Here is a 51,380-nt window from a genome sequence, read left to right on the forward strand (position 1 = left end):
AGGTCCACCAGCAGATCCCCCCAGTCGATTCCGCGCTTACGCCTCTGCATGGCCGGCATCTCCCGGATCTTGGTAGTCGTCTTTGACGACCGTGGCAAGAACATCGTGGTAGGACTCCCGCACTGCCTTCACCTGCACCAGCTCGTTCTGGGTGATCAGGCGGTCCACCGTCATCAGCACCTCGGCATAGCGATAGGGCGGGCGCTGGATGTCCTTCAATTCGAAGCGCGTGCGCACGGCCAGGTAAGGCACCTTGGACCGCGCCAGGCGCTGCACATAGCGATGCCACTGTTTGATGCTGGTGGGCGACAGGGGAAAGACCCACAGGGCAGGCTCCCCATCTTCTCCAGGCGCCAATACCAATAGGCGCACCTTGGGCTTGCAGCGGCTGCCGAAGCCACTCAGGGGACATTGCTCACAGGCCGTGGCTTGGGGCGTGTCCACGGTGGGCTGGCCATTCACAGCGGCGCAAACCGGCAGGGTGCCCCCTTCCTCAAACACGGCGCGGATGTGCTGGTGGGCGACCACGATTCCCGACAACTGGTTGCCTACCAGAGGCACCACCAGGCCTTCGTCCTCGATGGTCGGCCCCAGATCCAGGAACAGGCGATGCTGGCCACTGGGACTGTGTTCCACGCGCACGCGGGGCAAGGGCATGTGTACGCCTTCGGTCATGCGATCCAGTTCGGCCTGCAGATCGATGTCCAGGGCGGGCAGGCATTCGCTGATGTGGGCAGGGCTGTTCATGCGACTTCCTCCAGTTGTGATACAAGGGATTCCAGGCGGGCCATGGGCAGGCGGGCGTCTTGGGTCGCGCCACGACAGGCGTCGGCGAAGGCGCAGACACCACACTTCATGGGATCCGGCGAGCGTGGATAGCACCCTGCCTTCATCATCCGTGACACATGGGCCACGTCCTGTTTCATGGCCTTCAGTTGGTCCAGGTTGCGGGTGGTGCTGATGCGGGGATCCCCGCGCTCTTCCCCGGCGGACTTGCCGCCTGTGGCCCGCTTGTAGGGGATGTGGTGACGCAGGAAGTAGAGGGTCAAGCGATCCGGCAGGATGCGTGGTTGCAGCAGCTTGCCGTCCACCAGCAGAGTGCCGTGGAGCAAGGCGTAGGCGTAGATGGACAGTTGGTAGTCCAGGTCCACATAGGCCTGGGGCGGTGCGGTCTTGCCGCTCTTGAAGTCCACCAGCTCCAGCGTGCCGTCCGGGTGCTGGCGCAGCTGGTCCAAGGTTCCCGTCAGCTGATGCCGTCCCATCCTCACCGTGAATTGGGCCTCGGCCATCAGGATCTTGCAGTCCCGGTTGTAGGCCTTGCTGCGGTAGCCCTCCAGCATGGCCACCGCGTCGGACAGATACTGGTCGCGCTCTTCGGATTCATCCTTCCAGCGCACGGGCAGCGTGTCGTTTTGTCCGTTTGTCACTTCGTGCTGGAAGGCCAGCAGGTAGGCTGCCTGCAGATCCATATCCCAGTCGCCTTCGTGCAGGCGCTTGATCAGCCTATGGAGCACAGTCCCGTGCATCGCGGCGGGGTGTCGGAATGTCCGTTTGTCCGGTTCGGCGCTCTGCAGGAAGTGCTGGTAGGGACAGCGCAGGTAGCTGTAGATGGTGGATTGGCGTAGGGCTTCCATGGTCAACCCCTCGCGTGGTCAAGGAAGTACTGCGTGACACGCCGGTTGGTGTGCTCGGCGCCGAAGGACTCCTGCCTGGTCAACACGTGGGTGAAGGCGTTGTAGAGATCCCAGGCGCGGCTGCCTTCCAGTTCCATGAAGACATCGGACACCAGTGGGCGCGGGATCTCCAGGTCGCTGAAGACGCGCTGGATCCCCGCGATGGAGAGCTTCTGCCGGGTCATGGTCTGGAACTTGGGCGCGAGCAGGTGGATGTTCTGGGACAACTGCTGGAGCCGCTCCACGGCCTGCTCCACTTCGCAGTCGAAGACCTCGCCATGGGCCTGGTTATGCTTGAAGCGGAACCCACCCAGCAACTGGTCGACCACCATGCCGTTGGAACAGACCAGGCGCTGCATGTTGAAGGCGACGCCGAATCTGGCCGAGCCGTCGTAGGAATTCCAGGCGTCCAAGGTCAGGGCGACGATGTCACCGGGTTGGGTCTCGAAGGTGTGCTGCCCCAGCACCCACCGCTGGCGGAAGCGTCGTCCATCGAACAAGGTCTTGCCCCGTGAGGCTTCCAGAGCGCCTTCCGCCAGGATTCGCTCCGCCGTCTCCACCACACGGGAGTTCTCCACTAGGTTGTAGTCGTCGGACACGATGCCCGCTTCCTCATGGGCACCCTGCGGATCCAGCACGATGGCGTAGCGGCTGGACTGCACACCGGCTGGGGTGAATAGGGGCACACGTTGGATAGGCACAAAGGGGTCGTTGACCGTCAGGGTTCGCGGTCTCATGGTTCGTTCCTTTCGGGTTGAACAGGGTTGGTTTCTTTGTACCTGTTCTTATACCGGTAAATGAACGAGAAATGCGGCTACGTATGGTGACTTGGGCAAGCCAAGTGGCTTAGGTTGGTTAGCCTAGGTTGACTACTTGCCGAAAGTGGAGGAAGTGTCAGAGGTCCTGAAACAAAGTGACTTGGCATGGATAGACAAAAAAGAGCCCCCCAACCACGAGGGAAGGGGGGCAAAGTATCATGACAGCCAAGCTATTCTCAGTCTTGTTGATCTCTTGAACGCTGGAAGTAATCCTTGTTCGTCGGGATCTCCTTGCCAAAGAACTTCAACAGATTTCGGGCTTGGTTTCCCCTTACCACATCACTTCGAAGAGCTTCCACATCGATAGGGAAGCGCCCTGCATCCTCAAGGGCCTTCATAGCCTCTGGATCAGCAGGTTCGAGAAGAACGACCTTCTTCGTTCCATGGAAGAAGTCCTTACCCGCCTTCCGGAATTCCGGAAGTACATTCGTCTCGTGAACAGTGATCATTGCACACCTCAACTTAGAAACAAAGCCTAGCACCTTGCCAGGTCAAAGCTCCTCGTTACCGAATGAACTCTGTCCCGTTAAAGCGAAGATCTTCAGCTTGTTCCCCGTTTGGTGGGCCTGACTCCACCTTCACTGGCTGTCAATGAACCGTCTTAATGGGGCGCCCAATATAACGCGTGGGGCGCATTATGCAAGACCGTTTTCCGGCTGTAGTGTGGATTTCGGAAATATTTTTCTGCAAAGCTAGGTGATCGGAATTTCATGCCCTGTCTTTCGGCGCTTTAGCGTCTGAGCAGATGCGTGAGATTGCGATCTTCCACCCCAAGACTGGGCGGCCACGATCAGAAACGGCAAGAGGATCCCAAAATGTTAGCTTTGGAGAGACGGTCTACTTTTGCCGAAATGGTGAAATACTTTTGCATTTTGCTACTTTTCAGCATGGGTTGTGAGGGGAAAATGAAGCCAGAAGCTGTTGATGTAAAAAGGAATTACGAGTTGGCCACTTTCGCCGGCGGCTGCTTCTGGTGCATGGAGCCGCCCTTCGAGCAGCTGGAGGGCGTGCTGGCCGTGACCAGCGGCTACATGGGCGGCCGCGGGGCGGAGCCCAGCTACGAAGAGGTGTGCTCCGGGGAGACGGGGCATCTGGAAGTGGTGCAGGTGGCCTTCGACAGCAGCAAGGTCACCTTTGAGACGTTGCTGGAGGTCTTCTGGCGCAACATCGACCCCACCGACGCCTGGGGCCAGTTCGCCGACAAGGGCAGCCAGTACCGCACGGCCATTTTCTGCCACACGCCGGAGCAGCGCGCCGCCGCGCAGGCCAGCAAGGAGGCCCTGGCCGCCTCCGGCACCTTCGAGCGCCCCATCGTCACGGAGATCCGCGACGCCATGGCGTTCCATCCCGCCGAGGATGTCCACCAGGACTACCACAAGAAGCAGCCCCTGCGCTACCAGGGCTACAAGGAGGCCTCGGGGCGGGCGGGCTTCCTGCGGCGGATGTGGGGGAAGGAAAGCGGCGCTCCATAGGCGGCAGCGTCCCATGATCACCTGGATCAGGCGCGTGGAGCCTCTGCCAACACGTCACCCAGCTGCCGCACATGGATGGCCCGGGCGCCGAAGGCGGATTCCAGGTTCTCCCCCGCATACACGATCCAACGGTGGCGGGCCTCGCGGCCCGTGGCTTTCTCGAAGGCCGCGAATCCCCTGGTGAACTCCTGGTGGAGGGTGCGGGAGGATTTGATCTCCACCAGGAGGGGGCCATCAGGGGAGTCCGCCACCAGATCCACCTCGTGACCCGCATGGTCGCGATAGAAACTCAGATTGCTGCGCAACCCACGGTTGTGGCGGGCCTTGATGCACTCAGCGACCACCATGTTCTCGAAGAGCGCGCCGGCCAGGGGGTGGCTGACCAGTTGCCGCGCCTCCTCCACTCCCAGCAGGAAGGCCGCCAGGCCCACATCGTGAAAATAGAGCTTGGGCGATTTCACCAAACGCTTGCCCAGGTTGGCATGCCATGGCGGCAGTAGGAAGACCACGTAGGCCGCCTCCAGCACACTCAGCCACTCCCGCAGGGTGGAGGCGGCCACTCCCACCTCGCCGGCCAGGGCGTTCAGGTTGAGCAGTTGACCCACCCGGCCGGCGCACAGGGTCAGGAAGCGCTGGAAGTGGGACAGCAGGCGGATCTCACCCTGCAAACGCACATCGCGCTCCAGGTAGGTTTGGATGTACGCGGCGTGCGCGGCGTAGGCCGGCAACTTGGCGGCGTGGACGCGGGGATAGAAGCCGGTGAAGAGCAGGTCCTCGATGCCCGGCATCAGTCCGGCAGCGGAGAGTTCGGCCAGGCTGAGGGGGAGCAGGTGCAGCAATGCCGTGCGTCCCGCCAAGGATTGGGACAGCGCCTGGCGCAGGCCCACCTGCTCGCTGCCCGTGAGCAGGAAGCGTCCGGGCCGCCCGTCTGCATCCACCAGCACCTGCACGGTGTTGAGCAGATCCGGCGCCCGCTGGATCTCGTCCAGCAACATGCCCTCCGGAAAGCGGGCGAAGAAGCCCCGGGGATCGGCCAGAGCCTGGGCCCGCACCTGGGGCTCCTCCAGATTGACGTGGGCCAGCTGGGGAAAGCAGTGGCGGGCCATGGTGGTCTTGCCCGATTGACGTGGACCAGTCAGGGTCAGTACGGGAAAAGATGCGGCCAGTTCCCGGGCCACGACTCCCATTTGGCGCTCGATGTACATGACAGACATCCTATTGTGAAATTCATCGATAGTATCGACAAATTTCACAATAAGGGCAATGGGGCCACCCTTGTTTTCTTGGACATTTGTAAGGAACCGACCGGGAAAGGCGATGCAGAGCTCTCTTGCGGTGTGGCCGACCAGCGGTCAATGACAGCTGGTATCCTTGGCCTGCTGCCCGACAGGCGCCAAGGCGGGCCCGGCCACTCGGTCAGATCAATCCCGTCCCCAACAACGGCGCGCCCCTCAGGCGCCGCACCTGGCAATAGTCACCTTTAGCCCGATCGGGCAGGCTCAGCGAAGTAAAGTGAGGGGCAAGGTCTCCCGCCGCGCGCCGTCCTCCACCGTCAGCCAGTAGCGGCCGCTGGGCCGCCCGCCCAGATCCAGGGGCAGCGTGGCGCGGCCGGCGGGCAGGCTGTCGCTCCGCTCCAGGACCAGGGCGCCCCGCGCGTCGAACAGGCGCAGGGCCAGCTCGGCCGGACGGTCCAACTCGAGCGTCACCTGGGTGGTGGGGTTGAAGGGGTTGGGCGCGATGGCCGCCAGGCGCCAGCCGCCGGGCCGCGCGGGCGGCAGGGGCAGCGCCGTCTCCGTGCCCGTCCCGCCCACCGCCACCTGGCGCAGCGAGCCGTTCTGGGCGTTGGTGCTGATGGTAAGGAGCAGGTCCTGCGTCCCGGCCGCCTGCGGATGGAAGGCGAGGCGGGTCCGGCCCAGGCGGCCGGCGGCGATGGCGGCGGGCGCCTCCACCACGGAGAAGTCGGCCGGGGAGGAGCTTTGCAGGTAGCCGACGAGGAGGGTCTGGTTGCCCGCGTTGAGCAGGGGCAGGTCCAGCCAGATGGTGTCGCCCGGCGCGGCGGCCAGCCAGAGGCTGTCCGTGGGCAGGACCAGGAGGCGCGTGGGCGCCGGGTCGGCGCTGCCGGCCAGGGAGGCGATGCGCGCCAGCCAGCCCATGTGGTCGATGAAGGGGTTGCGGTTGTGCTGCACGGCCTCGATGCCGTCGTTGCGCTCCAACTCCTTCTGGCTGACCGTGTCGGCCAGGGCCCAGGCCCGCAGGGTCGGCTCCTGGTAGGTAAGGAAACTGGAAAGGTTGCCGTAGCGCAGGGCGAAGTAGAAGAGGGCGCGCGCCCCGTCCCCCTTGTGCTGGTCGCGGGGCTCGAAGACGGTCACGCCGTTGGCGTCGGTCCCGCGCAGGCTGCCCCCCTGGCTCCAGTTGGCGGTCACCACGTCGCCGAAGGGCAGGTTGCCGCGGATGGAGTTGGGCGAGTTGAGCGTGGGAAAGAGATGGTGCAGGTCGCTGCGGGCCGTGCCCTCGGCGCCCATGCTCTGCGGCCAGGTGTGTTCCGTGTTCATGATGTTGGCGTCGGGGATGCCGGTGGTGGCCACCCAGGTCCCCGTGTAGACGCACTGCACTTGGCCGTCCACGTTGTCGATGCTGCCGAACATCTGCTGGCGGGCCCCCGTGTAGCCCAGGTCGGTGTGCCCCGCGACCTGCGTCTGCAGGTAGCTCTTCAGGGCCGTGCCCCACAGGTTGGCCGCCCCCGTCCAGTCGGGATGGGCGTGGCGCGGTTGGGCCGCCAGCGCCAGCTGGGGCAGGCCGCCCACCGCCGGGGCGCGCAGGACGAGGGCCTCCTCGAGGTCGAGATCGTCCCGCAAATCAAGACGCAGGACGACCAGGCTGCTGTCGCCGCTTGCCAGCTGGCCGGGCAGATCCAGCGCCAGGACGCGACCGGTCAGGCCGGCGAGGCCGTCCAGGTCGACCATGCCGTCGTGGTCGTTGACCAGCCAGACGGCCGTGTCCACCACGGCCAGGTGGCGCGGGCCCAGGTCGAGGGCGGGCGGGTTGAAGCGCAGCGCCTCCTGGGGAAGCTGCGGCTGGGCGAGGGCGGCCAGGGGCCACCAAAGAAGCAGAAAGAGGCGGCGCATCGTTCGTACCTTTTTTCGTGAAGCGGACGATCAACATAGCGCTTGCCCTTTGGCTGGCCGCGACCGGCACCCTCCAGGCCCAGGCGGTCGACCCCGTGGTGACAGCGGCCGCCCGGTTGACAGGGACTGCCACATCGGCGGGGAAGCAGACCACGTCACAAGAACAAACCGAGGACACCGTGGCCACCACCGCCGGCACGCCTCCCCGCGTGGCCCTGGTGCTGGCGGGGGGCGGTTCGCGGGGGCTGGCCCACATCGGCGCCATCCGCCGGCTGGAGGAGCTGGGCGTGCCGGTGGACATCGTCTGCGGCACCAGCATGGGTGCCCTTGTGGGCGGCTTGTGGAGCCTGGGCTGGAGCGGCGTCGAGCTGGACAGCCTGGCCCGGCGGATCGATTGGGCCGGCACCTTCACCGACCGGCCGGCCCACAATCGGCTGATCGGCAACGCGCGCTTCCTCAACCGCCCCGAGGGCTTGCGTCTGGAATTGAAAAGCGGCCAACTCAAGCCGCCCGGCCAGCTCTTCCGCGGCAACAAGGCGGAGTTGCTCCTCAGCGACCTGACCCAGGGCGTCCACGGCGAGATCGACTTCCTCGCCCTGCCCCGGTCCTTCGCCTGCACCGCCACGGACCTGGAGTGCGGCGCACCCGTCCATCTGTCGCGCGGCTCCCTGCCCCAGGCCCTGCGCGCCTCCATGAGCCTGCCCTCCATCTTCGAGCCGGTGGAGATCGAAGGACGGGTGCTGGTGGACGGCGGCCTGACGCAGAACCTGCCCACCGACCTGGCGCTGCGCCTGGGTGCCGGCCTGATCGTGGCGGTGGATCTGCCCGTGCACTTGCGGCCGCTTAGGGAATTGGACAATCTGGTGGCCGTGGCCGACCAGTCCCGGCAGATTCTCACGCTGGTCCAGGAACGGCAGGCCGCCCAGCTGGCGGACCTGGTCATCTCCCCGGACGTGTCGCGCTTCGGGCTGGTCGATTTCGAGCAGGTGGGCCTGCTCATGGAGCTGGGCTATCAGGCAGTCCTGGCCGTGGAGCCGGAGCTGATCGCCCTGCTCACCTCCCGCGGCGTGCAGTTGCACGGGAAGACACCCCCCGTCCGGCTTGCACTACCCGATTCGCTCTGGCTGGCCAGCCTGCGGGTGGAGGGCAGCTCCACCGTGAGCCTGGAGCAGGCGGAGCGACTGCTGGGACTGAAGCGCGGCGACACCTTCAGCCCGCGGGAGGTGTCGCGGCGTGTGCGCGATTTCATTTCCTCCAGGTTGGCCCAGCGCGCCGGCTACGAGATCACGCTGGAGGACCCCGACATCCGCCCGCACCACGGGCAATGCGCCCCGGCGGCTCTGCTGTTGCAGGTGGACGGCCCCAGCCAGTCCTGGCTGGAGCTTCGACCAGGCTACAACGAGCACGACCAGGTGTGGCTGGAGGTGGGCATGGACTGGGATCGCCCGCGCGGCCCCGGCTCCCTGCTCCGGTTGAATGGACGCTTCGGCGGGTTGACGGAGCTTGGCCTGGACTACTGGCGCAGCAGCTTTCTCAACTCCGGCCTCTATCACCATCCCCACGCCCGCTACTCCAATGCGGCGGTGAAGCTGAGGGGGAAGGACAGCCGGCCGGTGGCCAGCTATGATCTGGAACAGGCCGGTGTGGGTCTCGGCAGCGGTGTGGTGCTGCGCCGCGGCACCCGCCTGGAGGGAAGCCTGTCCACCGTGTGGGCGCGGGCCACGCCGGAGATCGCCGACACCACCTGGGTGAGGGTCCGCGAGCGGGCCCACGTGGCCGGCCTCTCCCTGGAGGTGGACACGCGCAACAGCCTGGACCATCCCACCCACGGGTTCATCATGACCTCCCGCGCCCAGCTCTACCAGCCTCCGGACCTCGAACGGGAGCGTTACGCGCGGGCTTCCATCATGGCTCGGGTCTGGCACTCGGCGGTCTGGCACACGCTGACCCGGCGGTTGGAGTCCAGTTCCACCGCCGCCCGGGAGGCGGGCACCATTCCCTACCGGGCCGGCCTCATCACCCTGGAGAGCGGCCTGCAGGCGGGCTTCGACCTCAAGGGCGAGCTGCCGCCCCCCTTCTACTTTCCCATGGGGGGCTGGCCCCAGACACCGGGCATGTCACGCGACGAGCGTTGGGCGCCGCGCCTGGCCTCCGGCTGGCTGGGTTTGCGCGTCTGGCTGAATCGCTCCCTGAGCGTCATGCCGGTGGCGGCGGTGGCCCGCAGCGAGCGGGATCTGGCGCTGGGGGGCCGCCAGGACGAGGTGGGTTTGGGCATGGAAGTGGCGCTGCGCACCCTGCTGGGGCCGCTGCGTCTGGCGGCGGGCACTCGACCGGGCAAGACCTGGGAGATCTACCTGCGCCTGGGATGGGAATAGGCGGCAGTCCGCCAATCCGGCAACTAATCCGACACCTTTCCGGCTGCCAGGGCGCAACCCAGCGCCGCCACATGCTGGGGATTGGGATGTGCGCCCCAGGGCCAGGCCGCCCGCCGCCCGCTCGTGCTCCAGGCAGCGGTTGAGGGCGCCGCAACGAGCTGGGACTGGGCATGGAAGTGGCGCTGCGCACCCTGTTGGGGCCGCTGCGCCTGGCGGCGGGGACGAGACCGGGCAAGGCCTGGGTGATCCATCTCAGCTTCGGCTGGGAGTGACCATCTCATGCAGAACCATGGGGTTCCTTCAGGTCGTCCTCCTCACCCAGCACAACTTCCCGATAGAGCTCGGTGATCTGTTCCCGCAGGACCTCCAGCACCGCGCGACCGTCCTCGGTGATCCCATAGGTGCGCGGTCCGTGCTTCATGTCATCCTGATGTGTCACGGACAGCCAGCCACGGCGCACCATGCGGGCCAGCATGGGGTACAAGGTCCCAGGACTGATCTCATAGCCGTGGCGGCGCAGCTCCAGGATCATCCATTGGCCGACCACACCCTCCCGTTCGGCATGATGCAGGATGTGGGCTTTCCAGAAGGCCAGCAGGATTTCGCGGTCTAGTCCAGGAATTGTCATGGAATTACGGTCTTCGTTATCGAAATTAATAACAGGTTTGGCCAGGGGCCGACGGCCACGCACAGGGAGCCGGAGGACGAGGACAGCTTCGCAAACAAGGGTTTGATTGCCAATGGATTCAAGCAAACAATGCCACCCCCTACTTTCGTGCAGAGTGATTAGTCGATTCAAAGTTCATGAAATGAACTACCACTTATTGATCGCATATCAAGCGATTGACATTGGAGTCGCCCAACAACCTATAACATCATCCATGTCTGGAGGCCCCATGAAACGATTCGCCCTGCTTGTCCTGGTCTGCGCGTCCGCCGCCACGGCCCAGACCTATGTGGGGGACGCCATCTGCGGCGCCTGCCACGCCAACAACCCGTACACGGGATTCTTCGAGGGATACCGCAACAGCGGCCATCCCTGGAAGATCTTCCGCACCCAGGGCGGCGTACCCGCCGCCAACACGTGGCCGCATACACCGGTGCCACCGCTGCCCTCGTCGGTCAACGGATCGCCCGTGACCTGGAGCGACGTCGAGTATGTCATCGGCAACTACTTCTGGAAAACCCGTTACATGAACCGCGATGGCTACATCATGACGGGCGTGACGGGCGAGACCACCCAATGGAATCCCCAGAATGAGACGTGGTCGCCCTACAATCCGGGCACGGCGGGCACCTTCGATTGCGGCAGCTGCCACACCACGGGCTACAACGTGAACGGGCCCAGCCAGCACGGCCTGCCCGGCATCGTCGGTTCCTGGGCCCAGGACGGCATCCGCTGTGAGGCCTGCCATGGCCCGGGCAGCTCCCATATCTCCAATCCGGGGGCCAATCCCATGCCGGGCGGTCAGGAATGCGCGGCCTGCCATTATCGGGACGCCAGCTTCCGCATGCCCTGGGGTGGCGGCTTCATGAAGCACCATCAGCAGTCGGAGGAGATGGCGCACTCCCCCCATGCCGACGCCATGACCTGCGCCTCTTGCCACAATCCGCACAAGTCCACGGTCTACAACGACGGCGGCATGACCACGTCCTGCACGGACTGCCACACGGGCAACTACTTGGTGGCCGGCATGGAAAGCGTGGCCTGCATCGATTGCCACATGCCGCTCCTGGGCAAAAGCGCCATCTCCACGGGCCAGTATGTGGGCGACGTGCGCAGCCACCTCTTCTCCATCATGACGGAGCCCATCGCCGCCACCAACAACACCTACACCGAGGGCAGCAACACCTTCTGGAACCAGGATGTCGACGGCAAGGCCCATGCCACCTTGGATTACGCCTGCCTGGGTTGCCATCTGGGCTTTGGCGACAATCTGACCTTGGAGCAGGCCGCGGCCTTCGCCACGAACATCCACCAGAACCATGCGTCCGCATTGGGGGACGCGCCCCGGCGTCCGGCCAGCCTGCGCCTCACCAGTCTCTTTCCCAATCCGTTCAACCCCACGAGTACGGTGCGCTTCGAAACCGACCTGCCCTACATCGTGCGGGCCGTCATCTTCGACCTGGCAGGAAGTCGGGTGAAGGAGGTCCACACCGGTCCCATGCGCGCCGGTGTCCATGAATTGAGCCTCGACGCCGGCGACCTGGCCAGCGGCACTTATCTGCTGCGCCTCACGGCGGGCAACGAGGCGATCACCGAGCGATTCACCGTCCTGAAGTAAGAGCCGCACCATGAAGAACTGGCTGATCATCCTGAACGAGGGGCCCTACGGCACAGAACGTACCTACAACGGCCTGCGCCTGGCCATGGCGTTGCAAAAGCGGAGTGATTGCCAGGTGAAGCTCTTCCTGATGGGGGACGCCGTGGCTTGTGCCGTCAAAGGGCAGACAACGCCGCAAGGGTGGTACAACGTGGAGCGGATGTTGACGTCCATTGTCCGCAAGGGCGCCGCCGCCACCTGAGGCAGCTGCGCTGCGGCCCGCGGGTTCGGGCCCACCCAACTGATCGAAGGCGTGGAGCCAGGCAGCATGGAACTTCTGGCGGAATGGGCCGCCACCGCCGATCAGGTGGCAACCTTCTGACCAGTGGATGCTCCTCCGGGGGCCCGACATCACCACACATCCGAAGGGGGAAGCTCGGCACGTGCGAGCTTCCTCCTTCTTGCTGGTGGAGCCAGGGTGCGCGGCGGTTCAGGACCCCGGCACGCCGGGCAATCGGCGGAAAAAGAAGCGGGTGACGGCCTCACGAGCATGCCCGCCCTCCTCCAACAGGGCATAGGCCAGGAAATTCACGGGGCCGGCCGCGGGTCCCGGCTCCACCACCAGGTCGCGCCCGGCGCTCAGTTCGAAGCGGTTGGCGGGCTGGTGGCCGAAGTAGTAGGTGGCAAGGCGCGAGTACTTGTCCGCCTCGCTGATGTCAACCGGCCACCACTTGCCGTCGGCATGGAACTCCGCCCAGCAGTGGTATCCGTCCACTCCCCCGTCGTCCCGCTCCGCGGGGAGCGCCGCCCCGATGGCGAAGCGCGCCGGGATGCCCAGGGCGCGCGCCAGCGCGATGAAATAGGAATGGAAGTCCGTGCAGTTGCCTTGACCGATGGAACAGGCGTTGAGGGCGTCGCCCCGCCCCCAGCCTTGACCGAAGCGGGCGTAGCGCAGGTTCTCAATGACGTGGTCGTACAGGGCGCGGGCGCGCATCAGGTCGGAGGACAACCCCGCGGTCACCTGGCAGGCGGTCTGCTGGAACAGGGTGTCCGCCGGCACCAGGCGTTCCGGCGCCAGGAAATCCTCCACTGGTCCGGACGAGGGATAGGGCCCCGTCTCGCGGCGCTGGACCCGGTAGGTCAGCTCGATGACCGCCCCGCCCTCCCCAGGTCCGGGCTGGAAATGCAAGAGGCGGTTTCCATGGCGCTCGTCCCGCAGCTCCGCCGCCGGCACCGGGGAGGAGAGGCCGGCCAGTTCCACCTGCTGGAATTGGTCGGAGGTGGCCAGGGGCAGCCACAGATCAGCGGGACCGGCCAACACCGGCAGGGTGACCTGGTAGGTGAACTCGAAACGGTCCTCGCCCGTGACCACGCCCAGTTCGCGATCGGAGGCGGCCTCCACGGAAATGCGTCGCCAGGTGTCGTCCGGCTGGCGCTGCCAGGCGTAGTAGGGCTGGCCGTTGAGCTTGTGCACGCTCTGTTCGCCCACCACCAGGGCGCCGGCCTCCTCCTCCAGGAAGAAGTCCACGTCGTAGACGGCTCCGTCCGTGTCCACCAGGTCCACGCAGGCGAACTGGCGCCCGTCCCCCAGATCGGCCAGGTACTCCAGGTGGACCCGGACCAGCGCCAGGTGCAGGGTCTGGCCCTCGTGGTCCAGCCGGTAGAGTCCTCCGTCGGCACGGGATTTGGCCTCGATGTGGGCCGTGATGGCCGCGGCGATGCGTTCGACGGGAACCAGGGCTACGGCCTTAAGCTCCTCCGCCCCGCCCGCCATCGGCACGATGGCCGCCCAGACGGCAAGCAGGACAATGCCCCAGGTCTTCATCCTTGGGCTCCCTGTCCACTGGGCATCAGTGGCCTGGATGCTCAGGATGATCGGCCTTGCGCGGGTGGTCCGGATGCTCGCTCTTGCCCGGGTGTTCCGCGGGCCTGGCGGCCTTGTCCTGCGGCCGGCCCGCGGTCACTTCGAAGATGTGGTGCTTGCGGAAGACCATTCCCTTCAGGGTCAGCGTCTCACCGTCGTGCCCATTGATGTAAGGCCGCGCCTCGTCCGTGTCCAGGTAGCTCAGTAGGACACCATCCAAGCCGGGCACCGGCTTGCCGTCCACCTCGACCTTGCTGACGAGGAGGGCGTGCCGGTTGCCAAAGGCGGAACAGGGCAGGCCGGAGTCCTTCTTCAGCTCCACGCCCAGACAGACATTCTTGCCTGTGACGGTGGCCTGGAGGACGTCTGCGGACACTCCCGCCGCGACGGGTGCGGCCTTGGCGGCAGCTTGCTCCGGATGCTCGGTGGCGGCAGGACTCCCCCCCAGGCCGAGGAGGAGCACCAGCAGGAAGGACAGGGTGGACTTCATGACAACTTCCTTTCCAAAAGGTGATGGTCAGCAGCTCCCCAATTCCAACAACGGTGACACGGCTGCTGACGGTGAGACAGAACCGGCTGCGGGTTGATCCAACAGGCGGGCGGGCGGCAGCCAGCCCCTTCCGGCTTCAGCTAATAAAGTGAGTCATTCCATACTTTGCTGCAAGCAGCTGCCGACAAATGTGACTGCCCGGTCACGGGATCCAACTGAAGGGCAAGGATCGCACCGGGCCGGCCGCTTCCACCCTCAGGAAGTAGCGCCCGGCGGGAAGGCCCTCCAACACAAGCTCCATTCGATCCAGCCCGGCTGGAAGATGCCAACGCCGCAGCTCCTGCCCCGCCAGGTTGTACAGGCGCAGGGGGGAAGCTTCCGTGGTGGATGGCCTCAATTCCAGGCGCAGGCCCATCGTCGTCGCGACCAGATTCCCCAGGGCGGGTGGCCGGGGGGTGGCCGGGGCGACCGCACTTGCTTCCGGTGCGGTGCCGATGATAAAGGCCGTGCGGCTGGGCATGCAGAACCCGGCCATGAAAAAGGAGCCGTCCACGGCGGGAGCCAGGCCCCAGGCCATGTCGAATCCGCACACGTCGTAGCCCGCGCGCCACAGCTCCTCCCCCTGGTCGTCCACCCGCAGCAAGAGGTTGGCCAGGTTGCCGGCGGCTGTCTGCCAGCGGCCGGTGAGGGCCAGGCCGCCATCCGGACAACGGCGGAGGTCGCGGGCCAGCATGTCCCGTTCGCGGGTGCCGAAGTAGCGGTGCGTCATGTCCTGGCTGTTGGTGCCCAACCACAACGGCAGGTAGGCGAACTGGAATTCGCCGGTGACGGCCAGGCGGCCGTCCGTCAAGGGTTCCAGGGCGAACATCTGGGCGTCATAGGGCTGGAAGAGATCCAGCAGCCCGCCCGCGGGGTCGAACCAGGCCAGCACGGCGTAGCGGCTGGTCCATTCATGGGAATCGTGGAAGGTCTGGCCACATGCCACGATGCGTCCGTCCGCCAGCTCCTCCACGTCGTAGAACACGTCGTCGTAGCCGGGGAAGAACTCGAATTCGCGGGTCCACAAGGTGTCCCCTTCCTCGTTCAGGCGCGCCAGCAGGGCCTGATGGTTGCGCTCCCCCGCCACCACCCAGCCGCCCATGGCCAAGGGAGCCAGGGCGTGGAGGGCTCCCGCGCCGCCCCAATCCGGTTCGCTCGACCAAAGGACGGCGCCGGCTTCATCCACTTTCATCAGCAAGGGGCGCGTCAGGTCCCCGCGATTGGCCTCACCAGCCAGCAGGAATCCGTCCGCCGCCGTCCGTGCGGCATGGAATCGGCTGCGCGGCAGAGTGTCCATCCACATCCAGGTCGCCTGGTCGGCTCCCGGCGACAACAGGAGCACCTGGGCACGGCGTTCCGTGTCGGGACCCGCATCACCCCAGGCGAGCAGGCCCCCGCTCGCCGGCAGCAGCCCATGGAATTCAGCGAACCCGGGCAGGGGAGTCGCCACCCAGTCCAGGGGCGGCCCCTGCTGTGCCCGGGCGGCATGTCCGGCCGCCAGGATGATCAAGAGAAGCAGTCGCAAAGTCACTCCGATCTTGGAGTGGGAATTAGCAGGATTGGCGGGCAATTGGCAAGCGCAAAAGGCGGGGACGAGACCGGGCAAGACAGGGAGATCTATCTCAGCTTCGGCTGGGAACAGGCTTCGCCCCGGCGGCCAGGGCGCAGCCCAGGGCCGCCACATGCTGGGGATGGGCTGCTCGCACCAGGGCCAAGCCGCCCGCCGCCAGCTCGTGCTCCAGGCAGCGGTTGAGGGCCCCGCCCCCCGTGAAGAGGACGGGACCCTCCAGGGCCAGGCCTCGCACCTGAGCGAGGATGCGCTGCGCCACGCTGCGGTGGATGCCCCGGGCCAGGCGGTCCCGCCCGGCGCCACGCCCGATGAGGGAGACCGCCTCCGACTCGGCGAAGACGGCGCAAAGACTGCTCAATTGCTCCGCCCCGTCGGCGGCCAGGGCCGTGGCCACGAACTCCTCCAGGCGCAGGCCCATGGCCGTTGCCATCACTTCGAGGAAGCGTCCCGTCCCGGCGGCGCAGCGGTCGTTCATGGCGAACTTCCGCATCTTCCCGCCGCCGTCCAGGCTGAGGGCCTTGGTGTCCTGGCCGCCCACGTCCACCACGCCGCGCACCTCCGGGTGCAGGCGGACAGCGCCCAGGGCAACGGCCTTCAGCTCCGTGATGGCCGGACAAGCGTAGTGACGGGCGCCCAGGTGGCGCCCGTAGCCCGTCACCGCCATCGCGTCCCACTGCTCGCCCTCCAGCAAGCCGGCGCAAACCTGCAGGGGATCCCATCCGCCGGGCGCCGTCTTCAGCAGGGGCGGCCCGCCATCCTCCACCAGGGCGACCTTGATCGCCCGCGAGCCCATGTCCAGGCCCAGGGTCCGCATCAATCGGCCAGTCGCTCGAGGAAGGCCTCCACCCGCGTCGCCAACTGGCCGGCGTCCTCCGGGCTGTAATCGGTGTCGATGCGCAGGACGGGCAGCCCCTCGCCCTCGAGAACGGGCTCCACCTGCAGGGCCTCGAACTGGTAGGGCTGGCAGAAGGGCAGGGCGAAGTGGATGACGCCGTCCACCCGCTGGTTGGCGGACATCTCGCGGATGTGTTCGAGGCGGCCGGGGTTGGGCGTGAAGATGGCGCAGTCGATGCCCAGATAGCGGTCCGTCAGGGCGTCAAGCTGGGCCTCCACCGTGGTCGCGGACGGCTCCACCAGGTTGCGCAGGCCGCGCGCCCCGATGCAGGACTCCTCCCCCACGATGACGGCGCCCGCCTCTTCCACGATGCGGGGCAGTTTCCAGTTGGGCACGGCCATGGGGCAACCGCTCATGAGCAGACGCGGGCGGCGTCCTTCATGGATGCCCTGGCCGGCGGCGACGCGGCTCTCCAGTTCGTCGCAGAGGGCGTTGACACTGGCCGTGAAGCGGACCGGGTCGTCATAGAAGGAGATCTGCTGGATGAGCAGGGCGTCCAGGCCGCTGATGGGGGCGGGCTCGGCGCCGCGCAGCTGTTGCAGGCGGGCCAGGGCCCGGCGCTTGGCATTGACCACCTCGATGGCGGCGCCCAGGCTCTCTTCTGTGATGGAGCGGCCGCCCAGGGCCTCGAAGCGCCGCCGGAGCAGGACGTACTGCTCGCGCAGCAGAGTGCGGCCGGCCTCGTTCTTGACCTGTGGCATGTCCATCACGTGCAGGTCGTTGACAAAACGACCGAAGCTCTCCCAGGCCTTTTTCTTGCCGTCGCAGGTGTTCTCCCCCACCACCAGGTCGCTGGCGGCCAGGTAGGGGCAGACACGGGCCGAGGCGAAGCCGAAGGCGCCCTTGATCAGGGCGCAGGTGGTGCGCGGCAGCAGGGCGTCCACCTCTGGCGTGGACCACTCGGCGCCGGCACAGAGCCCCACGCAGATGCCGCCCGCGGCCAGGACCAGCTCCTCCGGCACGAAGGTGCAGAAGGTGCCGACGACGAAGCCGCCCTGCGCCTTGTGGTCAAGCAGCTCGCGGATGCGCAGGCCGTGCACCTCGCTCATGACGATATTGAAACAGTCCATGCCCCGGGGCCGCCTGGGCTGGCTCAGGAAGACCTCGGCGTAGAGCGGGCCCAGCACGCCGAGGAGGGCGTCGTGCGCCTCCAGGTCCAGGCCCAGTTCCTGCCACATGGGATGATAGTCGACGGACATGATGCCTCCTTGCGACGCTCCCGCGCCGCAGGGGGCGGGAAGGGTCAGGGTTGGGGTGGGGTCGAACTCGCCGCCTTGGCCCGGCCTCAGGTGTGGCCGGCGGGCAGCAGCTTCTGGTTGGGATGCCGGTTCATGGAATACATGGATGCACCTTTTGGACGGGGCAAGTAAGGAGATTGTTAAGGAAGAGACAAGGCTTGCCCGCCCTCATTTTCGCCTGTCCCTGGCACAAGTCTGGGGCAAATGGCAAGCTGCATCGCACAGAGACAAGAGCAGCGGCTTTGATCGTCACAAGCAGCGGGAGCCTGGATGCGCATGCACCCTGTATTCAATGGCACTGGATGGCAGACAGCTAGCAGCCTGTCGGACTTGGCCACTTGGCGGTCTTCATCGCCCCAATCGGTCCGGATTTTCCGCAAGTTTCTTGAACAGACCACCAGCATGCCCTGCGAAACTTCCGAAAAACCGGCCACGATTTGGGCGCGAATCCCATCCAAGGCCCAAGCCCGACAGGCTGCTAGGGCGGCCGACGCCGGCTCCCGGCCCGTCCGGAGGCGGATGCCGTGGCGCGTCTGGCGGCCTTTCCCCTGGCTGATGATCCCCCTGCTGGCCGCTTGCCAGAAGGGAGGCGGCCGCTTCGACACGGGGGAGATCCTGCCGCTGCTCGAGGGTGTGGAGGCCAAGGCCCACTGGCGGCAGGCCGGCTACGCGGTGGAGGACCATCCGGCCGGCGCCCTGCCCGAGGTACCTGCCTGGATGGGCGGCGCCGGCTTCGAGGCTGTGGCCGACAGCCTGGGCTGGGAGACGCGCGTGGACTTTCCCCTGGACACGGACTCCTCGGCCCTGGCCGGCGGGCGCATCCGCATCGCCATCACCGAGTACCCGGCCACCCTGCGCAGCGAGGGCAAGGACTCCCACACCGCCTTCCAGCAGATGATGAACCAGGCCTGCTACGAGACCCTTCTCCGCGTCAATACCACCGACCTGGACTACCAGCCGGAGCTGGCCACCCACTGGAAAGTGGTCTTTCCTCCCGAGGGCGGACAGGAGTTGTGGTTCCGGATCAACCCGGAGGCCCGGTGGCAGACGGGACAGCGTGTCACGGCGGCGGACGTGGCGGCCACCTGGCGCCTCAAGGTGGACGACGGCCTGCTGCGCCTGGGGGATGCCGTGGTCTACCGCGAGTTCACGGCGCCCGAGGCGGTGGGCCCTTACCTGGTGAAGACCGGCACGGCCAAGCGCAGTTGGCGCCTCATGATGGAGTTCGCCACCGAGATGCGCGTCTATCCGGCCCACATCATCGGCGGACTCACCGGCAAGCAGTACATGGAGCGTTTCCAAAACCATCCGCTGCCGGGCTCGGGACGCTATCTGATCCGCGAGGAGGATGTGCGGCAGGGCAACAGCCTCATCCTTACCCGGGACGCCGGCTACTGGGACCGCGCCAACCCCCGCAAGCGTGGCGAATGGAATTTCTACCAGATCAAGTTCGTGGCCATCGCCGAGGACAACCTGGCCCGTGAAATGACAAAGAAGGGCATGCTGGACCTGCTGCTCGTCTCGGAGGCCAAGTACTGGGTGCGCGAGCTGGTGCCGGAGAAGGTGATGCAACTGGAGCGGGGCTGGCTGGTGAAGCGGAAGATCTTCAACGACCAGCCCAACGGCCTGCAGGGTTTCGTCCTCAACACCCGCGAGGAGCCCTTCCACGACATCCGGTTGCGGCGGGCCTTCTCCCTGCTGATGGATCGCCAGGCGCTCATCGACAAGCTCTTCTACCAGCAGTACCTGCACAACGACAGCTACTACCCGGGCGGCATCTACGAGAACCCGGACAATCCCAAGGTGAGGCATGATCCCCGCGAGGCCATCCGCCTGCTCGAGGCGGCCGGCTACAAGCGCCTGGACCGGGACGGCGTCCGCATGAACGAGACGGGCCAGCGACTGGATTTCGAGCTGATGAGTCCGGAGGCGGCGGCCAGCGAGCGGCTCCTCACGGTGATCCAGGAGCAGCTCCAGAGGGGCGGCGTGCGCCTCTCGCTCAAACCCACGACCTTCACGACGCGGGTCAAGATGCTCAATGACCGCAAGTTCAAGCTCTACTACGGCGCCTGGACGGGCAGCCTCTTTCCCGACCCGCGCTCCTCCTGGCACGGCGAGTTCGCCATCGGGCCGGACACGGGCAATCATCCCGGGGTGATGGATCCCGTCATCGACAGCCTGTGCACGGCCTACGACATCTGCTACGATCAGGCGGAGCGGGTCCGCCAGGTCCAGGCCATCGATCGCCGGCTGATGGAAGGCTACTACGTGGCCCACGCCTGGTACGGGCCCTATGAGCGGCTCCTCTACTGGAACAAGTTCGGCATGCCGCCCCGCGTGCTGTCACGCACCTATGACTACCGGGATCTCATCCGCCTGTGGTGGTACGATCCGGTCCGGCATCGGGAGCTGAGGGAGGCGATTGTGGCGGACCGAGGCCTGCCTCTCCTGCCGGAAGAGGTCCATGGCTGGGATGAGATGAGGGATGCGCATTAGGGTGAGGCGATGCCCGCGGGCAGGTCGTGATTCATACTCTTTTTCCCGCGCCCCACCCACCTCCCCCCACCCGCCCTTCGAAGGGGCGTCATGGGGTGCGCGGCGCCAAACTGGAAACGGATTATTCAGGTTCCCGCCTTTTCGGCCCCCGCCGTCGGTTTTCTCATCATGCCGGCCCAGGGGCTGGACACGGCGTTCCCATCGCCTGTCGATCCACCCCCACCTGTGAGACCACCCGCACACCGCCACCCCGCCAGACGCCCTTGGCGGGCACTCCTCATCCCGCGTCGCCCTGTGATTTGGTAAGATTCCCCGTCGCCGCCCTGCTTGCGGGCGCGCCACCCACCCCGGAGCGGAGTCCGTCATGAAACACATGACCCTCAAATGGCCGAGCACCCAGGCCCTGATCCTTGCCGTGCTCCTGATCCAAGCCCCGCCCCTGCGCGCCCAGATCAGCGCCGGCGGCACGCCGCCCAGCGCAGGGCAGCGGCTGGCGGCCGAAGCACCCACCGTGGTCCTGCCCGCCCCCGACCACGAGCTGCTGCTGGCCGAGGACGAAGGAGAGCCCAAGGACCTGCCCCTGCGCTTCGGCACCCCGCTGGAGGTGCAACTTGACCTGCGTCAGGCGGGGAGGGCGGAGGATCTGCCCGACGGCGGCCGGCTCTGGCGCTTGCGCATCCACAGCCCGGGGGCCCGCTCGCTCAATCTGCTCTACGACGACTTCTCCCTCCCGCCCGGCGCCCGCCTCTTCCTTTACAATGACGACCGCAGCCTGACCATCGGCGCTTTCACCGAACTCAACAACATGCCCGACGGCAGCTTCGCCACCCAGCCCCTCTCCGGGGACGCGATCACGCTGGAGTATGAAGAGCCGGCGGGCGCCGCCTGGCCGGGCCGCGTGCGGGCCAGCCGCGTCGTGCACGCCTATCGCAACATCTTCGGATGGCCGGAAGCGGACCGCGACTACGGCGACAGCGGCGCCTGCAACAACAACGTGCGCTGCCCGGAGGGCAATCCCTGGGCGGCCGAGATCCGCTCCGTGGCCATGATCCTCACCGGGGGCGGCTACCGCATCTGCAGCGGCGCCTTGGTCAACAACGCGGCCCAGGACCAGACCCAGTACTTCCTCACGGCCAACCACTGCCTGGGCGGCGAGACGAACTGGATCTTCATGTTCAACTACCAAAGCCCGGGCTGCTTCAACCAGAACGGCATCACCCTGGACACGGTCCAGGGCTCCATCCGCCGCGCCAACAACGCCGACTCCGACGTTGCGCTGCTGCAATTGACGGAGGCCATCCCCCCCAGCTACGGGGTGGTCTTCGCCGGCTGGAGCCGGGTGGATGTCGCCCCCACGGCGGGTGTCTGCATCCACCATCCCAATGGCGACATCAAGAAGATCTCCTTCGAGAACAACGCCCTGGTCTCGGACCGCTACCTGGGCAACCAGGGCGTGGTGGACAGCCACTGGAAGGTGATCAACTGGGACGACGGCACGACCGAGCCGGGCAGCTCGGGCAGCCCCGTCTTCGACCCCAACCACCGCATCGTGGGGCAGTTGCACGGCGGTTATGCCAGTTGCAGCAGCCCCACCCCCGACTGGTTCGGCAAGTTCTCCATGAGCTGGGGCCGCGGCAGCAGCCCCTCCACCCGGCTGCGGGACTGGCTGGATCCCCTCAACTCCCAGTTGACGACGCTCAACGCCCTGGATCCGCAGAACGTGACGCCCCTGGCCTTCGCCGGGTTGAACGTGCTGTCCAGCAGCGACGGCGACCTGGTGCCGGAACCAGGGGAGACGGTGGAGCTGGCGGTGCTCCTGCTCAACCAGGTGGCCAGTCCCTTGAACGGTGTCACAGGGACACTGACGAGCAACACCCCCTGGCTCGGCATCAGCCAGGGGACGGCCTCCTGGCCCACCCTGCCCGCCGGGCAAAGCGAGGCCAACCTGACGCCCTTCGTCCTGCAGGTGGACGCCCAGGCGCCCCCGGCCGGCCTCGCCACCCTCAGCCTGGCCGTGGGCAACGGCAGTTTCACGACCACCCTGGGCCTGGGCCTGGACATCGGCCAGCGCCTTGTCTACTGGCAGGACGACGTGGAGGCGGGGGACAACGGCTGGACGCACGGGGCGCCGGCCGGCTGGAGCGACGCCTGGCATCGCGGGACGCAGGACAGCCACAGCCCGGACCACAGCTGGAAGTGCGGAGCCCCGGGCGCGGGAGACTACCCGGTGCTGCTCGACGCCCGCCTGGACTCGCCCCCCCTCACCCTCTGGCCCTACAGTCGCCTGCGCTTCTGGCACCGCATCCAGGCCTCGGTCTCCTCCGTCTTCCCCGATTCGGCCTACGATTCGGGCATCCTCGAGCTGTCCGCCGACAACGGGACCACCTGGACGCAGCTGATGCCGGAGACGGGATACAGCCACGTGGTGCGCTGGCGCGGCCCGGACAGCCAGCCGGGCACCCAGCCGCTACCTCCCTTCAGCCCCTGCTGGTCGGGCACCCTGCCCTGGCAGGAGGTCCGCACCGACCTGTCGGCCTGGGGCGGCCAGACGGTCCGCCTGCGCCTGCGCTTCGGCAGCGACGCCAACGGCGGTTCGCTGGGCTGGTTCGTGGACGACCTTCTGCTCGAGGGCCTGGATCCCACCCCGCCACCGGTCACGGACCTCTCCATCCATTTGGCCGGCAACGGCATGCTGCAGCTTTCGTGGAGCGCCGTGTCCGGCGCGACCCGCTACCGGGTGGAGCGCCGGGCGGGCGGGGCGGCCCCCTGGCAGCCCTGGGTGGAGGTGGCGGAACCGGGGCTGATGGTGGTGTCGACGCCGGGCATGCACTTCTTCCGGGTGATCGCCTTGGCTTGGTGATGAAAATCCGAACAATGTGCGGCCCGGCGGGGTCCCGGCGGGCCGGCGGCTTGGCCCTTCGCGGAGCGAATCCTATTATCCGCGGGCAAGACAACCGGAAAGGTCCATGAGTCCACGATTCGCCCAGCTGCTCATCCACCTGCTGCACCGCTTCTTGGAGTTGGAGCCCGGCATGGAGCTGCGCCCCGATCTCCTGGCCGAGGAGCTGGGGGCCATGGGCTACGGCCAGGAGGAGATCTCCCAGGCCCTGGGCTGGCTGCTGGACAGACAGGAGTATGCCGAGGAAAGCGAGTTCGACCGGGTGGTCCACACCGCCAGCCGGCGGGTGCTCCACGCGGCGGAGAACCATTACCTGACACCCGAGGCCCGTTCCTTTCTGGCGGAACTGCAGAATCACGACCTGCTGGATCCCGGCGAGACGGAGGCGCTCATCGAGCGTGCCATCTGGATGCAGCGCGCCAGCGTGCCCATTGACGACCTGAAGTCCTTTGTCAACACCTACATGCTGGGTCAGGGCCGCCTTGATCCCGGCCAGCAGAGCCGGGTGGTGCTGCCCTTCCATGCCAGCAGGCACTGATCGCCCGCCGGGCGGCCTCAACCCGAGTCCATCCGATCCCCTGCCCGGGGCCCGGACCTAGCCAGAGAATCCCAATCGAGATGTCCCACACCCTCGTCATTGTCGAATCCCCCACCAAAAGCAAGACGATCGGACGCTATCTGGAAGGATGGCAGCCGCACCGCTTCCGGGTGGCCAGCAGCGTGGGCCACGTCGTCGACCTGCCCGAGCGGGAGTTGGGCGTGGACGTGGAGCAGGGCTTCGAGCCCCGCTATGTCAACGCCCCGCGCAAGGCCAAAGTGATCGCCGAGCTGCGCAAGCTGGCCAAGGAGGCGGACGAGGTGTTGCTGGCCACGGACCAGGACCGCGAGGGGGAGGCCATCGCCTGGCACATCGCCAACCTGTTGCGCTCCTCGCTGAAGAAGTCCGTGCCCGTCCACCGCATCCGCTTCAATGAGATCACCAGACAGGCCATCGTCGCCGCCGTGCAGCAGCCGGAGGCGGTGGACCAGAACCGCGTGGACGCCCAGCAGGCCCGCCGCGTGATGGACCGCCTGGTCGGCTACCAGGTCAGCCCCATCCTTTGGAAAACGGTGAGCCGCGGCCTCTCCGCCGGCCGGGTGCAGAGCGTGGCCGTGCGTCTCATCTGCGAGCGGGAGGAGGAGATCCAGGCCTTCGTGCCGGAAGAGTACTGGTCCTTCACCGGACACTTCCGCAGCGCCGCGGGCGAGGACTTCGAGGCCGAGCTGCAGCGCATCTTCAGCGACGCCGGCGCCGCCCGCCATGAGGCGGCCCAGGCCAAGGGGGGCGAGAAGCCGGAGGTGCGCAGCGGGACCGAGGCCCAGGCCCTCAAGGAGGAGATGGAGGCCGCCGCCTGGCGCGTGCACGCCATCAACGAGAAGCAGGTGGCGCGCAAGGCCCCCGCCCCCTTCACCACCAGCACTCTGCAGCAGGACGCCGCCCGCCGCCTGGGCTTCAGTCCGAAGAAAACCATGATGGTGGCCCAGCAGCTCTACGAGGGCCTGGAACTGGAGAACGGCGAGCGGGCCGGCCTCATCACCTACATGAGGACGGACTCCGTGCGTCTGGCCGACAGCGCCGTGGAGGAGGCCCGCGCCTTCCTGGCCAAGCGCTACGGGCCGGCCGTCGTGCCGGACAAGCCCGTGCACTTCAAAGGCAAGGGAAAAGCCCAGGACGCCCACGAGGCGGTCCGGCCCACCAGCCTGGCCTGGTCGCCGGACCAGTTGGCGCACAGCCTCAACCGCGACCAGCTCCGCCTCTACACCCTCATCTGGAACCGCTTCCTCGCCTGCCAGATGGTGCCCGCCCTCTTCAACCAGCGCTCCATCGACCTGCTGGGCGGCCGCTTCCTCTTCCGCGCCACGGGCAGCGTGCTGGTGCGCAAGGGCTATCTGGAAGTCTACGAGGACATGCCCGAGGAGAAGGCGGAGGGCGGCGAGGCCGGCCGGCCGCGCGCCGTCCGCGCCCGCAGCGGGGCGCCCGCCGTCCGCGAGAAAAGCGTGCCCATCCGCATCGCCGAGGGGGAGGAGGCTGCCCTGGCCGCCCTGGACAGCGAGCAGCACTTCACCAAGCCGCCGGCGCGCTATTCCCAGGAGAGTCTGATCAAATCGCTGGAGGAGCTGGGCATCGGCCGGCCCTCGACCTACGCCTCCATCGTCGACATGGTCCTCAAACGCAAGTATGTGGAGCTGAAGGAGCGCCGCTTCTGGCCCACCCCGCTGGGGATCACGGTCAACCGCATCCTCGTCACCCACTTCGCCGCCATCTTCAACGTGGATTTCACCGCCCAGATGGAGCTGGAGCTGGATTCGGTGGAGTCGGGACGGAACTGGCGCGAGGTGGTCCAGGATTTCTACGGCCCCTTCGCCGCCGCCCTGGGCGCCGCCGATTCGGCCCGCGCCGAGATCCGGGCCAGCACGCGCGAGGAGGTGGGGGAGGCCTGTCCGGACTGCGGCCAGCCGCTGGTCTACAAGCATGGCCGCAACGGCCGCTTCATCTCCTGCACCAACTACCCGGCCTGCAAGTATTCGCGCAATCCGGGCGAGAGCGGACAGGCCGCCCAGGTCACGGACGAGGTCTGCGCCAGCTGCGGCGCGCCCATGGCGGTCAAGCATTCGCGCTATGGACCCTTCCTGGGCTGCAGCCGCTACCCGGAGTGCAAGCAGACGATGCCCTTCGACCTGGGGGCGGCCTGCCCGCGCCAAGGCTGCGACGGCAAACTGACCGAGCGCCGCAGCAAGAAGGGGCGGACCTTCTACGGCTGCACGCGCTTCCCGGCGTGCGACTTCGCCAGCTGGGACCGGCCGGAGCTGGTGGCCTGCCCCAGCTGCGACTGGCCCTGGATGGGGCGCAAGACCGGCCGCGACCGCGACCATGAGTTGACCTGTCCGCGCTGCGGCATGAAGCAGGACGCCGATCTGCTCCAGCAGCACGCCGCCGGCGATTCCTGACCACGAGGCGGGCGCGGGTCAAGCCGGGGACCCCGCCTGCCGATCTTGACAGCAGTGGTGTGAAAGGCGACGCGTGGACCATCCGCCCCTCAGCCCTTCTGCGTGGACCCTGCTGGATGCCTTCCTGGACCACCTGACCCAGGAGCGCCGCCTCTCCCCCGCCACGCGCCTGGCCTACGACCGCGACCTGCGCGGCTATCTCCAGGGCCTGAGCCCCGAGGCGGACCCCTTCGCCCCCGACGAGTTGCGCGACCATCTCAGCCGGCGCCTGCGGGAGGGTCTCTCGCGCCGCAGCGTGGCGCGCTGCCAAGCCGCGATGCGCTCCTGGTGCCGCTGGCTGCAGTCCCGTGGCCGGCTGGAGCGCAATCCGGCCGCCCTCCTGCCCGCCCTGCGCCAGGAGAAGCGCCTGCCCGAGGTGCTGAGCGAGCGCGAGGTGCGCGAGGCGATCGAGGCGGTGCCCACGGCCGACTTCGCCGACTGTCGCGACCGCCTCATCCTGGAACTGCTCTACGGCACCGGCATGCGACTGGCCGAGCTGACCCGGCTCGACCTGCGCGACCTGGGCGGCGAGCTGGTGCTGCTCTTCGGCAAGGGCGCCAAGGAGCGCCTCGTGCCCCTGGGGCGGGAAGCCCGCCGCGTGCTGGAGGCCTGGCGGCCGCATCGACGCGCCCTGTTGGCCCAGGCCGGGCGCCCCGAGGAGCCGGCCCTCCTCCTCAACCGGCGGGGCGGGCGGCTGGGGCCGCGCTCGGTGGAGCGCCTGGTGCAGGCCCGCCTGGCCCGGGTGAGCCGCCTGCGCCGCCTCTCGCCGCACCTGCTGCGGCACAGTTTCGCCACACACCTCCTGGACAGCGGCGCCGAGCTGCGCGTGGTGCAGGAGCTGCTCGGCCACGCCTCCCTGTCCACCACCCAGATCTATACCCATGTCAGCGTGAAACACATGCAGGACATCTACCGGCAGGCCCATCCGCGGTCGGGAGGACTGCGCCGCGGGGGAACGCCGGACGGTCCCAAGCCCGAGGAGGAAGCATGAAGACGACAGTGACCTCGCGCCATTTCAGGGCCAGCGACAAGCTCAAGGCTTATGCCGAGACGGAGGTGTCGAGGCTGGACAAGTACTTCGACAGCATCCTGGAATGCGACGTGGTGCTGGAGTACGACGCCCGCCAGAACAAGACGGCGGAGGTCGCCATCCGCGTGCCGGGCGAGCAGCTGCAGGCGGCGGAGACAAGCGAGGACTTCCAGAAATCCCTCGACCTGGCTGTGTTGAAGCTCGAGAAGCAGGTGGTGCGCTACAAGGAGCGGCTCAAGAAGAAGCACTGAGCGGCGGACAGGGCCGCGGATGGCGGCAAGACCGGAGCCGGCGGGGCTCCTGGTGGCGTGCGGGTGAGGCCGGCCCGGCCGTCCAATTCGGCGCGGGTCCATCCGTGTTCAAGGACTGAAAGGGACGCTGTCGAATGCCTGAAGACATCACCCCCAAGCGCCTGAGCGTGCGCCAGCTCTTCGAGGAGGAGCAGGGCGAGCTGCGGCTCACCTTGCTCACCGATCCGCTCCATCTGGGGCGGGAGATCCTCCAGAAGAACCTGCACCGCCCCGGCCTTGCCCTGGCGGGCTATTTGGAGCTCTTCACCCACGACCGCATCCAGGTGTTGGGCAACACCGAGATTTCTTATTTGCGCTCATTGACCCGGGAACAGTGCCGCGAGGCCTTCGCCCGTGTCTTCCGCTTCGATATCCCCTGTCTGGTCATCACCAACAGCAACTCGCCGGTCAACGACACGGTGGAGTTGGCCGAGGGGGCGGGCGTGCCCGTCTTTCAGTCGGAACTGAGCACGACGGAGCTCTACCACCTGCTCTCCGACTACCTGGACGACTTCTTCGCCCCCCAGGAGACGCAGCACGCCACGCTGGTGGACGTCTACGGCACGGGCCTGCTGCTGACAGGCAAGAGTGGCATCGGCAAGAGCGAGGTGGCGCTGGACCTGGTGGAGCGCGGGCACCGCCTGGTGGCCGACGACGCCGTGCTGGTGACGCGCAAGGCGGACCGCATCCTGATGGGATCGGGCAACGACCTGCTCCAGCACATGATGGAGATCCGCGGCCTGGGCATCATCGACGTGCGGCAGATCTACGGCATCAGCGCCGTGCGCATGCAGAAGCGGGTGGAGATGATTGTCGAGCTCTGCCTGTGGGAGGAGCGGGGCGATCTGGACCGCACCGGCCTCGAGAAGGAGACGGCCACCATCCTCGGCATCGAGCTGCCCCTCATCCGCCTGCCCATCTTCCCGGGCAAGAACATCACGGTCATCTGCGAGACCCTCGCCCTCAACCACCACCTCAAGGTCTATGGCTACGACAGCTCCCTGGAACTGAACCGCCGCCTGCTGAAGACGATGGAGGACCGCCGCCGGCTGCGCGCCTATCTGCGGCGGGATCCCGAATGAGCCTGCTGCGCGTCCTGGTCGTGACGCACGGCGAGCTGGGCCGGGCCTTGGTGGAGGCGGCCCTCCTCGTCGCGGGGCCGCGGGAGGGCGTGGCCGCCTTGAGCAACACGGGGCTGTCGCGCGAGGGGCTGGTCGAGGCGGTGCTGGCCCACATGGCGGCCTTGCCCGCCGAGGACAGTCTGCTGCTGCTGGTGGACGCGCCGGGGGCCTCGCCCCACATCGCCTGCCGGCTGGCCCTGGCCCGCCAGCGCGAGGAGCGGCGCCCCCGCCTGCTGGGGCCGGTGACCGGCGTCAACCTGCCCCTCCTGCTCACCTTGCTCAATCGGCGGGAGACGACGGCGCCGGCGGACTTGCTGCCCCTCCTGCTCGACCGGGGGCGGGCGGGGATCCAGTTGTCGGAGTGAGCGCCGCCGGCGCTGGGTCCATGGCTGAGGGAGGATGGCCGGCACGAATGAACGCACATGAGCCCGAATCAGCGTCCCCGCTTCAGGCCGCGGCCACGGGCCGGGACACTGCGTTGACCCAGGAGGCGCCCATGGAGAGCCCGGACCGCCCAGCCGCCCGCCGCCCGGGTCTGCGGCCGGAGATGCTCGTCGCGGTGTTGGCCGTGGTGATCAGCCTCTCAACCCTGGCGGTCTACGTCTACCAGTCCAGCCTGATGAAGCAGCAGCAGCAGATGTCGGTCTGGCCCTACCTCGTCTTCGGCCCCTCCTGGGGCGAGGACTACCTGCGCGTCACCTTGGTGAACAAGGGCATCGGCCCTGCCATCATCCAGCACATCGCCTGCAGCGTGGACCAGCAGCCGCTGGCCGACCTGCATGGGATCATGGGCCTGCTCCCGGACTCCCTGCGGGTGCCCTACCGCTACTCGTCGCTGTGGCCCGGCCAAGTGGTGATGGTCGGTGAATCCATGGATCTCCTCACGGTGGAGGATCCGGTCGCCGTGCGCCATCTTTTATCCCGCTTCCAGAGCGAGGGCATCCGTTTCGAGATCTGCTACGCCTCGGTCTATGGCGAGACCTGGACCAGTTTTGGCACGGGAGTCCGGGCCGGAGCCTGCGGAGATTGAGCGGGGACGCCCGCGCCGGATGCTGACCGCCACGCGGCCAAGGTGGCAAGGGAAGGATGGCATGAGCGCGACACCGCATTGGATCCTGCGCATCGACGACCGTCTGGTCCACGGGCAGGTCTGCGTAGGCTGGTGCGACGCGCTGGGCATTCCCCGCCTGGTGCTGGCCGACGACGCCATCGCCGCCAGCGACTTCGAGCGCGAACTCTATGCCTGCTGCCCCGCCGCCGGCCAAGTGCTGGAGTTTCTGGGTCTGGCCGAGCTGGCCGCCGCCCTGCGCCAGCCACCGCCCGCCACCACCCTGGTCGTGCTGCCCGGCACGGCCGAGGCCCTCCGCCTGGCGGAGCTGGGCGCCCCCCTGGCCGAGATCACCGTGGGCGGCCTGCACGACCAGCCCGGCGCCCGCCAGCTGGCCGACTATCTCTTCCTCACCCCCGCCCAGGAATCCGACCTGCGCGCCCTGCTGGCCCGTGGCATCCGCCTGGTGGGCCAGCCGCTTCCCTCCAGCCCCCGCCTGGATGTGGGGCGCCTGCTGGCCGGGTAGGGAGAACGCGCACCCGGGGGAAGACCAGGGCAGCACCAGGGCAACACCAGGGCAACACCAGGGCAGCACCTGGGCAACACCAGGGCAGCACCAGGGCAACACCAGGGCAGCACCAGGGCAACACCAGGGCGGTCTTAATGCCAGTCAGCCAATCGCCTGGCCGACTGTCCATCCGGCGTTGCGCCCATGCCAGTTTTCTGTTGCGCAACGGCAGACAAAGTGCCAAGCTATGGCGGCCCCCCAGCAGCCTGGAGTCGCCATGCGCCTGTCCATCCCACTCCGCGCGGCTGGAGTGGACTGCTTGGTCCGCCATGTATCCCGCCCACAATCACCACAGAGTGTTCCCGGCGGAGGCCCACACGTCCAGCAGCGAGGAACAGGCTGGGCGGTGGGCCTGCACCTCTTGGTGCTGAGGCATGCGTCCGGGGTGGAAACGAGAAAGCTGCTGCTCTTGAAATGAGGAGGACACCATGCAGACCCGAGGATGCCCAATCCTGGCTCTGGCTCTGGCCCTGGCCCTGGCCCTGGTCCTGGTCCTGTCGCACTGTCCGGCTCTCATGTCCCAGGGGACAAACCTTGCCTACTACGATTACGTGTCCAATGGTGAATACAGCCCGGAAAATGGTTCGATGGCCCTGAAGGGCCGTCCCTATCAAGGACGCGTGCACATCAATGGGCAGGGTCACTTCAGCGTGTTCCCCCCCCACCCCATCTTCATGGAGACTTACTCCCAGTCGGGAGACCAAGTCCTCAACGTCGCGCCAGGACAATACTCAGAATACTTCATCGGCGGAGTGCTGCTGGCGCACGCCCCCATGGGCTTCGACCACTCCGCCGACATCGTGGTGATGCAAGAACTTTGCCTGCCCGCCCACCGCTGGGCCGCCACCCTGGACAGTCTGCATCTCACCACGGTCATCCGCTTCGACGGCCCCCTCTACCACGCCGCCCAGTATGCCGAGGCGCAGGTCGCCGGCGGTGACACGCTCTGGCAGGTGCCGTGGACGACCCAGTCCCTGCCCGGTCCCGCCGAGCCCCAGCTCATCTGGGTGGAAGGCGTGGCGCGGATCAAAGGGGTGGTGGCAGGGCGGGTCACTGTGCTGGCCAGCGATTCCCTCTTCATCATGGGCGACCTCATCACCGTGGACACGGACACCCTCCACCACACGGATCCCGCCCTCTTCGGCACCTCGCCGTCAGGGTCCCCCCATCGCATCGGATTGGTCGGGGAGAAGGATGTCATCATCGCCGCCACGCTGGAGAACGGCTTCGCCGATGGGGCCAACAGCCCCCAGACCACCTGCGGCCTGGCCAATCGCCCCGTGCTGTGGGGTTCCGGGCACGACCGGCGGGATGTGGTCATCCAGGCCTCCATCCTGGCTCTGGGCTGCACCTTCACCACCGAGTTCTGGAAAACCACCGTCTGGGGCGTGACTCCTCCGCAGCCCTTCGCCCAGTACTACAAGTGTGGCGGTATAAACTACCAGGAAGTGACCATCTGGGACACCGTGCCGGGGGGCGCCAACCCCGATTGCTTCGGCACCTCCTCCCTCAGTGATCGGAGAGGGACCCTGTGGTATCACGGGTCGCTGATGGTGAACTCCCCGGGCTATCATGAGCGAGCCTCAATCGGGCTTTGGTATCCCGCCACGATCGGCTATCAGGTCCAGAACATCCGTTACGATGCGAACCTGAGGACCTCAGCACCTCCCTTCTGGCCGGATGTCTACTGGCAGTGCGGCGTGGAGCCACTGCTGTCGACCGGCGCGCACAGCGGCTGCGGCCTAACATTGCCCGCCGAGGACTTCCAGTCGGACTGGGACTCCGGAGCCATCTCGCTGCTGTTCAGCGCTGTGGGCGAATGGTGGATGGACAGCCTGGCGGTGCGCACCTGGATCAATGGCGAATTGGTGTCGCGCGAGGTGCTGCCCCTTCTAAACGGCGGTCCGCCCTTTACATGGACGCCCACGCTTGACCTGTCCCCCTGGCTTGATGAGCCTTGCACGATCCATCTGGATGCGGTCTGGACAGATTGGGTCAGGACGACCGACTTGATCTGGATCCCCCTCCGCCCGGACGCGCCCTTCTGGAACGATGGCGGCCAGCTGTGCAGCTGGACCGTCCAACCAACCGCCCAGCTGACCCCTGTGGCGCCGGCCGTCATCGCCCTGTCGGAGGCCTGGCCCAACCCCTTCAACCCGACGACCCGCGTCGAGCTGAGCCTGCCCGCCCCCGAAGCCGTCCGCCTGGAAGTCTTCGATGTGGCCGGCCGCCGGGTGGCGCTGATCCACGACGGCCCTCTGCCGGCGGGGAGCCACGCCTTCACCATCGACGGCGCGGGCTGGGCGGCGGGATTGCATCTGCTGGTGGTGAAACACAGGGGTGGGACGGAAACGCGCAAGCTGTTGCTGTTGAAATGAGATGTGTCGAGGACAGGCTGCTGGCGGGTGGAAGGCCCGGGTCCGTCATCAGATTGGGACACTTGGTCCCCGCAAAGGAGAGCCCATGAAACACTTGTGGTACGCGGTGATTTCCACTCTCCTCCTGATCCAATCGCCCCAGCCAACGAGGGCGGAGAGTGTGGCCTCCCTGCATTATCTGACAATGTTCGAGGTCACGCCCGAGGGAAGCCACGTCAATTACCTGCCCCTCCATGGCCGGACCCACACCAATGGGTACTTCGACTTCTCCCAAGACAGCCCAGGTCCAGTCGGCTGGACCACCCAGGTGGCCCCTCCCCTGCCCGGCGGGCCGTCGCCCCTGGTGGACTGGTCAATCTTCCATTGTCTGCATGATGCAGCCTCCTTCGATTTCAGCAGCCTGGTGGCGCACCTGCGTGTCGACTGCGGCACCCAACACCATTGGGCCGCCATTGAGGGCGCCCTGGCACTTACCACCCTCCTGCGCTTCGACGGCCCCGTCTACCATGCCGCCCAATACGCCGAGAGCCAGATCGTCGATGGCGACACCACCTGGACAGTGCCCTGGTCAACCCGCGCGCTCCCCCAGCCCCCAGGCGAGGCCCCGGTGATCTGGATCGAAGGCGTGGGCCGCATCAAGGGCGTGGTGGAGGGACGGGTCACCGTGCTCTGCAGCGACTCGCTCTTCGTGATGGGCGACCTGATCACGGCCGACACGGACATCAGCTCCTGCGGCAACGAGGAGTTGTTCGGGACGGTGCCGGCCGGATCGCCCAACCGGATCGGGCTGGTGGGCGAAAAGGATGTCATCATCGCCGCCACGCTGGAGAATGGATTCTCCAACGGTGCCAACGGCGGACCGACCTGCGGCATGGCATCCAGCCCGGTCGTGACCACCTGCGCCCAAGGACGACAGGATGTCATCGTGACGGCGGCGATCCTGGCCCTGGGCTGTTCCTTCGAAGTGGAGTTCTGGAAAACCACCGCCTGGCGCGCCAACATCCCTCCCGTCTCACCGCAAAACATTTGCTGGGGCGGGTGGAACAACACCGAGGTCACCGTCTGGGACACAATTCCGGGGGGTGAACACCCGGACTGCCAGGGTGCCGATGGCTTGTTCGATCGGCGAGGCACCCTGTGGTTCTGCGGTGCCCTCTGCGCCTACCAACGGGGCTTCACGGTGCGCTACGGCGACACCCCCTGGGGCGACAACGTCATGATTGGCTACACGGCCAAGGTCTGGCGCCCGGATCCCAACCTGGCCGCTGACCCGCCGCCCTATTGGCCCGACCTGCGGTGGATCTCCCCGGTCGCCCTGGACGTGGAGCTTGTCACAAGCCCCGCCACCTCCTGCGGCAGCGTGGTGGAAACCGGACTTTTCCTCGCCGACTGGAGCGCGGGCCTGGTCGGCCTGCAGGTGGAGGTGCCGCCCGGCAGCTGGGAGGATTCGCTGGCCGCGCGTGTGGTCCTGGTCCGCGGCGGCCTGGAACAGACCCTGGAAGAGGCTCACCTGCCCATCGCCCATCCGGGTGCGAGCTGGGTGCCCACCATCGACCTGGCGCCCTGGCTGGATCAGCCGGCCAGCCTTCGCCTGGAGTTGTGGCGCACGGACATCCTGTGGATGTGGCCGGACATCCTGGTGGACGACGGACGCCGGCGACCGGTCTGGAACACGGACGGCGCCCAATGCACCTGGCAGCTGGACGCCCTGCCCGTGGCATCCTCCAGCGCGGCCACCGCTTTCACGCTCTCCGATCCCCGGCCCAACCCCTTCAACCCGTCGACCCGCGTGGAGCTGGGCCTGCCCGCCCCCGAAACCGTCCGCCTGGAAGTCTACGATGTGGCCGGCCGCCGGGTGGCGCTGACCCACGACGGCCCCCTGCCGGCGGGGAGCCACGCCTTCACCATCGACGGCGCGGGCTGGGCGGCGGGCCTGTACCTGCTGGTGCTGCGGCAGGGGAATGAACTGGACGTAAGAAAGCTGCTGCTGGTGAAATGACGGTCGGGCTTGACCCGCCCTCATCACCTGCCATACCGACTTGGCAAAAGCCTGGCACCGGCCACCCCACCTCCACCGCCTCGGCGGTGGAGGAGCAGAACGCCAGCACGCGGGAGGTCGCGGGCAACGTGCAGCAGGCAGCGGCCGAGGCGCGTGACGGGTCACAGGCCACGGGCAACCCTCATGTTCACCGAACTAGAGAAGTTCCCGGGGGAAATCCGCACCCGCTAGCGGTGCTGACTTCCACCATCAATTGGTTCCCTGCGGGGCACCCATCTGCAGGCCGGATCCAGTCGGTCCCTTCTTCCCATCACCTCAGCAGCAAGAGTTTCCGCACCCGGCTGTCGCCCGCCGCACTCAGGCGCAACAGGTAGGCGCCGGAGGCCAGACCGTCCGCCTCGAGGCGCAGCTCGTGGCGCCCCGGTCCGGTGAAGCCATCGACCAGGACGCGCACCAGGCGGCCCCTCACGTCAAAGAGTTCCAGGCGGGCCTGACCAGCCAAGGGCATCGTCCAGGCGATGGTGGTCGCCGGGTTGAAGGGATTCGGCCAAACTGGCCGCAGATCCAGGGAGATGGGACGTGGTGCCGGCGTCAGTCCGGTGTCCTCCGCCCATCCAACGACGCGCAGATCATCGAGATACCAGCCCTCCCGGTTGCTGCCGCTGTCGCTGCCAAAGCGGAAACGCAGCCGGACCGTGCTCCCGGCCCAGGCGCCCAGGTCGAAGTTTGCCTCGCTCCAATCGGCGCTGCCGCTGAAGCAGGGCGTGCCAGCGGGGAAAGGATGGGTGGTGGGCTCTCCCGCCGCCGTCAGATGGCGGAAATGGTGGGGGTAACCGCCCTCCGGCTCGACCTGCGTCCAGATGTCGCCACCGTCCGTGCTCAACTCCACCACGCCCCCATCGTAGGCCGAGTCGGGGTGGGCCACCGATGTCTCCGCATCCATGCGGTGCTGGAAGCTGAGGCGCGACCAGGGCCGCAGCAGGAGTTCGGGGCTGAGAAGGCGCGCGTCCAGATTGGTCCGGTAATCCCCGTTCTCGGTGCTGCCGCACTTCCAGGAGTGGCTGGGGCTGGCCGCGTCCTCCGTGCTCAGATGCCAGTCGTCCTGCCAACCGGCGGCTGCCCCGTGCCACCATCCCTCCGTTTCTCCCTCCAGGTCCGTCTCGAGGAGGGTCTCACGTGCGCCGACCGGCAAGGTGAATTCCAGGCTGACGGGACCCTGGGCCGTGGTCAGCGCCAGATTGAAGCGCTCATCAAAGAGAGGCGGGGCCGCCGCGGCGATGGAGCATGAGAAGGGCGTTTCCGCCACCGGGACCGCACTCTCACCTGGAGCCAAATCCGGCCAATCGGCCGTGTCGATCTCCATTTCCGTCCAGGCGCTGGCTGGTGAAAGCAATCCTTGGATTTGAGTCACCGGCAGCAAGCCCGTGTTGTGCAGGCTGAGACCCAGCACGATGAACTCCCCGGCTTCCGCCACGCCGTCCCCGTCCCCGTCCATGAACAGGTCGATCCCCTCCAACACCAGGCTGGGCGATTGAACAGCCAGCAACAGCTCCGCATCCAGGTCCAGCTCCCCCGCCGAGCTGGACACGTGCAGGAGCAGCTCCGCAACCTGATCATCCGGCAGGCTGGGATCCACGACCAGGGCATAGGGCGACTGACAGGTGCCCGTGCTTCCAGGGGGCAGCATGTCCCAGGTACTCTGGGCCTCGACCAGTTGCAGCCACGGGGAGCTTGACGCGAGGATCCCCGAGATGCCCGAGATCCACGTGCCTCCCGTGTTGTGCAAGGAGATGGAAAGCGTCACCTGCTCCCCGCCTTCCGCCAGACCGTCGCCATCGTCGTCCGACAGCACGGCGAGGCCCGCCACCGCCAGGGGTGGATCCGGGGGAGCCCCTTCCTCCGTCACCAGGGTGAGGGCCGTGGTCTGACCATTGGCGCTGCTGCCCTGATAAGCGCCGATGTAGAGGCGCGCCGTCCCCGCGCCCGCCGCGGGGGCGGTCCAGACGAAACTGGCCGAGTTCTGGCCGTTGGTGGAAAGATGGATGCCGTTGGTCTCGCCCGGCACATTGTAGGTGCTGGTGCCCTGGCCGCCGCTGAGCACGCCGGCGTTGCTGCTGCCCGCGCCCAGCCGGCAACTGCCGTTGAAACTGCGGATGCTGTTCCCGCTGGAGCGCGCGATGGTGACGGTGTATGGCGTGCCCGGCGTGTAGAGGGTCGGGAAACCGCTGACCGTCACCGTTCCATTGGAGCCGCCGTGGCAGGAGCTGGCACAGGTCTGGCGGCCAGGGGCCCCCGAATAGCCCGTGTAATTGGGGTAGCCCTCCGCCAGGCGGACAAGACCTGCGAACAACAACAGGACCATCAATCTCATCATCGCGCCTCCCTCCCATCCTTCCTCTGCCTTGCTGCGGACCTGCTGTGGGAGTTGGTGTCTGGCATCACGCCTGACACCAACCAAGGCGTGCAGATGGATCCACGCAGCGCTGGCTCAGCGCAGCAGCAGCACCTTCAGGTTGTTCGTCCCGCGGGCCGTCTCAAGTCGCAGGAGATAGAGGCCACCGGCCAGCCGGGCGCCGTCCAGCGTCAGCTCATGGCGTCCCACGGCGTGGCTGCCATCCGCCAACACCGCCACGCGGCGCCCCGCCAGATCAAAGAGGGCCAAGCGGACCGGCCCCGCCTCCGCCAGCTCGAAGGCGACACGCGCCGTGGGATTGAAGGGGTTGGGCCAAGCCTCCAGCAGCGCCAGGCTGCCAGGCCGCGGGGCGGGATCCGTCAGCGCCGTGTCCTCGGTGGGCGCCGCCAGGACCAGATCGTCGATGTACCAGCCTTCCAGGGCGCCTCCGTTGTCGCTGCCGAAATGGAACGCCAAGCGCACCGTCAGCCCGTTGAAGTCCGCCAGGTCGAAGACGGCCTCCTCCCAGGAGAAGCTGCCGCTGTAGCAGGGCGTCTGCCCGGGGAAATTGTGGCTGGCCGGATTGCCGCCGCCGGAGAGCGCGCGGAAGGCCTTGTTGTACCCGGTCAATGGAAGCAGCTGCGACCAGGTGGCGCCGTCGTCCAGGCTGATCTCCACCGTGCCGCCGTCGTAGGCGGAGTCGGGGAAGGTGCTGGAGATCTCCGCGTCCATGCGGTGCTGGAAGGTCAGGCGGCTCCAGGGCTGCAGCTCCAGCGGCGGGCCGACCAGGCGGCAGTCCACGTGGTTGCCGTAGGTGCCCGTCGAGGCGCTACCGGCCTTCCAGGCGTGGCTCGGACTATGGCTGTCCTCCGTGCTCAGGTGCCACACGTCGGTCCAGCCCGCCGTGGCGGCATGGCTCCAGTCCCCCGTGGCGGACTCGCAATCCAGGTCCCAATAGGGCTCGCGACGCCCCACCTCAAGGCTGAACTCCTGCACGGCGTTGCCCCGGTCGGTGCTGATCATGAGCCGGAATGGCAGGTCCATCGCCGCTGGTGCGCCCGCATCAAGATGGAAGACGAAGGGCGCCGCGCCGCCCTCCGTGGCGCCGGCCGTGAAATCCGGCCAGGCGATCTCGTCCTGGCTGAAACTGACCCACTCGGACGTGCTGGTCAGCTGGACCGAGACCTCGCCCACGGCCAGCTCCGAGCGGTTCTCCAACAGCACGTCCAGCTCGATCGTCTCGCCCGGTTCGGGCACGCCGTCGCCGTCACTGTCGGCCACGAGACTCATGTCGTGGAAGTAGAGGCCGGTGGGATTGGCCCAGGTCGCGATCGTCTCGTGCATCTGCTGGCCGAAGGCGTCGCTCCATCCCACCCAGTTGCCGCGCACGATGCCCAGGGGATCCAGGATGACCGAGTGCGGGATGTAGCCCTCGCCCCAGGTCTGGAGCAACCCGCCACACATGGTGAGGATGGGGAAGGTGGGGCCGTACTGCGACCAATGGGCGATGAGCGCGGCGGCCGAGGCGTTGTCCGTGTCGATGTGGACCAGGCTGAAGATCTCAGGATCGTAGACGGCCTGGAAGTCGGTTTGAAGGTGCGGAAACTCCGTGTTGCAGGCCGGTCACCACGTGGCGCCGAAGTTCACCAGGACCACCTTGCCCCGCTGGGCATGGAGGTTCCAGGTGTTGCCATCCGTGTCCGTGCAACTGAAATCGGGGGGCGTCGTGCCCACGGCGTGCGTGGCCAGGGCCGGGCCGGCGCAGGCCAGCGCCAGCAACAGGTGGGGGAACAGTCCGGGCATGGGGCCTCCGTTGGATGTTGGGGGACGAGGGGTGGGGCGGACACCGACCCACCCGCCCCCGCGCTTCAAGGCATCATGTGTTGTCGCTCGCGACTCCTGGTCAGCGCACCAGCAGCAGCTTCAGGCTGCGCGTCCCGTGGGCCGACTCCAAGCTCAGCAGATAGATGCCGCCCGCCAGGGAAGCGGCATCCAGCGACAGCTCGTGGCGGCCGGCCGCCCGGACGCCCTCGGCCAGCACCCCCACCTGCCGTCCCGCCAGGTCGAAGAGCGCCAGCCGCACCAGGCCCGCCTCCCCCACCTCATAGGCGATGCGCGTCGTGGGATTGAAGGGGTTGGGCCAGGCCTCCAGCAGCGCCAGGCTGCGCGGCCGCGCCAGGGGGGCCAGGCCCGTGTCCTCGGTGGGGGCCGCCAGGACCAGATCGTCCACGTACCAGCCTTCCTGGGAACCGCCGTTGTCGCTGCCGAAATGGAAGCCCAGGCGCACCGTCTCGCCATTGAACGCGGCCAGGTCGAAGACAGCCTCCTCCCACGGGAAATTGCCGCTGTAACAAGGCGTCTGTCCGGGGAAGTTGTGGCTGGCCGGATTGCCGCCGCCCGACTGGCCCCGGAAGGCCTTGTTGTACCCGGTCATGGGAAAGAGCTGGGTCCAGTTCGCCCCGTCGTCGAGGCTGATCTCCACCACTCCTCCGTCGTAGGCCGAGTCCGGGAAGGCGGCGGAGACCTCGGCGTCCATGCGGTGCCAGAAATGCAGGCGGCTCCAATTCTCCAAGGCCAGGGGCGGGCTGACCAGGCGGCAGTCCACGTGGTTGCCGTAGGTGCCCGTCGTGGCGCTGCCCGCTTTCCAGGCGTGGGTGGGGCTGTGGCTGAACTCCGTGCTCAGGTGCCACACGTCGTTCCAGCCCGCGGTGGCGGCGTGCGTCCAGCCCTCGCTGCCCTCTTCGCCGTTCATCGTCCAGTAGGCGACGCGCTGGCCCACTTCGATGGAGAAGCGGAGGACGGCCTCGCCCTGGTCGCAACTGACACTCAGCTCCAGGGGCAGGTCCATGGCCTCGGGCGCGCTCTCGGAGAGGGTGAGGGTGAAGGGCGCCGTGCCCAGCCCCGTCTGCCCGGGACTCATGTTCGGCCAGCCAATGACCCCCGGGGAGATGGTGACCCATTCCGAGGGGCTGTCCAAGGTGGCCGACACGTTGGTGGCGGCATTCAGGCCCATGTTCTCCAGCGTCACCGTGAGGCCCGCCACTTCACCCGGCTCGAAGACCTGGTCGGCGTCCCCCGAAGTGACGGTGACGGTGTGGCCCTGCACGTAGAGCCCGGTGGGGTTGATGTGGGCCAGGATTGTCTCGTGCATTCGGGGATAGAAGGGCTGGTAGAACCCGATCCAGTTGCCCCGCACGATGCCGATGGGATCCAGGACGACCGTGTGGGGGATGTACTCCTCACCCCAGTCCCCAAACAGCGTGCCACCCATGGTGAGGATGGGAAACTGGGGGTTGAAGAAGCCCCAGTAGGCGACCAGCTGCTGGGCCGTCTGGTTGGCCACGTCGATGTGGACCGCCGTGAAGACGGCCGGATCGTACCCGTCCACGAAATCCGGCTGGATGTGGGCGAAGGAGGAGTCGCAGGGCTGGGAGGCGGTCTGGCCGAAATTGATCATGACCACCTTGCCGCGCTGCCCGGCCAGCGACCAGGCGTTGCCCGCCGTGTCCGTCAAGGTGAAATCGGGCGGCTCATCCCCCACCGGGTAGGTGGCCAGGGCGGAAGCGGCGCAGCACAGCGCCAACAACAAGTACATCGGGCGTATCGACATGTGGACCTCCGGTGACGATGCAGGTGAGCGGTCCGTGGACCGGCGTCGCGCCATGGCGGGCGACGCCGCAAAGGTGGTGTGCGGGCGGGACGGTCACAAGGGAAAAGTCAACGGGAGGGACGGTCGTGATCCCTGGTCAGCCTGCGGACCAGGACCATCCCCAGGGGAAGGGCGATGAGGAGGCCAGGATGATCCAGACCAGCGGGTCGCCACTCTGGCCCTCCACCACCTGCGAGGCGGCCGGCTGCCCAGAAGGCGGGGTCCTGGTTTGCCACAGCCAGAGGAAGGCGGCCAGGGCAAGGGTCGCGCCCGCCAGCCCCAAACGCAGAGCCAGGGGCAAAACGGGCCGTCCGCCCGGCGCGTCGGCTCCCTCCGCGGCCTTGCCGTGCGCACGGCGGCCCAGCAGGGTGGCGGCCACGGCCAGCAGGGCGATGGCCGGCGCCCACACCATTCCCTCGCCGTCCGCCGCCGGCTGCCTGAATTGTAGAACCAGCAGGCCCAAGGCCAGGATCAGCAACACGATGATCATCCTGATGGTGCGCGGGTTCATGTCTCCTCCTCGTGTTCCGCCGGCGGGTTGTCGAGGCCGGGGCGGCGGCCTGCCTGGGCCAGGGCCTGCCGCAGCAGGTACTCGATCTGGCCGTTGAGCGAGCGCAACTCGTCGTCGGCCCAGCGCTGCAGCTCGGCGTGCAAGGTCGGATCCAGTCGGAGCAGGAATGCCTTGCGCTCGGCCATGCTCGTCTCGCGTGGTTGGTGTGGGCGGCGGACCGACGCAGGGACACGGCGCGCCGTGTCCCTGCGTCACCCCCGCGCTAGTTGTAAAGCGTTCCCGTGTTGACCACCGGCTGCGTGTGGCGATCGCTGCACAGCACCACCAGCAGGTTGCTCACCATCGCCGCCTTGCGCTCCTCGTCCAGCCGGACGATGCCACGCTCGTTCAGCTTGGCCAAGGCCATGTCAACCATGCCCACCGCCCCCTCCACGATCTGCTGCCGCGCCGCCACCACGGCGGCGGCCTGCTGGCGCTGGAGCATGGCGGCGGCGATCTCCTGGGCGTAGGCCAGGTGGCTGATGCGGGCCTCGATCACGCGCACGCCGGCCTTGTCCAACCGCTCGTGGATCTCCTGCTGCAGACGCTGGGAGACGGAGGCCGTGTCCCCGGCCAGGGAGATCACGTCCTCCCCATGGGAATCGTAGGGGTAGGTCGTGGCCAGGTTGCGCATGGCGGATTCGCTCTGCACATGGACGTAATTGACGAAGTCGTTCACCTCGAAAAGGGCCTCGGCGCTGTCCACCACCTGCCAGACGACCACGGCGGCGATCTCCACCGGATTGCCGTTGCTGTCGTTCACCTTGACCTTGTTGGTTTCGAAGTTGCGCACCCGGAGGGAGACCTTGGCCTTGCTGAAGAAGGGGTTGGCCCAGAGCAGACCCGGCTCCCGGACCGTTCCTGTGTAACGGCCGAAGAGCTGCAGGACGCGGGCCTCGTTGGGATTGACCATGAAGAGGCCGGCCAGGACCGTGAGGCAAACGAGCATGATCACCAGGGCGGCGATGGCCGGAAGCACTTGGTTGGTCCGGGCGCTCCAGACAACAGCATAGATGCAGAGGCCGATCAACAGCAGACAGGCCGTAACAATGGGATAGCCGCTGCGCGGGGCGACATGGATGTCCTTGACCATCACTCCTCCAGAATTGATAGCCTGATGATATCATATCAATATCGCCACGTCAAGCCCTGGTCAGGAGGCGAGGCTTCCTCGTGACGCGCCTGACGGCTGTACTTGGCTTTGCTTGGAGGGCGTGCGAGGTTGGAGTGGCCGGATCAGGCGAGGAAGGCGGCGATCCGGGCCAGCACCTCGCCGTGGCGCAGGATTTCGCCATGGGCCAGGGGCCGAACCGCGTCGCCGAAGATCTCGTGGGGCAGCTCCTGTCCCAGGGGGCGCTGGGCCGCCAGGGCCAAGCGTCCGTCGCCAGCCGTGCCCATCGTCAGGTCGACGGCATGGCAGGACATGCGCGGCCCTTCCATTCGACAGCGCAAGGGAGTGGGCAGACCCTGGCCGGAGACGATGAGCAGGCGCTTGTCCAGCTCCTCCAGCCGCGCGGCGAAGCCCAGCAGGCGGGCACGATCCCGGCGGGCGCCCTCCAGCAGGCGGGCCAGCAAGTGCGGCCGCCCCTCTCCCTCCAGCGCTTCCAGCGGCCAGTTCTCCAGGTCCAGCGGATCCAGGGCCAAGCCCTCGCTGTTCACCAGCAAGCCATAGCCGGGCACCGGCAAGAGGCGGTAGAGCGAGGGGAAGCCGCGCACCAGCAAGCCATAGGCGTTCCCGGTGGCGTCTCCACAGTCCGCTTCGCGATCGCAGCCCGAGAGGAGCACATGCTGGATGTCCAGGGCGCCGCCGAAGGAGGGCGCGGCCAGGACAAGGCGGCGGATGCGGGCGAGGGGCAGGGCGCCCATCATCACCAGCTCGCCCAGCAGATGAAGACCCATGCTGTGCACGACCACGTCCAGGCTGCCGTCGGGCAGATCCGCGGCCAGCTCCCGCACCACCCGGGACGGTTCCTGGCGCCAGTCCCAGGGGGGGGCGTGCAGGGGACCGCGGGCCGCGGCCCAGGACAGGAAGTCCCCGTAGATCTCTGGCTCCAGGTCGAGAGGAAAGACCGGGCGGGACGGGTCGGCGGGCAGGGGATCGCCCTGCTCCTCGTGATGCAGGCAGAGCAGGAAACCCAGGGGATGGGTCTCGTGGGCCAGTTCCCAGATGATCTCGGGTCCTGTCCCGCCGCGGATGGCCAGCCGCGATCCGCGGATGCCGTGCAGGAAGAGCAGGGGATGCGTGGTCATGGATCCAGTGTGGCGAAATCACGCCGAAAGGGCCAAGCGGGGCGGCGGCCCGGGGGCATCCGCCTGCCGCCGCCTTTTCACAACCACGCCGGGTCGCTACCAGTCCTCCTCGCCGCTGCCCAGCAGTTCCCGCAGCCGCTCGTCGATCATCTCGCTCCGGCGGGAGGCCCGGCGCTCCAGGCTGCCCTCCAGCTCCGCGAGCCGGCCGCGCAACTCCTTCAGCTCGGCCTCCTTGATGCGATGCCGCAGGTCGAAGGAGCGTTGGACGGCCTCCTTCAACTTGCGTTCAGCTTCCTGGCGCTCCTTGCTTCCCGCCTTCTCGCGCCTTGCCTCGCGGGCCAAGCGGTTCAGCTCGTCGCGCAAACCCATCTCTTCCAGATGGACGCGGAAGAGTTCACTGTCGCGTTCACGCAGGTCCAGCAGGTGGCGGACTTCCTCGGCCAGCCGCTGGCGGCGCCGCTGGAACTCCTCCGGATTGCGCTGACGCAGCTCCTCCAGGAGGCGGGCCTTGAGGGGAAAGTTCTCGCGGATGAACTGGACCACTTCGTCGCGCCGGCCTTCCTCGAGACCGGGAGCCCCGTCCTGGCGGGGTGGCGCCTCCCGCCGCTGCGCCGCCGCCGGCAGGGTCAGCAGCAGGATGCCCAGCAGGCAGAGGATGCGGACCGCCCACCGGTGGGACGGGCGGCGGGTCATCGTATTCATCAGAAAGCCTCCATGTCTTCGGCCAGTTGGTCGAGCCGCTGGCGCAGCCCGGCCGCATCACCGACGGATTCGAATGCGAGGTCCTCCAGCGCCAGTTCCCGGCTCACGCGGGCCAGGCGGGCCTCCAACTCCTGGCCCAGGCTCTCGAAGCGCTCCGCCAGCACCAGTCCCTCCGCCCAGATCTCAGCTCTTCCGCCCGGCCGGGCGGAAGGCCCCTGTCCCAGGCGCTCCCGCGCCTGCCACAGCCCGGCCACCAGGAGCAGGGCGGCCGCCAGGCCCAGGCCGGTGGACAGGGTCGTACGCCAAGCCGGGCGGGAGTTGACGGGCGGCTCGACGCCCTCCCGGCGCAGGCGCGACAGGGTCTCCCTCACCAGCCTGGACGGCGCCGGGGTGGGTTCCAGATCCCGCCAGACCTCCTCCAGGAGCCTCAGGTCGCGCTCCACGCCCTGCTCCAGATCCGGCCCTTCCCGACCGGTGAACGCCTCAGGCCTGCTCATGGCCCCGCTCCTTGAAATAGCGCCGGATATTCTTGACGGCGCGGTGCATGCGCGGCAGGACGGTGCCCAGGGGCGCGCCCTGCGCCTCGGCGATCTCCTGGAAGCTCATGCCCGCCTCCAGGCGCAGCAGCACCACGCTGCGTTGGGCGTCGGGCAGCTGCTCGATGGCCTGCCGCAGCAGCTCGGTCCGCTGCCGGCCCGCCAGCACCCATTCCGGGCAGCTCTCCAGCCCGGCGCCCGCCCTCTCCTCCAGCGGCACCGGGCCCTCCTCCTCGTGCAGTCCACGCCAGCGACCGCGGGCCCGGGCATGGTCGATGGCCAGGCGGGTGGCGACCGTGAAGAGGAGGGATTTGAACTGCTGCCGCTCCTCGTAGCGCGGCAGGGCCGCCAGCAAACGTACCCAGGTGTCCTGGAAGAGGTCCTCCGCGTCGGCCGGCTGCCCCGTGAAGCGGAGCAGGTAGCCGTAGAGCGGTTGCCGCCAGCGCTCCACCAGCCTGGTCACAGCCCACGCGTGGCCCGTGCGCCAGGCCTGGATCAGTTCCGCATCGCTCATCACTGTCCTGAAACGTTGCCACGGGCGACTTATTGCCCGGCCGGACCTCCCTCCCCGGCCGCCGCCCGATACCAGCCGGCCGTGCGCCGGATGGCCTCCCGGGCCTCGACGGGGGGTTCCCAGCCCGCCGCCCGCAGGCGGCGCAGGTCGCTGTAGTAGCCGCTGGTGCCGAAGCCGCGGGCCACCTCGCGGCTGAGGGGAAAGGAGAGTCCGCGGGCACGCAGCCAGTCGCCCAGGGCGCCCAGACCGGCGAGGAGGGGCCAGGGCAGCGGCAGGATGAGGGGTTGCCGGCCATAGGCGGCGGCGATCCAGTCCTGGACCTGGCGCATGGTGGGGCAGGGATCGTCACGCAACATCCAGGTGTCCGGACAGGGAGGGAGGGCGGCGGGATCGCCCGGGAACGGCCCGGGGGAGGCCAGGGCGCGTCCGGCCAGCCACAACATGGCCGCCACCAGGTTCTCCCGGGCCATCACGTTGAAGCGGTTGGCGCCTGCGCCCCGCCGGAAGAAGAGCGGTCCGCCCATCAAGCGGAAGACCTTGCTGGCCGAGCTGTGGGGATTGGCCCCCGGCCCGTAGATGACGGGCGGCCGCAGCACCTGGACGCGCAGCCCCGCCACGCCGGCCAGCGCCTGCTCGGCCAGCATCTTGCTCTCCCCGTAGAGCGAGGCGGGACGGAAAGGGCTCTCCTCCCGCAGGGGATTCCCTTCGTCGCCCTCCGGCCCGTTGGCGGAGACGCTGCTGACGAACTGGAAGAGCACGGCGCCGGCTTCCCGGGCGGCCCGGGCCAGCACCAGGGTCGCCTCCGTGTTGGTGCGCAGGTACTCGCCGCGGCCGGCGCGGGCGTTGCCCAGCAGGGCCGCGCAATGCATCACCACGTCACCTTGGCGCAGACCCTCCGGCGGCAGGGGCTCCGCCAGATCGAAGCGGCCGGCCCCCACCCCGGCGGGCAGACGGCGGCCCAGCGCCGCGGGGTCACGGCCCAGGGCCAGCACCTCGTCGCCGCGCTCGAGCAGGGCCGTGAGCAGGGCTCCGCCCAGGAAGCCGGTGGCGCCGGTGAGCACGACGCGCATGTGGCACCTCCATCTCTGGGACGATCTCCCCCAACCTACTTGCCGACAGACCCCTGGCGCCGGCGCGCGGCCGGGGCCGCGGCCACAGGTGCGGCCGGGGTTTTCGGCTGGGGCAGGGCCTTCAGGTAGCGCGACCGCGTCTGCATGGCGGCCTCGATCTCGCGCGGTGTGCGAGGGATGTCCTCGGTCAACAAGCGGCGCCCGGAGGTGGTGACCAGCACGTCGTCCTCGATGCGGATGCCCGTGCCCCGCCACTTCTCCGGCACTTTCCTGTCGTCGGCGGGCAGGTAGAGGCCCGGCTCCACCGTGACGACCATGCCCTCCTCCAGGCGACGCGGCGCCACGTCCAGGGCGTAGTCGCCCGTGTCGTGGACGTCCAGCCCCAGCCAGTGGGAGGTGCCGTGCGGGAACCAGCGCTTGTAGGCCTGCCGCGCCATGAGCGTCTCCAACCTCCCCTTGAGCAGCCCCTGGTCAAGCAGGCCCTGGGTGATGACGCGGGCGGCCGCGCCGTGCACCTCGTCCAGGGTGGCGCCCGGCGCCACTGTCTCCACGGCGGCCTGATGGGCGGCCAGCACGATGTGGTAGAGCGCCTCCTGGTGCTTGCTGAAACGCCCGGAGGCGGGAATCGTGCGGGTCACGTCGGCGGCGAAGTGGCCCATCTCGGCGCCGGCGTCGAAGAGGACGAGGTCCCCCTCGCGCACCGTGTCGCGGCAGCTCACATAGTGGAGGACGCAGGCGTTGGCGCCGGTGGCCACGATCGTCTCGAAGGCCCAGTCCCCGCCATGCAGGCCGTAGACCAGGGGGAAAACAGCGCGCAGCTGGTACTCGGCCACCCCGGGCCGGGTGTGGCGGAAGACCTCGCGGAAGGCCTCGCCCGTGACGGCGGCGGCCTGCTCCATCAGCGCCAGCTCGTCCGGCGTCTTGCGCAGGCGCAGCTCGCCGGCCAGGCGGCGGACGTCGCGCAGCTCGGCGGGCAAGGGCCCCGGCTGGCGGCGCTTGCGCACCAGCCGGTTGAGCACACCCAGCACCTGGGTCTGCAGGGCGCCGCCGTCCAGGGGCAGGAAGAGCCGCTCGTGGCCCTTCAGCAGCTCCTCGATGCGGGCGGGGAACTGCTCGATGGACCAGGCCGCCGTCGCGCCCAACTGCCGGCGCGCTCCCTCCGGGCCCAGCCGCCGGCCGTTCCACATCTCCATCAGCGGATTGCGCGGCCGCAGGAAGAGGATGAAGCGGCGCTCCTTCCCCTCGCGCAGCAGCACGGCCACCGCCTCCGGCTCGCTCAGGCCGGTCAGCTGCCAGAAGGTGCTGTCGGGGCGGTAGCGATACTCCGTGTCGCTGTTGCGCAGCACCTCGGGCGGTGCGGCCAGGAAGGCGACGCCGTCGCCCATGGCCTCGAAGAAGCGGTCGCGGAATGCGGCGTGCATGTCATGTCCTTTCAATCGTCCGACCGGACCAGTTCGATCCGGGTGGTGGCCTTGACCAGCCGCGCGAAATGGATGGAGGCGCCGGCGGCCTGATAGCGGCGCTCGTACTCGGTCCTGACCTGGGACAGGGCCGATTCCCGGGAGTGAAGATCGCATCCCTCCTCCACCACCCGCAGGTGGCGGGGCAGCGAGGCGAGCAGCTCGGCGTGGCAGGCGGGCTGGTCGCTGCGGAACCACAGCTCGCCCCCCTCGGCCAGCAGCGTCTGGTAGACGCGCAGAAAGCCCTCCCCGAAGAGGCGCCGGTTGCGGTAGACGACGGAGGGCCAGGGGTCGGGGAAGTTGAGGTAGATCCGCGCCAACTCCCCCGGGGCGAAGATCTGGGGCAGGATCTCGGCCGCCGCGTTGAGCAGGGTGAAGGGCCGCCGCGTCTGCTTGAGCAGCTTCTGCCGCGCCGTGACGCAGCGGTCGGGCTTCAATTCCAGGCCCAGGTAGTTGACCGGCTCAGGCCGCGCCGCCAACTCGGCCAGGAAGCGCCCGCGACCCATCCCCACTTCCAGGTGGAGCGGCGCCCCCTCGCCCAGGGCCTCCGCCCAGCGGCCCCGGCGCTCGCGCATGGCCGCGCTGCTGGTGAGGATCTCCCCCGGATGATCATGCACGGCCCGTTTGAGGCTCCCCTTCACCCGGCTGCGACCCACGTTGTCTCCTTCCACCCGTCTGCGATTCGACGGGCCAAAGCTACCAATCGCCCCGCATGCCGCCGCCCGCGCCTGGCCGCGGCCAAGCCCGCTGTTCCTACCTTGTGCCCATGATGCTGCGCGACGACCTCCGCTCCCGCCTGACCCGCCTGCGCACCTGGCTGCGCACCCACGAGCACTCCGAGTACGGGTTGACCCTCTTCTACAGCCTCGTCATCGGCGTGGCCGCCGGCCTCTTGGGCGCCTTCTTCGTCCGGCTCATGCTGCTCTTCCAGCATTTCTTCTTCCATGCGGACGAGGAGAGCTTCGCCTCCCTGCCCTGGACCTCCCTCCTCTTCATCCCGGTGCTGGGCGGCATCCTCCAGGCGCTCATGTCCTGGCTATGGCCGGAGATCGCGGCGCGCAAGGGGGTGGTGGAGGTGATGAAATCCCTCAAACAGAGGGACGGCCTGATCGAGCCGCGCACCACCCTCTTCCACTTCGTCGCCCCGGCGCTCAACATCGGCACGGGCGGCAGCGTGGGACCGGAGGGCCCCGCCGTGCAGTTCGGGGCCGGCATCGCCTCCTGGCTGGGGCAGTTCTTCCACGTCTCGCCGGGCCGCATGAAGGTGATGGTGGCGGCCGGGGCCGGCGCGGCCATCAGCGCCATGTTCAACGCGCCCCTGGGCGGCGTTTTCTTCACGCTGGAGATCATCCTCCTCAACGACCTGCGGGACGTCACCTTTGGCGTGCTCATCATGTCCAGCGTGGTGGCCAACGTGGTCAGCCACACCCTCACCGGGCACGAGGCCGTCTTCCTCATCCCCGCATTCCAGGTGCCCGGCGCCGCGCTCCTGCCCTGGTTCCTCCTGCTGGGCGCCCTGGGCGGCGCCGCCTCCGTCGCCTTCAGCCGCTGGTCCGGCCTCCTGGCCCGCCTGGTCTGGGGTCGCCTGCGCGCCTGGCCGCGCTGGATCTTCCCGCCCATCGCCGGCCTGGTGCTGGGCATCGTCGCCCTGCGCCTGCCCCAGGTGCTGGGCGTGGGCTACCACGGCATCAACCAGTTGCTCGCAGGGGAATTCCCCCTCCTCGTCGCCCTCCTCCTGATGGCCGCCAAAATCCTGCTCACCGCCCTCAACATCGAACTGGGCGGCTTCGGTGGCATCTTCGCCCCCAGCCTCTTCATCGGCGCCATGCTGGGCGGGGCCATCGGCCAGGGCACGGCCCTGCTGGGCATCTTCCCCGATCCCGTCATCTTCATCCTGGCCGGCATGGGCACGGTCCTGGCCGGGATGAACGGCATCCCCCTCACCGCCTTCCTCCTGCTGGTGGAAATGACGGGCAACTACGATCTCGTGCTGCCCCTGATGGTGAGCGTGGCCGCCTCCACCCTCGTCATCCAGCTGCTGACCAAGGAGCGCTCCCTCTACCTCTACAAGCTGCGCAAGGCCAACCTGCTGGACGAGGAGGATCCCGCCGCCCGCCTGGCCGACCGCCGTGTGGCGGAGCTGCTGGACAAGCGGCGCCCCGTCGTGCCCGGCGCCGCCTTGCTGGCGGAGATCCTCCCGGCCTTCACCGAGCACGATCTCAAGGACCTGGTGGTGGTGGACGGGGAGGGCCGTGTGACCGGCCTGCTGGACTTCGCCGACCTGCGCTTCATCCTCGGCCAGGAGAAGGCCCTGCACATCATCCGCGTGGCCGATGTGGCCCAGCGGGCGCCCCGCATCCTGGCCGACAGCACCCTGGCCGAGCTGGCCGCCCACATGGACAAAGCCTCGACGGACTTCCTGCCCGTCCAGGACGAGGAGGGCCGCCTGCTCGGCATCGTCTGCCGCGCCGCCCTGGTCCGGGAGCGGAACCGCGTGGAGCGGGAGCGGCAGCTGGGTGCCCGCACGGCCTGGGAGTTCAAATAGAGGATCTGATGGAACACCACCTGCTCGTGCGACCCGGCGGGTCGCATGGTTGGGGAGCCTGATGAAACACCACTTGCTTGTGCGACCCGGCGGGTCGCAAGATTGGGGAGCCTGATGGAACACCACCTGCTCGTGCGACCCGAGCACCTCAACCAGTACGGCTTCCTTTTCGGCGGCTACCTGCTCATGTGGGTGGACGAGACGGCCTGGATCGCCGCCAGCCTGGACTACCCCGGCTGCCGCTTCGTGACGGTGGCCATGAACCGCGTGGAGTTCCGCCACAACGTGCGGGCGGGCAGCCTGCTCAAGCTGGACATCCGCCGTGCCCGCCAGGGCAGGACCTCCGTGGATTACGATGTCCTGGTCGTGCGCGCCGGCAGCGAGGGCGCCAGTCCGACCGGCAGCGTGGGCGGCGCCGCCATCGGCGAGGAGATCTTCGCCACCACCGTCACCTTCGTGCGGGTGGACGCCGAGGGCCGTAAACAGCCCTTGCCCTGCTGAGCAGGGCCCTCATCCGAGCCGTCGTCATGGAGGAGTCCGACCGGTGGCATGGGGTGTCCATGGTCGCCGCCGTGGTGGTGGCGGTGGATGTCTCTCACCCCCTCCTGGACGACAAGCGGCGCGGCCCCATCGACGTGATGCGCCAAGCCTGTTTCATCATCCAGATGCACAACGTGGACCACCGGCGCTCCCAGGCCGATCTGCTTGTCCGCCCCGACCTGGATGGCCTGGACTTCCACAAGGTGGAGGCGGCGCGGCGCTGCCTGCCGGAGCCGCGCATCCTTCTTGAAGAGAAAGGCTGGGCGCCACGCTGACCCACCAAGGGCGGCACTTTTTGCACAAGTGTCCGACCATGGGTCGGACACCTGATCGGCAATCCAGACAGCCCCCGACTACCTCCCCACTTGGGGCAACAGATCGCCCGTCCGGCGCGACACTCGCCCGCCGGGATATTCTCCGGCTCTGGCGAGACGCACCCATTGCCGGCTGTCTTGCCGAAGGGCCGTACAGCCGGGCGGCAACACCTGCCAGG

Annotated in this window: 45 protein-coding genes; 19 read left to right on the forward strand and 26 right to left on the reverse strand. The window is 67.8% G+C overall.

All coding sequences use genetic code 11. The annotated features are described in order from the left end of the window. Nucleotides 1-36 precede the first annotated feature (36 nt). The 4 genes from Q8O14_05845 to Q8O14_05860 form a co-directional block, all read right to left on the reverse strand. Nucleotides 37-747, reverse strand: a complete 711-nt coding sequence (locus Q8O14_05845; protein ID MDP2360258.1) for a hypothetical protein — start codon at nt 745-747, stop codon at nt 37-39. Continuing rightward, on the reverse strand, nt 744-1,634 hold the full coding sequence (locus tag Q8O14_05850; protein MDP2360259.1) for a PD-(D/E)XK nuclease family protein: 891 nt from the start codon (nt 1,632-1,634) through the stop codon (nt 744-746). Before Q8O14_05850 ends, Q8O14_05845 begins: the two co-directional genes overlap by 4 nt. A gap of 2 nt (nt 1,635-1,636) precedes the next feature. After that, nucleotides 1,637-2,410, reverse strand: a complete 774-nt coding sequence (locus tag Q8O14_05855) for a DUF932 domain-containing protein (GenBank protein MDP2360260.1) — start codon at nt 2,408-2,410, stop codon at nt 1,637-1,639. Between the two features lie 257 nt (nt 2,411-2,667). Then, on the reverse strand, nt 2,668-2,940 hold the full coding sequence (locus Q8O14_05860; GenBank protein MDP2360261.1) for a hypothetical protein: 273 nt from the start codon (nt 2,938-2,940) through the stop codon (nt 2,668-2,670). Nucleotides 2,941-3,396: 456 nt separating this feature from the next. Between Q8O14_05860 and msrA the strand changes: the two genes are divergently transcribed. Further along, complete coding sequence (gene msrA / locus Q8O14_05865) at nt 3,397-3,963, forward strand: peptide-methionine (S)-S-oxide reductase MsrA (protein MDP2360262.1); 567 nt, start codon at nt 3,397-3,399, stop codon at nt 3,961-3,963. A 26-nt stretch (nt 3,964-3,989) separates the two neighbouring features. On the opposite strand, the gene Q8O14_05870 is transcribed toward msrA, so the two are convergent. Together Q8O14_05870 and Q8O14_05875 are read right to left on the reverse strand one after the other, a co-directional pair. Further along, complete coding sequence (locus Q8O14_05870) at nt 3,990-5,168, reverse strand: ATP-binding protein (GenBank protein MDP2360263.1); 1,179 nt, start codon at nt 5,166-5,168, stop codon at nt 3,990-3,992. Between the two features lie 294 nt (nt 5,169-5,462). Continuing rightward, on the reverse strand, nt 5,463-7,088 hold the full coding sequence (locus Q8O14_05875) for an endonuclease (protein MDP2360264.1): 1,626 nt from the start codon (nt 7,086-7,088) through the stop codon (nt 5,463-5,465). A 179-nt stretch (nt 7,089-7,267) separates the two neighbouring features. Between Q8O14_05875 and Q8O14_05880 the strand changes: the two genes are divergently transcribed. After that, the gene (locus Q8O14_05880) at nt 7,268-9,463 is read left to right on the forward strand and encodes a patatin-like phospholipase family protein (GenBank protein MDP2360265.1); all 2,196 of its coding nucleotides are present in this window, start codon (nt 7,268-7,270) and stop codon (nt 9,461-9,463) included. 277 nt (nt 9,464-9,740) lie between these two features. On the opposite strand, the gene Q8O14_05885 is transcribed toward Q8O14_05880, so the two are convergent. After that, a complete protein-coding gene (locus Q8O14_05885) occupies nt 9,741-10,217 on the reverse strand; it encodes a PadR family transcriptional regulator (GenBank protein MDP2360266.1) in 477 nt (158 codons plus the stop codon). A 142-nt stretch (nt 10,218-10,359) separates the two neighbouring features. Between Q8O14_05885 and Q8O14_05890 the strand changes: the two genes are divergently transcribed. After that, on the forward strand, nt 10,360-11,748 hold the full coding sequence (locus tag Q8O14_05890) for a T9SS type A sorting domain-containing protein (GenBank protein ID MDP2360267.1): 1,389 nt from the start codon (nt 10,360-10,362) through the stop codon (nt 11,746-11,748). Nucleotides 11,749-11,758: 10 nt separating this feature from the next. Further along, nucleotides 11,759-11,989 carry a DsrE family protein gene (locus Q8O14_05895; GenBank protein MDP2360268.1) on the forward strand — a complete coding sequence of 77 codons (231 nt, stop codon included), beginning with the start codon at nt 11,759-11,761 and terminating at the stop codon, nt 11,987-11,989. A gap of 228 nt (nt 11,990-12,217) precedes the next feature. On the opposite strand, the gene Q8O14_05900 is transcribed toward Q8O14_05895, so the two are convergent. The 5 genes from Q8O14_05900 to Q8O14_05920 all read right to left on the reverse strand — a co-directional run bounded on the left by Q8O14_05900 (nt 12,218) and on the right by Q8O14_05920 (nt 17,784). Next, nucleotides 12,218-13,552, reverse strand: coding sequence for a transglutaminase-like domain-containing protein (locus Q8O14_05900; GenBank protein ID MDP2360269.1), 1,335 nt, complete (start codon nt 13,550-13,552; stop codon nt 12,218-12,220). A 25-nt stretch (nt 13,553-13,577) separates the two neighbouring features. After that, nucleotides 13,578-14,081 (reverse strand): hypothetical protein, encoded by a 504-nt coding sequence (locus tag Q8O14_05905; protein MDP2360270.1) that lies wholly within the window; start codon nt 14,079-14,081, stop codon nt 13,578-13,580. 202 nt (nt 14,082-14,283) lie between these two features. Continuing rightward, a complete protein-coding gene (locus tag Q8O14_05910) occupies nt 14,284-15,645 on the reverse strand; it encodes a hypothetical protein (GenBank protein MDP2360271.1) in 1,362 nt (453 codons plus the stop codon). 97 nt (nt 15,646-15,742) lie between these two features. Then, complete coding sequence (locus Q8O14_05915) at nt 15,743-16,504, reverse strand: acyl-CoA dehydratase activase (GenBank protein ID MDP2360272.1); 762 nt, start codon at nt 16,502-16,504, stop codon at nt 15,743-15,745. Next, complete coding sequence (locus Q8O14_05920) at nt 16,504-17,784, reverse strand: double-cubane-cluster-containing anaerobic reductase (GenBank protein MDP2360273.1); 1,281 nt, start codon at nt 17,782-17,784, stop codon at nt 16,504-16,506. Before Q8O14_05920 ends, Q8O14_05915 begins: the two co-directional genes overlap by 1 nt. Before the next feature lie 558 nt (nt 17,785-18,342). On the opposite strand from Q8O14_05920, the gene Q8O14_05925 reads away from it, so the two are divergent. The 12 genes from Q8O14_05925 to Q8O14_05980 all read left to right on the forward strand — a co-directional run bounded on the left by Q8O14_05925 (nt 18,343) and on the right by Q8O14_05980 (nt 34,679). Beyond that, a complete protein-coding gene (locus tag Q8O14_05925; GenBank protein MDP2360274.1) occupies nt 18,343-20,319 on the forward strand; it encodes an ABC transporter substrate-binding protein in 1,977 nt (658 codons plus the stop codon). A 364-nt stretch (nt 20,320-20,683) separates the two neighbouring features. After that, nucleotides 20,684-23,179, forward strand: coding sequence for a trypsin-like peptidase domain-containing protein (locus tag Q8O14_05930; GenBank protein MDP2360275.1), 2,496 nt, complete (start codon nt 20,684-20,686; stop codon nt 23,177-23,179). A gap of 106 nt (nt 23,180-23,285) precedes the next feature. Next, nucleotides 23,286-23,756, forward strand: a complete 471-nt coding sequence (locus Q8O14_05935; protein MDP2360276.1) for a DUF494 family protein — start codon at nt 23,286-23,288, stop codon at nt 23,754-23,756. Nucleotides 23,757-23,836: 80 nt separating this feature from the next. Continuing rightward, nucleotides 23,837-26,206, forward strand: coding sequence for a type I DNA topoisomerase (gene topA, locus Q8O14_05940; GenBank protein MDP2360277.1), 2,370 nt, complete (start codon nt 23,837-23,839; stop codon nt 26,204-26,206). A gap of 73 nt (nt 26,207-26,279) precedes the next feature. Beyond that, nucleotides 26,280-27,236, forward strand: a complete 957-nt coding sequence (locus Q8O14_05945) for a tyrosine-type recombinase/integrase (GenBank protein MDP2360278.1) — start codon at nt 26,280-26,282, stop codon at nt 27,234-27,236. Further along, the gene (raiA, locus tag Q8O14_05950; protein ID MDP2360279.1) at nt 27,233-27,526 is read left to right on the forward strand and encodes a ribosome-associated translation inhibitor RaiA; all 294 of its coding nucleotides are present in this window, start codon (nt 27,233-27,235) and stop codon (nt 27,524-27,526) included. The genes Q8O14_05945 and raiA overlap by 4 nt, the downstream gene beginning before the upstream one ends. Nucleotides 27,527-27,660: 134 nt before the next feature. Beyond that, a complete protein-coding gene (gene hprK / locus Q8O14_05955) occupies nt 27,661-28,647 on the forward strand; it encodes an HPr(Ser) kinase/phosphatase (protein ID MDP2360280.1) in 987 nt (328 codons plus the stop codon). Continuing rightward, on the forward strand, nt 28,644-29,051 hold the full coding sequence (locus Q8O14_05960; protein ID MDP2360281.1) for a hypothetical protein: 408 nt from the start codon (nt 28,644-28,646) through the stop codon (nt 29,049-29,051). The genes hprK and Q8O14_05960 overlap by 4 nt, the downstream gene beginning before the upstream one ends. 131 nt (nt 29,052-29,182) lie before the next feature. Then, nucleotides 29,183-29,716 carry a hypothetical protein gene (locus Q8O14_05965; GenBank protein ID MDP2360282.1) on the forward strand — a complete coding sequence of 178 codons (534 nt, stop codon included), beginning with the start codon at nt 29,183-29,185 and terminating at the stop codon, nt 29,714-29,716. A gap of 61 nt (nt 29,717-29,777) precedes the next feature. Then, nucleotides 29,778-30,260 carry a PTS sugar transporter subunit IIB gene (locus Q8O14_05970; protein ID MDP2360283.1) on the forward strand — a complete coding sequence of 161 codons (483 nt, stop codon included), beginning with the start codon at nt 29,778-29,780 and terminating at the stop codon, nt 30,258-30,260. Between the two features lie 470 nt (nt 30,261-30,730). Next, nucleotides 30,731-32,680 carry a T9SS type A sorting domain-containing protein gene (locus tag Q8O14_05975; protein ID MDP2360284.1) on the forward strand — a complete coding sequence of 650 codons (1,950 nt, stop codon included), beginning with the start codon at nt 30,731-30,733 and terminating at the stop codon, nt 32,678-32,680. 85 nt (nt 32,681-32,765) lie between these two features. Further along, on the forward strand, nt 32,766-34,679 hold the full coding sequence (locus Q8O14_05980) for a T9SS type A sorting domain-containing protein (protein MDP2360285.1): 1,914 nt from the start codon (nt 32,766-32,768) through the stop codon (nt 34,677-34,679). A 310-nt stretch (nt 34,680-34,989) separates the two neighbouring features. On the opposite strand, the gene Q8O14_05985 is transcribed toward Q8O14_05980, so the two are convergent. The 14 genes from Q8O14_05985 to Q8O14_06050 form a co-directional block, all read right to left on the reverse strand. Further along, complete coding sequence (locus Q8O14_05985) at nt 34,990-37,053, reverse strand: T9SS type A sorting domain-containing protein (protein ID MDP2360286.1); 2,064 nt, start codon at nt 37,051-37,053, stop codon at nt 34,990-34,992. 114 nt (nt 37,054-37,167) lie between these two features. Beyond that, nucleotides 37,168-38,523, reverse strand: a complete 1,356-nt coding sequence (locus tag Q8O14_05990) for a hypothetical protein (protein ID MDP2360287.1) — start codon at nt 38,521-38,523, stop codon at nt 37,168-37,170. 171 nt (nt 38,524-38,694) lie between these two features. Further along, entirely contained in the window at nt 38,695-38,874 is a 180-nt protein-coding gene (locus tag Q8O14_05995) for a hypothetical protein (protein MDP2360288.1), read from the reverse strand. 100 nt (nt 38,875-38,974) lie between these two features. Beyond that, nucleotides 38,975-40,681, reverse strand: coding sequence for a T9SS type A sorting domain-containing protein (locus Q8O14_06000; GenBank protein MDP2360289.1), 1,707 nt, complete (start codon nt 40,679-40,681; stop codon nt 38,975-38,977). Between the two features lie 136 nt (nt 40,682-40,817). Continuing rightward, nucleotides 40,818-41,231, reverse strand: a complete 414-nt coding sequence (locus Q8O14_06005; protein MDP2360290.1) for a hypothetical protein — start codon at nt 41,229-41,231, stop codon at nt 40,818-40,820. Next, a complete protein-coding gene (locus Q8O14_06010) occupies nt 41,228-41,416 on the reverse strand; it encodes a hypothetical protein (protein ID MDP2360291.1) in 189 nt (62 codons plus the stop codon). Before Q8O14_06010 ends, Q8O14_06005 begins: the two co-directional genes overlap by 4 nt. A 77-nt stretch (nt 41,417-41,493) precedes the next feature. Next, entirely contained in the window at nt 41,494-42,363 is an 870-nt protein-coding gene (locus Q8O14_06015; GenBank protein ID MDP2360292.1) for an SPFH domain-containing protein, read from the reverse strand. 143 nt (nt 42,364-42,506) lie between these two features. Then, a complete protein-coding gene (locus tag Q8O14_06020) occupies nt 42,507-43,520 on the reverse strand; it encodes a hypothetical protein (GenBank protein MDP2360293.1) in 1,014 nt (337 codons plus the stop codon). A 96-nt stretch (nt 43,521-43,616) separates the two neighbouring features. Continuing rightward, entirely contained in the window at nt 43,617-44,222 is a 606-nt protein-coding gene (locus tag Q8O14_06025) for a hypothetical protein (GenBank protein ID MDP2360294.1), read from the reverse strand. Further along, complete coding sequence (locus tag Q8O14_06030; GenBank protein ID MDP2360295.1) at nt 44,222-44,719, reverse strand: hypothetical protein; 498 nt, start codon at nt 44,717-44,719, stop codon at nt 44,222-44,224. The genes Q8O14_06025 and Q8O14_06030 overlap by 1 nt, the downstream gene beginning before the upstream one ends. Then, nucleotides 44,706-45,272 carry a sigma-70 family RNA polymerase sigma factor gene (locus Q8O14_06035; protein MDP2360296.1) on the reverse strand — a complete coding sequence of 189 codons (567 nt, stop codon included), beginning with the start codon at nt 45,270-45,272 and terminating at the stop codon, nt 44,706-44,708. The genes Q8O14_06030 and Q8O14_06035 overlap by 14 nt, the downstream gene beginning before the upstream one ends. 29 nt (nt 45,273-45,301) lie before the next feature. After that, a complete protein-coding gene (locus Q8O14_06040) occupies nt 45,302-46,342 on the reverse strand; it encodes an NAD-dependent epimerase/dehydratase family protein (GenBank protein MDP2360297.1) in 1,041 nt (346 codons plus the stop codon). A gap of 35 nt (nt 46,343-46,377) precedes the next feature. Next, a complete protein-coding gene (locus tag Q8O14_06045) occupies nt 46,378-47,763 on the reverse strand; it encodes an aminopeptidase P N-terminal domain-containing protein (GenBank protein ID MDP2360298.1) in 1,386 nt (461 codons plus the stop codon). An 11-nt stretch (nt 47,764-47,774) separates the two neighbouring features. Beyond that, a complete protein-coding gene (locus Q8O14_06050) occupies nt 47,775-48,458 on the reverse strand; it encodes a hypothetical protein (GenBank protein ID MDP2360299.1) in 684 nt (227 codons plus the stop codon). A 110-nt stretch (nt 48,459-48,568) separates the two neighbouring features. Here Q8O14_06050 and Q8O14_06055 point away from each other — a divergent pair, with 110 nt between their 5' ends. The 3 genes from Q8O14_06055 (at nt 48,569) to Q8O14_06065 (ending at nt 51,162) form a co-directional block, all read left to right on the forward strand. Further along, on the forward strand, nt 48,569-50,347 hold the full coding sequence (locus Q8O14_06055) for a chloride channel protein (GenBank protein MDP2360300.1): 1,779 nt from the start codon (nt 48,569-48,571) through the stop codon (nt 50,345-50,347). Nucleotides 50,348-50,461: 114 nt separating this feature from the next. Continuing rightward, entirely contained in the window at nt 50,462-50,848 is a 387-nt protein-coding gene (locus tag Q8O14_06060) for an acyl-CoA thioesterase (GenBank protein ID MDP2360301.1), read from the forward strand. Nucleotides 50,849-50,874: 26 nt separating this feature from the next. Further along, on the forward strand, nt 50,875-51,162 hold the full coding sequence (locus Q8O14_06065; protein ID MDP2360302.1) for a hypothetical protein: 288 nt from the start codon (nt 50,875-50,877) through the stop codon (nt 51,160-51,162). The last annotated feature ends 218 nt before the right edge of the window (nt 51,163-51,380 follow it).

The sequence above is a fragment of the bacterium genome (assembly GCA_030685015.1).
Taxonomy (GTDB): Bacteria; CAIWAD01; CAIWAD01; order CAIWAD01; family CAIWAD01; genus CAIWAD01.

What these genes read in the sequence shown, in the direction of transcription:
- Q8O14_05845 (MDP2360258.1), bottom strand. Translation starts at nt 747, where the DNA reads ATGAACAGCCCTGCCCACATCAGCGAATGCCTGCCCGCCCTGGACATC.
- Q8O14_05850 (MDP2360259.1), bottom strand. Translation starts at nt 1,634, where the DNA reads ATGGAAGCCCTACGCCAATCCACCATCTACAGCTACCTGCGCTGTCCC.
- Q8O14_05855 (MDP2360260.1), bottom strand. Translation starts at nt 2,410, where the DNA reads ATGAGACCGCGAACCCTGACGGTCAACGACCCCTTTGTGCCTATCCAA.
- Q8O14_05860 (MDP2360261.1), bottom strand. Translation starts at nt 2,940, where the DNA reads ATGATCACTGTTCACGAGACGAATGTACTTCCGGAATTCCGGAAGGCG.
- msrA (MDP2360262.1), top strand. Translation starts at nt 3,397, where the DNA reads ATGAAGCCAGAAGCTGTTGATGTAAAAAGGAATTACGAGTTGGCCACT.
- Q8O14_05870 (MDP2360263.1), bottom strand. Translation starts at nt 5,168, where the DNA reads ATGTACATCGAGCGCCAAATGGGAGTCGTGGCCCGGGAACTGGCCGCA.
- Q8O14_05875 (MDP2360264.1), bottom strand. Translation starts at nt 7,088, where the DNA reads ATGCGCCGCCTCTTTCTGCTTCTTTGGTGGCCCCTGGCCGCCCTCGCC.
- Q8O14_05890 (MDP2360267.1), top strand. Translation starts at nt 10,360, where the DNA reads ATGAAACGATTCGCCCTGCTTGTCCTGGTCTGCGCGTCCGCCGCCACG.
- Q8O14_05895 (MDP2360268.1), top strand. Translation starts at nt 11,759, where the DNA reads ATGAAGAACTGGCTGATCATCCTGAACGAGGGGCCCTACGGCACAGAA.
- Q8O14_05900 (MDP2360269.1), bottom strand. Translation starts at nt 13,552, where the DNA reads ATGAAGACCTGGGGCATTGTCCTGCTTGCCGTCTGGGCGGCCATCGTG.
- Q8O14_05905 (MDP2360270.1), bottom strand. Translation starts at nt 14,081, where the DNA reads ATGAAGTCCACCCTGTCCTTCCTGCTGGTGCTCCTCCTCGGCCTGGGG.
- Q8O14_05915 (MDP2360272.1), bottom strand. Translation starts at nt 16,504, where the DNA reads ATGCGGACCCTGGGCCTGGACATGGGCTCGCGGGCGATCAAGGTCGCC.
- Q8O14_05920 (MDP2360273.1), bottom strand. Translation starts at nt 17,784, where the DNA reads ATGTCCGTCGACTATCATCCCATGTGGCAGGAACTGGGCCTGGACCTG.
- Q8O14_05925 (MDP2360274.1), top strand. Translation starts at nt 18,343, where the DNA reads ATGCCGTGGCGCGTCTGGCGGCCTTTCCCCTGGCTGATGATCCCCCTG.
- Q8O14_05930 (MDP2360275.1), top strand. Translation starts at nt 20,684, where the DNA reads ATGAAACACATGACCCTCAAATGGCCGAGCACCCAGGCCCTGATCCTT.
- Q8O14_05935 (MDP2360276.1), top strand. Translation starts at nt 23,286, where the DNA reads ATGAGTCCACGATTCGCCCAGCTGCTCATCCACCTGCTGCACCGCTTC.
- topA (MDP2360277.1), top strand. Translation starts at nt 23,837, where the DNA reads ATGTCCCACACCCTCGTCATTGTCGAATCCCCCACCAAAAGCAAGACG.
- raiA (MDP2360279.1), top strand. Translation starts at nt 27,233, where the DNA reads ATGAAGACGACAGTGACCTCGCGCCATTTCAGGGCCAGCGACAAGCTC.
- hprK (MDP2360280.1), top strand. Translation starts at nt 27,661, where the DNA reads ATGCCTGAAGACATCACCCCCAAGCGCCTGAGCGTGCGCCAGCTCTTC.
- Q8O14_05960 (MDP2360281.1), top strand. Translation starts at nt 28,644, where the DNA reads ATGAGCCTGCTGCGCGTCCTGGTCGTGACGCACGGCGAGCTGGGCCGG.
- Q8O14_05965 (MDP2360282.1), top strand. Translation starts at nt 29,183, where the DNA reads ATGGAGAGCCCGGACCGCCCAGCCGCCCGCCGCCCGGGTCTGCGGCCG.
- Q8O14_05970 (MDP2360283.1), top strand. Translation starts at nt 29,778, where the DNA reads ATGAGCGCGACACCGCATTGGATCCTGCGCATCGACGACCGTCTGGTC.
- Q8O14_05975 (MDP2360284.1), top strand. Translation starts at nt 30,731, where the DNA reads ATGCAGACCCGAGGATGCCCAATCCTGGCTCTGGCTCTGGCCCTGGCC.
- Q8O14_05980 (MDP2360285.1), top strand. Translation starts at nt 32,766, where the DNA reads ATGAAACACTTGTGGTACGCGGTGATTTCCACTCTCCTCCTGATCCAA.
- Q8O14_05985 (MDP2360286.1), bottom strand. Translation starts at nt 37,053, where the DNA reads ATGATGAGATTGATGGTCCTGTTGTTGTTCGCAGGTCTTGTCCGCCTG.
- Q8O14_05995 (MDP2360288.1), bottom strand. Translation starts at nt 38,874, where the DNA reads ATGCCCGGACTGTTCCCCCACCTGTTGCTGGCGCTGGCCTGCGCCGGC.
- Q8O14_06000 (MDP2360289.1), bottom strand. Translation starts at nt 40,681, where the DNA reads ATGTCGATACGCCCGATGTACTTGTTGTTGGCGCTGTGCTGCGCCGCT.
- Q8O14_06005 (MDP2360290.1), bottom strand. Translation starts at nt 41,231, where the DNA reads ATGAACCCGCGCACCATCAGGATGATCATCGTGTTGCTGATCCTGGCC.
- Q8O14_06010 (MDP2360291.1), bottom strand. Translation starts at nt 41,416, where the DNA reads ATGGCCGAGCGCAAGGCATTCCTGCTCCGACTGGATCCGACCTTGCAC.
- Q8O14_06015 (MDP2360292.1), bottom strand. Translation starts at nt 42,363, where the DNA reads ATGGTCAAGGACATCCATGTCGCCCCGCGCAGCGGCTATCCCATTGTT.
- Q8O14_06020 (MDP2360293.1), bottom strand. Translation starts at nt 43,520, where the DNA reads ATGACCACGCATCCCCTGCTCTTCCTGCACGGCATCCGCGGATCGCGG.
- Q8O14_06025 (MDP2360294.1), bottom strand. Translation starts at nt 44,222, where the DNA reads ATGAATACGATGACCCGCCGCCCGTCCCACCGGTGGGCGGTCCGCATC.
- Q8O14_06030 (MDP2360295.1), bottom strand. Translation starts at nt 44,719, where the DNA reads ATGAGCAGGCCTGAGGCGTTCACCGGTCGGGAAGGGCCGGATCTGGAG.
- Q8O14_06035 (MDP2360296.1), bottom strand. Translation starts at nt 45,272, where the DNA reads ATGAGCGATGCGGAACTGATCCAGGCCTGGCGCACGGGCCACGCGTGG.
- Q8O14_06040 (MDP2360297.1), bottom strand. Translation starts at nt 46,342, where the DNA reads ATGCGCGTCGTGCTCACCGGCGCCACCGGCTTCCTGGGCGGAGCCCTG.
- Q8O14_06045 (MDP2360298.1), bottom strand. Translation starts at nt 47,763, where the DNA reads ATGCACGCCGCATTCCGCGACCGCTTCTTCGAGGCCATGGGCGACGGC.
- Q8O14_06055 (MDP2360300.1), top strand. Translation starts at nt 48,569, where the DNA reads ATGATGCTGCGCGACGACCTCCGCTCCCGCCTGACCCGCCTGCGCACC.
- Q8O14_06060 (MDP2360301.1), top strand. Translation starts at nt 50,462, where the DNA reads ATGGAACACCACCTGCTCGTGCGACCCGAGCACCTCAACCAGTACGGC.
- Q8O14_06065 (MDP2360302.1), top strand. Translation starts at nt 50,875, where the DNA reads ATGGAGGAGTCCGACCGGTGGCATGGGGTGTCCATGGTCGCCGCCGTG.